The sequence below is a fragment of the Belliella kenyensis genome, assembly GCF_022549675.1.
Classification (GTDB): domain Bacteria; phylum Bacteroidota; class Bacteroidia; order Cytophagales; family Cyclobacteriaceae; genus Belliella; species Belliella kenyensis.
In genome coordinates, this window is record NZ_JAKZGR010000021.1 from 1 (window position 1) to 57671 (window position 57671).

At 37.3% G+C, this 57671-nt stretch carries 42 protein-coding genes and 1 tRNA gene (1 of these 43 running past the window's edge); 21 read left to right on the plus strand and 22 right to left on the minus strand.

Features of this window, described 5'->3' with window-relative positions; genetic code table 11:
* Positions 1–1675 precede the first annotated feature (1675 nt).
* From MM214_RS17295 to MM214_RS17305, 3 genes are read right to left on the minus strand one after another with little or no spacing between them, the layout of a single operon-like run.
* The gene (locus tag MM214_RS17295; protein ID WP_241297429.1) at positions 1676–2722 is read right to left on the minus strand and encodes a vWA domain-containing protein; all 1047 of its coding nucleotides are present in this window, start codon (positions 2720–2722) and stop codon (positions 1676–1678) included.
* Positions 2709–3608 carry a hypothetical protein gene (locus MM214_RS17300; protein WP_241297430.1) on the minus strand — a complete coding sequence of 300 codons (900 nt, stop codon included), beginning with the start codon at positions 3606–3608 and terminating at the stop codon, positions 2709–2711. Before MM214_RS17300 ends, MM214_RS17295 begins: the two co-directional genes overlap by 14 nt.
* Positions 3601–4479, minus strand: coding sequence for a DUF58 domain-containing protein (locus tag MM214_RS17305; protein WP_241297431.1), 879 nt, complete (start codon positions 4477–4479; stop codon positions 3601–3603). The genes MM214_RS17300 and MM214_RS17305 overlap by 8 nt, the downstream gene beginning before the upstream one ends.
* A gap of 90 nt (positions 4480–4569) precedes the next feature.
* On the opposite strand from MM214_RS17305, the gene MM214_RS17310 reads away from it, so the two are divergent.
* The gene (locus tag MM214_RS17310; RefSeq protein WP_241297432.1) at positions 4570–4932 is read left to right on the plus strand and encodes a DUF4296 domain-containing protein; all 363 of its coding nucleotides are present in this window, start codon (positions 4570–4572) and stop codon (positions 4930–4932) included.
* The gene (locus MM214_RS17315; RefSeq protein ID WP_241297433.1) at positions 4916–7303 is read left to right on the plus strand and encodes an endonuclease MutS2; all 2388 of its coding nucleotides are present in this window, start codon (positions 4916–4918) and stop codon (positions 7301–7303) included. The genes MM214_RS17310 and MM214_RS17315 overlap by 17 nt, the downstream gene beginning before the upstream one ends.
* Before the next feature lie 77 nt (positions 7304–7380).
* On the opposite strand, the gene MM214_RS17320 is transcribed toward MM214_RS17315, so the two are convergent.
* Genes MM214_RS17320 through MM214_RS17345 form a run of 6 tightly spaced genes read right to left on the minus strand, consistent with a single transcriptional unit; the run spans position 7381 to position 13055 of the window.
* Positions 7381–7887 (minus strand): hypothetical protein, encoded by a 507-nt coding sequence (locus tag MM214_RS17320; protein WP_241297434.1) that lies wholly within the window; start codon positions 7885–7887, stop codon positions 7381–7383.
* Positions 7888–7944: 57 nt separating this feature from the next.
* Complete coding sequence (locus MM214_RS17325; RefSeq protein ID WP_241297435.1) at positions 7945–8571, minus strand: ABC transporter ATP-binding protein; 627 nt, start codon at positions 8569–8571, stop codon at positions 7945–7947.
* Between the two features lies 1 nt (position 8572).
* The gene (gene lpxA / locus MM214_RS17330) at positions 8573–9352 is read right to left on the minus strand and encodes an acyl-ACP--UDP-N-acetylglucosamine O-acyltransferase (protein WP_241297436.1); all 780 of its coding nucleotides are present in this window, start codon (positions 9350–9352) and stop codon (positions 8573–8575) included.
* The gene (locus tag MM214_RS17335; protein WP_241297437.1) at positions 9349–10743 is read right to left on the minus strand and encodes a bifunctional UDP-3-O-[3-hydroxymyristoyl] N-acetylglucosamine deacetylase/3-hydroxyacyl-ACP dehydratase; all 1395 of its coding nucleotides are present in this window, start codon (positions 10741–10743) and stop codon (positions 9349–9351) included. Before MM214_RS17335 ends, lpxA begins: the two co-directional genes overlap by 4 nt.
* Before the next feature lie 35 nt (positions 10744–10778).
* Positions 10779–11801 carry a UDP-3-O-(3-hydroxymyristoyl)glucosamine N-acyltransferase gene (gene lpxD / locus MM214_RS17340; RefSeq protein ID WP_241297438.1) on the minus strand — a complete coding sequence of 341 codons (1023 nt, stop codon included), beginning with the start codon at positions 11799–11801 and terminating at the stop codon, positions 10779–10781.
* 15 nt (positions 11802–11816) lie between these two features.
* Complete coding sequence (locus MM214_RS17345; RefSeq protein WP_241297439.1) at positions 11817–13055, minus strand: HD domain-containing protein; 1239 nt, start codon at positions 13053–13055, stop codon at positions 11817–11819.
* Between the two features lie 51 nt (positions 13056–13106).
* Here MM214_RS17345 and porX point away from each other — a divergent pair, with 51 nt between their 5' ends.
* From porX to MM214_RS17360, 3 genes are read left to right on the plus strand one after another with little or no spacing between them, the layout of a single operon-like run.
* Positions 13107–14666 carry a T9SS response regulator signal transducer PorX gene (porX, locus tag MM214_RS17350; RefSeq protein WP_241297440.1) on the plus strand — a complete coding sequence of 520 codons (1560 nt, stop codon included), beginning with the start codon at positions 13107–13109 and terminating at the stop codon, positions 14664–14666.
* Between the two features lie 4 nt (positions 14667–14670).
* Positions 14671–15114 (plus strand): tRNA (adenosine(37)-N6)-threonylcarbamoyltransferase complex ATPase subunit type 1 TsaE, encoded by a 444-nt coding sequence (gene tsaE, locus MM214_RS17355; RefSeq protein WP_241297441.1) that lies wholly within the window; start codon positions 14671–14673, stop codon positions 15112–15114.
* Positions 15107–16309 carry an alanine dehydrogenase gene (locus tag MM214_RS17360; protein ID WP_241297442.1) on the plus strand — a complete coding sequence of 401 codons (1203 nt, stop codon included), beginning with the start codon at positions 15107–15109 and terminating at the stop codon, positions 16307–16309. Before tsaE ends, MM214_RS17360 begins: the two co-directional genes overlap by 8 nt.
* Here the strand turns inward: MM214_RS17360 and MM214_RS17365 are convergent.
* Positions 16306–16779: a response regulator gene (locus MM214_RS17365; protein ID WP_241297443.1), complete on the minus strand. Its 474-nt coding sequence runs from the start codon at positions 16777–16779 to the stop codon at positions 16306–16308. The two genes, MM214_RS17360 and MM214_RS17365, sit on opposite strands and share 4 nt — an antisense overlap.
* Positions 16780–16999: 220 nt before the next feature.
* On the opposite strand from MM214_RS17365, the gene MM214_RS17370 reads away from it, so the two are divergent.
* From MM214_RS17370 to MM214_RS17395, 6 genes are all read left to right on the plus strand, one after another.
* A complete protein-coding gene (locus MM214_RS17370) occupies positions 17000–18103 on the plus strand; it encodes a ThiF family adenylyltransferase (RefSeq protein WP_241297444.1) in 1104 nt (367 codons plus the stop codon).
* The gene (locus MM214_RS17375; protein ID WP_241297445.1) at positions 18093–18788 is read left to right on the plus strand and encodes a hypothetical protein; all 696 of its coding nucleotides are present in this window, start codon (positions 18093–18095) and stop codon (positions 18786–18788) included. The genes MM214_RS17370 and MM214_RS17375 overlap by 11 nt, the downstream gene beginning before the upstream one ends.
* Complete coding sequence (locus tag MM214_RS17380; protein ID WP_241297446.1) at positions 18785–20917, plus strand: 7TM diverse intracellular signaling domain-containing protein; 2133 nt, start codon at positions 18785–18787, stop codon at positions 20915–20917. The genes MM214_RS17375 and MM214_RS17380 overlap by 4 nt, the downstream gene beginning before the upstream one ends.
* Positions 20910–22001 carry a hybrid sensor histidine kinase/response regulator gene (locus MM214_RS17385; RefSeq protein ID WP_241297447.1) on the plus strand — a complete coding sequence of 364 codons (1092 nt, stop codon included), beginning with the start codon at positions 20910–20912 and terminating at the stop codon, positions 21999–22001. Before MM214_RS17380 ends, MM214_RS17385 begins: the two co-directional genes overlap by 8 nt.
* 164 nt (positions 22002–22165) lie before the next feature.
* Positions 22166–22705 carry an inorganic diphosphatase gene (locus tag MM214_RS17390; RefSeq protein ID WP_241297448.1) on the plus strand — a complete coding sequence of 180 codons (540 nt, stop codon included), beginning with the start codon at positions 22166–22168 and terminating at the stop codon, positions 22703–22705.
* 45 nt (positions 22706–22750) lie between these two features.
* A complete protein-coding gene (locus MM214_RS17395) occupies positions 22751–23791 on the plus strand; it encodes an outer membrane beta-barrel protein (protein ID WP_241297449.1) in 1041 nt (346 codons plus the stop codon).
* Here MM214_RS17395 and MM214_RS17400 read toward each other — a convergent pair.
* Positions 23781–24230, minus strand: coding sequence for a hypothetical protein (locus MM214_RS17400; RefSeq protein WP_241297450.1), 450 nt, complete (start codon positions 24228–24230; stop codon positions 23781–23783). The genes MM214_RS17395 and MM214_RS17400 overlap by 11 nt on opposite strands.
* Positions 24227–24823: an acyl carrier protein phosphodiesterase gene (locus tag MM214_RS17405; RefSeq protein ID WP_241297473.1), complete on the minus strand. Its 597-nt coding sequence runs from the start codon at positions 24821–24823 to the stop codon at positions 24227–24229. Before MM214_RS17405 ends, MM214_RS17400 begins: the two co-directional genes overlap by 4 nt.
* Positions 24824–24899: 76 nt before the next feature.
* Between MM214_RS17405 and MM214_RS17410 the strand changes: the two genes are divergently transcribed.
* Positions 24900–26831, plus strand: a complete 1932-nt coding sequence (locus MM214_RS17410) for an AAA domain-containing protein (protein ID WP_241297451.1) — start codon at positions 24900–24902, stop codon at positions 26829–26831.
* On the opposite strand, the gene MM214_RS17415 is transcribed toward MM214_RS17410, so the two are convergent.
* Positions 26828–27355: a DUF4924 family protein gene (locus MM214_RS17415; protein ID WP_241297452.1), complete on the minus strand. Its 528-nt coding sequence runs from the start codon at positions 27353–27355 to the stop codon at positions 26828–26830. The genes MM214_RS17410 and MM214_RS17415 overlap by 4 nt on opposite strands.
* A 200-nt stretch (positions 27356–27555) precedes the next feature.
* On the opposite strand from MM214_RS17415, the gene lepA reads away from it, so the two are divergent.
* The 3 genes from lepA to MM214_RS17430 all read left to right on the plus strand — a co-directional run bounded on the left by lepA (position 27556) and on the right by MM214_RS17430 (position 30679).
* On the plus strand, positions 27556–29343 hold the full coding sequence (gene lepA, locus MM214_RS17420; protein ID WP_290294048.1) for a translation elongation factor 4: 1788 nt from the start codon (positions 27556–27558) through the stop codon (positions 29341–29343).
* Between the two features lie 270 nt (positions 29344–29613).
* Complete coding sequence (locus MM214_RS17425) at positions 29614–30498, plus strand: bifunctional 5,10-methylenetetrahydrofolate dehydrogenase/5,10-methenyltetrahydrofolate cyclohydrolase (RefSeq protein ID WP_241297454.1); 885 nt, start codon at positions 29614–29616, stop codon at positions 30496–30498.
* A gap of 98 nt (positions 30499–30596) precedes the next feature.
* Positions 30597–30679: transfer RNA gene (locus MM214_RS17430), tRNA-Leu, on the plus strand.
* Positions 30680–30873: 194 nt separating this feature from the next.
* Here MM214_RS17430 and MM214_RS17435 read toward each other — a convergent pair.
* The 4 genes from MM214_RS17435 to MM214_RS17450 form a co-directional block, all read right to left on the minus strand.
* Entirely contained in the window at positions 30874–31470 is a 597-nt protein-coding gene (locus tag MM214_RS17435; protein ID WP_241297455.1) for a ribonuclease HII, read from the minus strand.
* Positions 31445–34117 (minus strand): MGH1-like glycoside hydrolase domain-containing protein, encoded by a 2673-nt coding sequence (locus MM214_RS17440; RefSeq protein ID WP_241297456.1) that lies wholly within the window; start codon positions 34115–34117, stop codon positions 31445–31447. Before MM214_RS17440 ends, MM214_RS17435 begins: the two co-directional genes overlap by 26 nt.
* 366 nt (positions 34118–34483) lie before the next feature.
* Positions 34484–35581, minus strand: coding sequence for a glycosyltransferase family protein (locus tag MM214_RS17445; RefSeq protein ID WP_241297457.1), 1098 nt, complete (start codon positions 35579–35581; stop codon positions 34484–34486).
* A 3-nt stretch (positions 35582–35584) separates the two neighbouring features.
* Positions 35585–36448, minus strand: a complete 864-nt coding sequence (locus tag MM214_RS17450) for a UDP-2,3-diacylglucosamine diphosphatase (protein WP_241297458.1) — start codon at positions 36446–36448, stop codon at positions 35585–35587.
* 210 nt (positions 36449–36658) lie between these two features.
* On the opposite strand from MM214_RS17450, the gene MM214_RS17455 reads away from it, so the two are divergent.
* Positions 36659–37123 (plus strand): hypothetical protein, encoded by a 465-nt coding sequence (locus tag MM214_RS17455; RefSeq protein WP_241297459.1) that lies wholly within the window; start codon positions 36659–36661, stop codon positions 37121–37123.
* Here MM214_RS17455 and MM214_RS17460 read toward each other — a convergent pair whose 3' ends face one another.
* A complete protein-coding gene (locus tag MM214_RS17460; protein ID WP_241297460.1) occupies positions 37124–38467 on the minus strand; it encodes a sensor histidine kinase in 1344 nt (447 codons plus the stop codon).
* Entirely contained in the window at positions 38457–39839 is a 1383-nt protein-coding gene (locus tag MM214_RS17465) for a sigma-54-dependent transcriptional regulator (RefSeq protein WP_241297461.1), read from the minus strand. The genes MM214_RS17460 and MM214_RS17465 overlap by 11 nt, the downstream gene beginning before the upstream one ends.
* A gap of 219 nt (positions 39840–40058) precedes the next feature.
* Here MM214_RS17465 and MM214_RS17470 point away from each other — a divergent pair, with 219 nt between their 5' ends.
* On the plus strand, positions 40059–40487 hold the full coding sequence (locus tag MM214_RS17470) for an FKBP-type peptidyl-prolyl cis-trans isomerase (protein WP_241297462.1): 429 nt from the start codon (positions 40059–40061) through the stop codon (positions 40485–40487).
* A 121-nt stretch (positions 40488–40608) separates the two neighbouring features.
* On the opposite strand, the gene MM214_RS17475 is transcribed toward MM214_RS17470, so the two are convergent.
* The 3 genes from MM214_RS17475 to MM214_RS17485 all read right to left on the minus strand — a co-directional run bounded on the left by MM214_RS17475 (position 40609) and on the right by MM214_RS17485 (position 42723).
* Complete coding sequence (locus MM214_RS17475) at positions 40609–40998, minus strand: hypothetical protein (protein WP_241297463.1); 390 nt, start codon at positions 40996–40998, stop codon at positions 40609–40611.
* 148 nt (positions 40999–41146) lie between these two features.
* Positions 41147–41965: a hypothetical protein gene (locus MM214_RS17480; protein WP_241297464.1), complete on the minus strand. Its 819-nt coding sequence runs from the start codon at positions 41963–41965 to the stop codon at positions 41147–41149.
* Positions 41962–42723, minus strand: coding sequence for a UDP-2,3-diacylglucosamine diphosphatase (locus tag MM214_RS17485; RefSeq protein ID WP_241297465.1), 762 nt, complete (start codon positions 42721–42723; stop codon positions 41962–41964). The genes MM214_RS17480 and MM214_RS17485 overlap by 4 nt, the downstream gene beginning before the upstream one ends.
* A gap of 1309 nt (positions 42724–44032) precedes the next feature.
* On the opposite strand from MM214_RS17485, the gene MM214_RS17490 reads away from it, so the two are divergent.
* The 4 genes from MM214_RS17490 to MM214_RS17505 form a co-directional block, all read left to right on the plus strand.
* The gene (locus tag MM214_RS17490) at positions 44033–50581 is read left to right on the plus strand and encodes a polyketide synthase (RefSeq protein WP_241297466.1); all 6549 of its coding nucleotides are present in this window, start codon (positions 44033–44035) and stop codon (positions 50579–50581) included.
* Positions 50582–50688: 107 nt separating this feature from the next.
* Positions 50689–55884 (plus strand): non-ribosomal peptide synthetase, encoded by a 5196-nt coding sequence (locus MM214_RS17495; RefSeq protein ID WP_241297467.1) that lies wholly within the window; start codon positions 50689–50691, stop codon positions 55882–55884.
* A gap of 25 nt (positions 55885–55909) precedes the next feature.
* A complete protein-coding gene (locus MM214_RS17500; RefSeq protein ID WP_241297468.1) occupies positions 55910–56695 on the plus strand; it encodes a 4'-phosphopantetheinyl transferase family protein in 786 nt (261 codons plus the stop codon).
* Positions 56696–57111: 416 nt separating this feature from the next.
* Positions 57112–57671: the 5' portion of a mannose-1-phosphate guanylyltransferase gene (locus MM214_RS17505; protein ID WP_241297469.1), read on the plus strand. 436 nt of this gene lie beyond the right edge of the window; 560 of the gene's 996 nt are visible here — the first part of the coding sequence; the start codon lies at positions 57112–57114; the stop codon falls past the right edge of the window.

Below are 57671 nucleotides of genomic sequence, written 5' to 3' on the forward strand. Positions count from 1 at the left end.
TTTATGGGGAACAAGCGGGAGATTAGTGATGAGAAGCGAGGGACGAGAAGCGAGAAGCAGAAGAGATGAGTGTATTAAGTACAATGTACAAAGTACCAAATATGTATAATCTACGATCTCTCGTAGAAACAAGAAACAAGAGACAAGAAACAAGATAGGGGGTAGTGTTTTGGGAGGGTTGTTTTAATTGTATAGGGCTCAGAGAGGTATTTGCAAAGGATGAAATTTAGTGTTAAGGATGGAATTAAGAAGTATGCATGAAGTTAGGGTGAGTAATGAAGTTATTGCGATAAACTAGCTACTTCACAGAAAGAAACTCTTTGCGGCTCTGCGTGCCAAATTTTAACTAGGAAGGGCTCAGAGAGGTATTTGCAAAGGATGAAATTTAATGTTAAGGATGGAATTAAGAAGTATGCATGAAGTTAGGGTGAGTAATGAATTTAGTGTTATAAACTCGCTACTTCACATGAAAGAACCTCATTGCGGCTCTGCGTGCCGAATTTTAACTAGGAAGGGCTCAGAGAGGTATTTGCAAAGGATGAAATTTAGTGTTAAGGATGGAATTAAGAAGTATGCATGAAGTTAAGGTGAGTAATGAAGTTACTGCGATAAACTAGCTACTTCACATGAAAGAATCTCCTTGCGGCTCTGCGTGCTAAATTTTAACTAGGAAGGGCTCAGAGAGGTATTTGCAAAGGATGAAATTTGGTGTTAAGGTTGGGATTTAGAAGTATGGATGAAGTTAGGGTGAGTAATGAAGTTACTGCGATAAACTAGCTACTTCACATGAAAGAAACTCTTTGCGGCTCTGCGTGCTAAATTTTAACTAGGAAGGGCTCAGAGATGTATTTGCATAGGATTAATTTTAGTGTTAAGGATGGAATTTAGAAGTATGGATGAAGTTAGGGTGAGTAATGAAGTTATTGCGATAAACTAGCTACTTCACATGAAAGAACCTCCATGCGGCTCTGCGTGCTAAATTTTAACTAGGAAGGGCTCAGAGATGTATTTGCATAGGTTTAATTTTAGTGTTAAGCATGGGATTTAGAAGTATGGATGAAGTTAGGGTGAGTAATGAAGTTACTGCGATAAACTAGCTACTTCACATGAAAGAACCTCCTTGCGGCTCTGCGTGCTAAATTTTAACTAGGAAGGGCTCAGAGATGTATTTGCATAGGTTTAATTTTAGTGTTAAGCATGGGATTTAGAAGTATGGATGAAGTTAGGGTGAGTGATGAAGTTACTGCGATAAACTAGCTACTTCACATGAAAGAACCTCCTTGCGGCTCTGCGTGCTAAATTTTAACTAGGAAGGGCTCAGAGAGGTATTTGCAAAGGATGAAATTTAGTGTTAAGGATGGAATTTAGAAGTATGGATGAAGTTAGGGTGAGTAATGAAGTTACTGCGATAAACTAGCTACTTCACATGAAAGAACCTCCTTGCGGCTCTGCGTGCTAAATTTTAACTAGGAAGGGCTCAGAGAGGTATTTGCAAAGGATGAAATTTGGTGTTAAGGATGGAATTAAGAAGTATGCATGAAGTTAGGGTGAGTAATGAAGTTACTGCGATAAACAAGCTACTTCACATGAAAGAACCTCATTGCGGCTCTGCGTGCCGAATTTAAACAGTACATGGGTTAGAGTTTACAGAATTTACAATATTATCTTTGTACTTCTAATCCAATAGGAAATTATTAAAGAATGTACTTTTGAAACCTAGCCATAATAGAAGGAATAAAATACCCCAAAATAAATATACCCTGTAGTAATCGTTCGTTTCTTTGTAGCGTGATTCTATGATTTCTGCTTTTTCTAAGGTGTCGATTTCATCAAATATCCTTTCAAGTGCATCATCATCAGATGCGCGGTAAAATTTCCCGCCCCCTATTTTTGCTATTTCTCTCAATGTAGTTTCATCTAAATAACTTTCTATCATTTGAGGTCTACCAAAGAAGTCTACTCCATAAGGCACCATACCATCTTTTCCTACCGCGATAGAATATATTTTTATATCAAAAGCAGCTGCTAATTCAGCTGCAAAGATAGGGTCTACATTTCCTGCATTATTTTCACCATCGGATAATAGAATCATCACCTTAGATTTTGACTCAGCTTCGCGCATTCGATTTGTCCCTGCTGCTAAAGCACTACCTATAGCTGTGCCTTTTGCATCCATCATATTAAAGGAGATATCTTTGATAAGGTCTGTGAGAAGTGCATAATCTGTGGTCAATGGTGCTAGCGAATATGCTTCTCCCGAAAAAATAACCATTCCTATTCTGTCTCCAAATCTTCCATTAATGAATTCTATGGCAGTTTCTTTTGCAGCTTCTAGTCTATTTGGTTTGAAATCTTGAAGATCCATGGATTCTGAAATATCCATTACCATCATGATATCTATACCTTCGGTATATTGTTCTACTCTTTCGTTGGATTTTTGGGGGCGTGCTATAGCTACTACAATCATCCATGTCGCAAGTATAAAAAAGCATGTTGGAACTAAGCGCAAATACGTCCAAGGATTATTTTGAGACACTGTACCAGGCAGTGATAACTCTAATACAGGGTTTTTAAGGATTTTTATAAACTTCCTTAAAAGCATCAATACGGGAATGATCCATAACAAATGGAGAGCCCATAAGTTTTCCCATTCCAAATTTTGTAATGTGTCTGGTAAGAACCAATTTATAGAAAAAAAATCAATAAAATTATTTGCGCTCATCTTTTAGGATAATTTTTTGTTGGTACGTGTCAGCACATATTTCTTTTAGGTTGTGTACAGCTTGGCTGACATCTATAGATTGTTTTCCTGCATAGATGATCATTTCAATCTCTCGGAAATCTTTGATTATTTCTTTATTATCAAGGAAATGTGCGATCTCTACAGTAGTCCACTCTCTAAATGGTTTGTCATTGAGGTGCTCCATGTATGTTTTCCAAAGTCCCAATAGTTCGTCAGCCGAATTCATGTTTGGGTTTGAAACAAACCTTGCTTCTGCATTTTTCCACTTTTTGATAAATCTATGATATTTTCTTTTTTCTCTATAGTTTTTAAATGCTTTAGAGATGGATTTTCCGAAGATTACCAGAATTATAGTAGAGATTACTATTAATGAAACAATGACAGCTAGGAATAATGGGAAATTAAAGGTTTTAGGGATCTCTTGATATATATTATTGTCTTTGAAAGCGAGTTGATCAGGAAGAGGGTTGATTGTCAGAATCAATGCCAAAGATGATTCGTCTGATTGGTAGCTGGCACTATCGTATTTCATGATGTCAAAGACAGGTAAAGATAAAGTAGAGGTAGGGTCTAAAGAAAAATTTGACACATAATACACTGCACTATCGATGGTATAGTCACCTCTTGTTTGACTCATGAAGGTTTGTTTTTCTAATAAAACAAAGGGACTGTAATCATATAATGAATCAGGAAAGATAATGTTCATCCCCTTACTGTATTTAGCTTTCAAAACGTAAGGAACTCTTTCTCCGATTTTAGCAGAGTCTTTCATAAAGTATCCTTGCACATCTATGTCTTGAGCTTGGCTCAGCGTACAGATGGTCTGCAAGCCTAAGAATATTATGAATAAGCGTAATTTATCCACGTTTCATGGTTTTATTTCGTGACTTAAATAATTCTATAAGAGGCATGACTATATCTGCACTTGTGTCAACTTCCAAATAATTTATTTGGTTCTTTTTACAAATAGTCTTCAGGTGATCTCTTTCAGAAGTAAATGTATCGGTAATTTTCTTAGAAAACTTCCCGAATGCAGTATTTACCCACGTAGTACGACCTTCTTCTTTATCATAAATAGGTATGATACCCAAGGAAGGTAAAAGTGATTCCCTAGGATCGGTAAGTTGTATGGCTACTAGGTCGTGCTTTTCTGCTAATGCTTTGAATGGCCGTTCATAGCCCTCATCTATGAAATCTGAAATTACGATGATGATGCTTCTTTTTTTGATCAAATTCAAAGCAAATGTAAACATTTCGTTCAAGTTGGTTTTAAGAGATTTATTTTGATGATTGAAAATCCCTTGAATGATTTTTACCCCTTGCTTTGGGCCTTTTCCTGGCAAAATGATGTTTTCTTTTTGATCGGAGTAGGAAATTAGACCAGCTTGGCTTCCTTCAAAGATTGCTGCTAGTGTGAGCACTCCAGCGATTTCTTTTCCTTTATCAATTTTTTTCTTTCCTGTGGCTCCAATATCCTGAGATCCACTTATGTCTAACAAGAAATATATACTCTGATCTTTATCTTCTTTGAAAGTTTTGACAAAAGTCCCATGTCCTTTAGCAGAAACTTTCCATTCTATAGTTCTCACATCATCTCCATACTGATAAGGTCTTAAGTCATCAAATTCCAAGCCTGCTCCTTTGAAAATAGACTGGTAATCTCCTTGCAAGTGGTTGTTGGCCACTTTGCGTATCATGATTTCATACCTACGGAGTTTTTTCAATAATTGATTCATGTGTCTTGTTTTCGGATGACTAATTTAAGGTAGTCTTTTGATAAATAAAATTTATCTGCAGTTCTCTATTTATTCTATTAATTTTGAAACGTGAAAAGACTCAATTTACTTATACTATTTGCTATTTTAATATTGTCATGCTCAAGGGATTCCAAACCACAAGGGATTCTGGATGAGTCAAAGATGATAGCAATCTTGATAGATATTCATCTATCAGAGGGATATGTGAGCACACTTCCCATCAATTACGATTCTTCGAGAACTTTATACCCCATGTTTGAGTATGATGTTTTTGTAAAACATAAAGTAGTCGACTCAGTTTTTCATAGAAGCTTAGAATATTACATTTCAAAACCAAAGTTAATCGATAAGATCTATGAAAGCATCATAGATTCTTTGAATGTGATTGAGAAGGAAGGATTAATAAAACAAACTGATGAATTACCCAATTAATTTAGAGGAAAAAATCAATTTTGATAAGATCAGAGAACTGATCAAAGCAGAGTGTAGTAGCTCGTTGGGAACAGATTTTGTTCAGAAGATGGCTTTTTCTAAGGATTTTTCCTTGATTTCGCGTCTACTAGATCAGACAGAGGAGTTTAGACAAATTATTATTTCAGGAGAGCCATTTCCTTCTTCAAATTTCACCAACATTCATCCTTTCCTTGATAAAGCTAAAATAGAGGGTGCATTTCTTTATGAAGATGAATTTCATGAAGTTAAACTATCACTCATAACCTTGTCAGGTTGTGTATCTTTTTTCAAAAAGTATGGTGAAGAATATCCTCAATTGACACAACTATTAGGTTTGGTTCAGATAGAGGATCACCTTCTGAAAGCCATAGAAAGGGTAATCGATGAAAAGGGAAAACTAAGAAACAATGCCTCCAAAGACTTGTCTTTGATCAGGTCTCAAATCCTTTATGAAGAAAATAGGTTAAGAAAAGTTCTTGATAGCATATTTAGAGATGCTAGGTCAAAGGGATTGACACCTGATGATGCTTCTATCACTATCAGAGGTGGTAGAATGGTCATACCTGTATTGGCTGAGAATAAGAGAAAAATCAAAGGTTTTATTCATGATGAGTCGGCGACTGGACAAACTGTATACCTAGAACCTGCTGAAGTATTAGATATCAATAATGAGCTCCAAGACCTTGCTTATATGGAGCGTCGAGAAATTCAGAGAATCCTAACTCAGCTTACGGATAATCTGAGGCAATACATTCCTGAGTTAAGGAAAGCATATCAATTTTTGGGTTTGATAGATTTCATACGGGCAAAGGCTAAATTTGCTTTGAAAACTGATGCTCAAAGGCCAATATTAGAAAAAAGCAAAGTTCTTGAGTGGTATAACGCCAAGCATCCATTGTTACAGTTTGCATTGGCACAGCAAGGTAAGCAAGTAGTGCCTCTCAATGTACTGCTAGATCACAATCGTCGGCTTCTGATTATCTCTGGACCAAATGCAGGAGGAAAATCAGTAACTTTAAAAACTGTCGCAATGCTTCAGTATATGCTCCAATGTGGATTGTTGATTCCATTGGATGCTCATTCAAAATGTACCGTATTTGATAATTTCTTTATTGATATTGGTGATGAGCAGAATATAGAGAATGATTTGAGTACTTATAGTTCTCACTTGATGAGTATGAAGTATTTTACTCAATTTGCGAATAAAAAAACAATTCTATTTATAGATGAATTTGGTACGGGGACAGAGCCTCAGTTTGGTGCAGCTATAGCGGAAGGAATACTTTTGGCATTGAATAAGACTGGTGCTTATGGTGTGATCACAACACATTATGGAAACTTGAAAGAAATCGCCACAAAGAATCAAGGATTGGTCAATGGTGCTATGCGCTATGATGTAGAGATGCTTGAGCCACTTTATCAATTAGAGATCGGGAAACCTGGGAGTTCATTTGCGTTAGAAATAGCCTCCAAGATTGGGATCTCAAAAGAGATCATAGAATATGCGAAGGAAAATATAGGTGAAGAGAGGGTTCGATATGATCGTATGTTGACAAAAATTGAGAATGAAAAAGTCAAATATGAGCAGCTTGTAAATGAATATGCAAGAAAAGAAAGATTGCTTTCTCAACAGCTGAAGACTTACAATGATCTCAAAGAAAACCTCGAAAATAATAGGAAACAATATATTCAAGAGGCAAAATCCGAAGCAAAGACATTGCTCGATGAGGTCAATAAAAAGATCGAAGAGACGATCAAGTCCATCAAGGAGCAGAAAGCAGATAAAGAAGCCACCAAGAAGCTAAGGGCTGATTTAGAGACATTCAAAGTGAAAGTAAAGCCCGAAAAGGTCTTGCCAAAGACTCCTGAGATAAAAGTATTAGGTGGTGAGATTGCTGTGGGTGATTTTGTGAGATTGAAAGACAATGGGGCAGTGGCAGAGGTGCTGGCGATCAAGAATAAGGATATAGAGATCAGTATTGGAGATCTAAAGTCTAATGTGAAACTGAAACGCTTGGAGAAGATTTCAACTTCTGAAATGAAGAAAGAAAAGAAATCAATGGCAAAGCGCTCAGGTTTTGATGCTAATGCAAAAATGCTAGACTATTCTCCAAACCTGGATATTCGAGGCAAGAGAGGTGAAGAGATTTTACCGCTAGTTCAGAACTTCGTGGATGACGGACATATGTTAGGTATGAAAGATTTGAGGATCGTGCATGGTAAGGGAGATGGGATTCTGAAAGATATCACGCGAAACATTTTAAGACAAATGACACAAGTGAAAAAAGTTTCGGACGAGCATGCAGATAGAGGGGGAGCAGGTGTGACTTTAGTAGAGTTAAAAGCTTAATAATTCCATTGTAAAATTTGAAGAAAAGCCCTCAAAATAGTCAGACTTTTTGAGGGCTTTTCTATTTGTAAAACTGCTTAAGGTTTTCTTTTCAATGTGAATCTATAACTTCCTGCAATGGCTGCACTAGGAATGGGGATTTTTTCACCTGAACCAGAAGCAGGTGGTTCTATGCTAAAGTTTAAGATCAAATCATTACCAGTTCTCGTAAAAGAAATCTCTGGTCCAGATGCAGGTTTTGTACCTGCTAATGTGATCTTATTTAGGTCATTTGCAACAAAGTTCCAATTTCCTGAATTATCAAATAGATCTCCTCCGCTGGTTGTATTATAAGTCCTACTACTTTGATTTGCAGAAAAACTAATTTCAAAATTCTGAAAAGTATTGGTCACTGAGAGATTGTTTCTAGTCACTTGACCACCTCCAGCTATTACCCAAGTGGTAGAGGATGTCCCAGCAATCGCTTCGGTAGCAAGTTGCTCTGGAGTTTTTTGAGGTACTGGCTCTTCACCTTTTTTACAGCCAAAGAAAGTGATGGTGACTAATGATAAAAATAATGAGTAATACCTGTATCTATTTTTCATAAGTTGAATTGGGTTTCAGTCTTGTAAATTTAGCAATATGATCTAAAAATCAAAGCTTTACTTTTTCTTATAATCTTCAATATTAATCTGCTGCGCACAGAACTCATATTCATCTGGGTCATTTGAACATACAAGGATTGTTCTATTTGTGCCAAATAGATTAATCATTTCATTGTACCAATCGATACCTTTTTTATCTAAGTTTGAAGTGGGTTCATCCAATATTAGTATAGATACATCAGAAAAGAAACATAGCCCTAGCTTGAGTCTTTGTTTCATTCCAGAAGAAAACTGATTGATAGGTTTGGATATATGTTCTTTGAGGTACATTTTTTCTAGCATTGTAGAAATATCAATATCACGCAGTGGGTTTTTGAATTTGAAATGAAAGTTTAGTAGTTCTAAGAGGGTGAACTCTTCAGGAAGTTCTAGATAGGGTGCTGAAATTGTCAGATGATTAAAAATTTGATCGGAGTGAATTTCTTCTGATGTTGTAAAATATCTGATTTTGCCTTCTGAAAGTGGGTTGATGCCTGCTATTGCTTTTACCAAAGTGGACTTTCCAGAGCCATTACTCCCTGTGATTGCCCACTTTGATCCTGCTGGAATAGTAAGTTGGATGTTTTTGAATATCCACTCATATTGAAACCTTTTGGAGGCACTTTCCAGCTCAATTCTTATCATATTATTGGATATAACCTTTCATTACACCGCGTTCTGATGATCTTATAAAGTTCACGATTTCATCCCTTTCCTTAGTTGCAGGAAGATTTACTTCGATTTCTTCCAGAGCTCTACTATTATTTAAGCTATTCAAAAATAAGAATCTGTACACGTCTTGAATATGGCTGATAGTCTCACTGGAGAATCCTCTTCTTCGCAATCCTAAGCTATTGACACCTGCATAGCTTAAAGGTTCTCTTGCGGCTTTGGTGTAGGGAGGCACATCTTTTCTTACAAGCGAACCTCCTGAGATCATAGAGTGTGTGCCTACTTTGACAAATTGATGTATAGCACTGCTACCTCCGACGATAGCCCAATCATCGATAATCACATGGCCTGCTACTTGTACGGAATTGGCAATGATTACATTGCTTCCTACAATACAGTCATGCGCTATGTGTACGTAGGCCATTAGTAAGCAATTGCTTCCCACTTTGGTAGTAAGCTTGTCTAAAGTGCCCCTACTTATAGTGACACATTCTCTGATGGTGGTGTTGTCACCAATCTCTACTAGAGTTCTCTCTCCCTGAAACTTTAGATCTTGTGGTATTCCTGCTATTACAGCTCCTGGAAATATTTTGCAATTTTTCCCTATTCTTGCGCCTGGATATATAGTGACATTTGACCCGATCCACGTGCCTTCACCGATGATTACATCATCATGTATCATCGTGAATGGATCTACATGCACATTTGATCCTAAAATTGCGTTTTCGTGTATATGAGAAAGTTTATTGATCATGATTCTTTTCTAACAATACTTGCAGTCATAACGGCCTCACATACTAATGTGTTGCCCACATATGCTTCACCTTTCATTTTAGCTATACCTCTTCTGATTGGTGCGAGAAGTTCACATTTGAAGATTAGGGTATCTCCAGGCATGACCATTTTCCTGAATTTGCAATTTTCTATTCCTAAAAAATATGTCCAATAATTCTCAGGATCCTCTACTGTACTCAAAACCAAGATACCGCCAGTCTGCGCCATCGCCTCAACTTGAAGTACTCCTGGCATCACTGGGTTTCCTGGGAAATGCCCCATGAAAAATGGCTCATTCATTGTTACATTTTTCACTCCTGCCACGACAGTTTCGTCTAGATAGATTACTTTGTCAAGTAGCTGAAATGGATACCTGTGGGGTAAGATATTGCTGATTTGAGCGATGTCCATCACGGGAGGAAGCTTTGGGTCATAATGAGGGATATGACTTGGGCCAGCTTTTTCCATGGCTCTTTTTATTTTCTTTGCAAAAGCTACGTTGGCAGCATGACCAGGTCTAGCTGCTAGGATTTGACCTTTGATAGGGCGGCCTACCAAAGCAAGATCTCCAACTACATCGAGCAGCTTGTGTCTGGCTGGTTCGTTCTTGTACCTTAGATCTACATTGTTTAGAATTCCTTCTTTTCTAACCTCTACCTTTTCTTTGTTGAACATTTTTGCCAAATGGGCTAATTCTTTTTCTTCAACGACACGGTCCACCACAACGATCGCATTGTTCAAGTCACCGCCTTTGATCAGATTTTGGTTATAAAGCATCTCTAACTCATGTAGAAAGCAAAAGGTCCTGCATGAAGCTATTTCGGATTTGAATTGGCTGATGTCAGTGATAGAAGCATGCTGCGAGCCCAAAACTGGAGAATTGTAATCCACCATTACAGTGACCCTGTAATCGTCCAATGGCAAAGCTGCCATTTCTACTTCTCTGGATGCATCCCTGTAGCTGATACTTTCTGGGATTTCAAAAAATCTTCGTAACGCGTTCTGTTCTTCTATTCCTGCATTTTCGAGTGCATCGATAAATTGAATGGAGGACCCATCCAAAATCGGTGGCTCTGGCCCATCTAATTGAATCAAGACATTGTCGATTTCTAAACCTACCAAAGCGGCCAATACGTGCTCCACAGTAAATACTCTTGCACCACCTTGTTCTAAAGTAGTACCACGAGATACATCTACTACATTGTCTACATCTGCGTCAATGATGGGCATCCCTTCGATATCAACTCTCTGGAATTTGTATCCATGATTTGGTGGTGCAGGCAAAAAAGTCATGTTTGAAATCACTCCTGTGTGAAGTCCCACGCCAGAGACAGTGACTTGTTTTTTTATAGTATGTTGTTTTACCCTCATAGGTATAGAATCCTGTATTTAAATTTTGCGTAAATTTATTGTTTTTTTTCCAGTTCTCTCAATCGATCTTGAAGTAAGGGCAGATTCTTGAAAATTGCATAAGCTTTTAGGAAGCCTTTTAAATCCATTCCCATGTATCCAAATAGTGTCTGATTTGATTTTTCAACTGATTTTGAAATGCCAGTATTTGCACCAATTGTGGTGAAATCAGCAATTTTTAAATGCCCTACTATACCAGCTTTTCCAGCGATCACGCAATTTTTTCCAATCTCGGTTGAGCCTGATACTCCTGCTTGGGAGGCTATGACTGTATTTTCTCCGATGATTACATTGTGTGCAATCTGCACTAGGTTATCGATTTTAGCACCTTTTTTTATCAAAGTAGATCCCATCGTAGCACAATCTATCGTGGTGTTTGATCCTATACTCACGAAATCTTCAATAATCACATTCCCGACCTGCGGGATAGCTTTGTAAGTGCCGTCAGCTTGAGGGGCAAATCCAAATCCATCTGACCCTACTACTGCATTTGGGTGGATTTCACAAAATGAGCCAATGATAGAATCAGACATTATTTTCACGCCTGGGTGTATGATACAGTTGTCGCCTATCCTGACATTATCCCCTATATACACATTTGGGAATATTTTACAATGATTTCCAATGACACAATTTTTGCCCACATAAGAAAAAGCTCCAAGATAATGTCCTTCGCCTATGCTACTGGATTGGTCAAAGAAGGATGGCGCTTCTACACCTGATTTATTGCTTTTTGTGAATTGTACATACGCCTCTAGAATCTGCGTGAATCCAGTATATGCATCTTTTACTCTGATTAGGGTAGTGTTAATGGATTTTTTAGGTTGAAAATTTTCAGATACTATGACAGCTGAAGCTTGGGTAGAGTAAATGAAGTTTTCATATTTTTCATTTGAAAGAAAACTGATACCACCTGGCATTCCTTCTTGAATTTTATCTAATCTATTTACAATAGCTGATCCATCTCCTTCAACTTTCCCGTTGAGAAGAGCAGCCACCTGTTCTACAGTAAATTCCATTTTCTGATTATTTGGCTACAAAGTTAAATTTTTAGCACGACAAGCATAGTGTTTTTTAACGATTTTACTCATTGCCTTTATATTTGGCAAGTCAGCAGCTTGTGCCACATCAATTATTTCTCCTTTTTTGGTAAGGATATGAATACGCTCTTTTGCCACATAAGCATTGTTGCTGATAGCGCCATAAGAAAAGAAATACTTCATATCTTCATCAGGAACACCTAGTCTGCTTTGGGTTTTACTCCAAAGCTCTTGGAGCTCTTCCTTGGAAAACTCTTCGCTGTTCAGATTGATTTTGTATAAGTTCCTCTTTAAAAACATGCTTGAGATGTTCCTTAGTACATAATCTGTGTCTTTTTTCCAGAGCTTGATTCCTCCCCAGATATCATAATCGTCAAGCTCAAGAAAAACTTGTATAAGGTCTTTCGAATTTTTGAAATCCTCAAGTGTGAAATCATTTCCTAAAAAGTGCATAAACTCATCAGTACCTTTTATGTAATGACCACTTTGCACGAGGTCTTTAGCTCTGCCGATGAGATTGATTAGCATCTTTTCTGCTGAGACCGTTGTCTTATGAAGATAAACTTGCCAATACATCAATCTTCGGGCACTTAGAAAATTTTCTATGCTATAAAGACCTTTTTCTTCTACTACTAGTTGGTCATTTTTGATAGCCATCATTTTGATGATCCTATCAGCACCAATCGTACCCTCTGATACACCTGTAAAAAAACAATCTCGCTGCAAATAGTCTAGTCTATCTATGTCTAGTTGACTTGAAACCAGCTGATGAAAGAATTTTCTCTCATATTGATTCTTAAAAATTCTTAAAGCAAGGTCCAATTGGCCATGTAATTGCTGATTGAGTTCATCAATCACCAGAAGCGAAAGAGATTCATGATGAATGCTTTTCAGCAGAGAAAACTCTAAAGCATGAGAAAAAGGTCCATGACCGATATCGTGAAGTAAAATGGCAATCAAAGCAGCTTCATACTCTTCATCACTTATTTCATTACCTTTATTTCTGAGATTGTCCAAAGTGATGCTCATCAAGTGCATAGCACCTATTGCATGATGGAATCTGGTATGTAAAGCGCCAGGATATACAAAGTCAGTCAAACCCAATTGTTTGATTCGACGTAACCTTTGGAAGTATGGGTGATCAATGATGGTAAAAATCAATTCACTTGGTATGGTGATAAAACCATACACTGGGTCATTCAATATTTTGCGGCTTTTCAATGTCTCGGACATTTGATTTGTTTCAAAAGTAAATATAATTTTAAACGATATAAACGAAATCCTATGCAAAAATACAAAATCCTTTGGGCAGATGATGAAATAGACCTTCTCAAACCACATATATTATTTCTTCAGCAGAAAAACTACGATATCAGTACAGTCAATAGTGGACTTGATGCCATAGAGCTAGTTGAACAAAATAATTATGATGTAATTTTTCTTGATGAAATGATGCCTGGGATGACAGGATTGGAGACGCTGCAGCAGATCAAGTTGATCAAGCCTCAGATACCAGTAGTCATGATCACCAAAAGTGAAGAAGAGCATATCATGGATGATGCAATAGGAGGGAAAATTGCGGATTATTTGATCAAACCTATAAACCCAAATCAAATATTGCTATCTGTCAAAAAAATCCTACAGAACAAGCAATTGATATCAGAGAAAACAAATCTTTCATACAGACAGGATTTCATGAATATCAGCATGGCGTGCAGTGATGCTTCTACGCATCAAGAATGGACTGATATTTACAAAAAACTCACCTATTGGGAATTGGAGATAGATAAGACTGAAAATAAGAGCATGCAAGAAGTGCTAGAAACTCAAAAAGTGGAGGCAAATGCAGCCTTTGCGAAGTTCATCAAAAACAATTATATAGATTGGCTCAATGACTCAAAGGCAGATCGCCCAGTCTTATCTCACCATTTGATGAAAGAGAAAGTTTTTCCACATCTTAAAGAAGGTAAGCCTCTATTTTTTGTTGTAATTGATAATCTTAGGTTAGATCAGTGGGAGGATTTAGAGCCACTTGTACATGAGTATTTCAATGCTAAAGAAGATGATACCTATTATAGTATATTGCCAACCACTACAGCTTTTGCAAGAAATGCCTTGTTTAGCGGCATGATGCCAGCTGATATGGCTAGATTTCACCCTGACTTGTGGGAAGGAGAAGATACAGATGAAGGGAAAAATAACAAAGAGGAGGAATTTCTCGCTGAAAATCTTCACAAGAACAGATTGAATATCAGATTCAGCTATAACAAGGTGATTCAAGCCTACCAAGGAAGAAACCTTGTGGATCAATTTCACTCACTTTTGAACAATGATCTGAATGTGGTAGTCTTCAATTTTGTTGACATGATGTCACATGCCCGTACGGATATGAAAATGATTCGAGAATTAGCACCTGACGAATCTGCTTATCGCTCTTTGACCAAGAGTTGGTTTGAGCATTCGAGCCTTTATGAATTGTTTAAAAAAATCAGTGCAGCTGGTGCTGAACTCATCGTGACCACCGATCATGGTACAAAAAGAGTAAATAAGCCTTACAAAATTATTGGTGACAAAAATGTAACCACAAACTTGAGATATAAGCAAGGCAAGAATCTGAATTTTGAGAGTGGGAAAGTTTTTGAGATCAATAAGCCTGAAGATGCTAAGTTACCGAGATTTAATGTGTCAACAAGTTATGTTTTTGCGGTAGAAGATTATTTCTTTGCATATCCAAACAATTACAATTATTATGTAAATTTCTACAAGGATACTTTCCAACATGGGGGTGTGTCATTGGAGGAAATAATAATTCCAGTAGTCCATTTAATACCAAAGAATAATTGATAAATTGAGAAAAATCTATTGTGAGCATATTGAGCAAATTGACACTGTAGCCAAAGAACTCATAGAAATGTGTAAAGATGAGCTTATCTGGGTGTTCAAAGGTCAGATGGGTGCAGGTAAAACTACCCTTATCAAGTCAATTGCAAATCAATTTGGAATAAGGGAGCTAGTAGCAAGTCCTACTTTCTCCATTGTTAATGAGTATGTAAATGAAAGCAAGGAGATATTTTTCCATTTTGATTTCTATAGGATAGATGATCAAGAGGAAGCATTGGAAATAGGAGTGGAAGAATATTTCTATAGTGGAAAGAGATGCTGGATAGAGTGGGCAGAAAGAATTCCTGATTATATCCCAGAATCTTTCATGCTTATCAATATTGAAATTGATAGACGAGGAGGAAGGGAAATTTATATTTCAAAAATAATTAACGGAGTGCAGTATGGTTGATGTCACTGAGACTGTTGAGATTCTTCCAAAGGAAGCTTCTGCAAAGATGAAACCTAAAAAAGGGGAACTTTTGATAGGAGTACCAAAAGAAATGGATGCCCAAGAAAAGCGAGTACTTCTAACGCCAGAAGCGGTTAGATTATTGGTTTCCAACGGGGTCAATGTAGTGGTAGAGCAAGGAGCTGGAGATAACTCAAAGTTTTCTGATAAAGATTATTCAGATGCTGGAGCCAAAGTAGTCTTGACGGCCAAGGAAGCACTAGAAGTCGATGTAGTACTAAAGATCGAACCACCTACTATAGAAGAAATAGGGCACATGCAGGCTGGTGGTTGCTTAATCTCAGCGCTACAGATTGGAAGACAGAGTGCAGAATACCTACACGCGCTCAATGCAAAAAAAATTACAGCAGTCTCTTTTGAACATTTAGAAGACAAAGTAGGTGGTATGCCCGTAGTCAGAGCTATGAGTGAAATAGCTGGCTCTACAGTAATGCTAATAGCTTCGGAATACCTTTCAAGTGTGAATGATGGAAAAGGGCTGATTCTAGGTGGAGTGACAGGAGTGCCTCCTACACAGGTAGTTATTATTGGAGCAGGAACAGTGGCTGAATATGCAGCGAGAACGGCTCTAGGTCTTGGTGCGAATATAAAAGTTTTCGATAATCAGATTTATAAACTAAGAAGGATAAAACAACTTCTTGGTCAACAAGTGTATACCTCTACCATTGATAATGTAACTTTGGCACAAGCACTAAAAGAGGCCGATGTGGTGATAGGAGCTCTGAGAGCAGAAAAGGGACGAAACAAAATAGTGGTAACAGAAGAAATGGTGGCGGGTATGATGCCTGGAAGTATCATCATAGATGTGAGTATAGATCAAGGAGGATGTATAGAGACAGCGGAGATGACATCGCATGATCAGCCTATTTATAAAAAGCATGATGTCATACATTACTGCGTGCCAAACATTGCCTCTAGGGTGTCGAGAACTGCTTCAGTTGCATTAAGTAATATTTTCACACCCATCATTTTGCAAATGTCTGATTTGAAAGGTGCTGAAGAAATGATTTTTAATTACAAGTGGTTTATGAAGGGCGTGTATACCTACCGGGGTAGTCTCACGAATGCACATCTGGGCAGAAGGTTTGCCATGAACCATAAGGAACTACAATTATTGTTGGCAGCTAGATATTAGGACAATAAGTTTTGTCTCAAGAGAAATTCCAGTTGATCATTAGCTTTGATAAGGTCTTCTGTTAATTTCTTGTTTTCCCTTCTCAATGATAGAACCTCAAAGGCATTGTTGATGACCGTTCTGAGGTAATCCTCTTCCCATGGTTTGGTCAGGTAATGATATACTTGGCCCTTGTTTATAGCATCTATGACAGCCTGAATGTCCGTGTATCCTGTCAATAATATTCTTATTGGGTCTGGATACAATGGAATGATTGAAGCTAGAAAGTCTACTCCAGTCTCATCAGGCATTCTTTGATCTGTGATGATGATGTCTACCTCTTGAGTTTTTAGCAGATCTCTTGCCTCCGATGCTGAAATGGCAATCGATACTTTAAAATCTCGCCTGAAAGTTGCCTTGAATGCTTGAAGGTTATTTTCTTCATCATCTACATATAAAATCCGTATTTTATCATCTCTGCGATCAGACATTTATTTGTAACTTATGGGTGTATTTTCGTTTTTTATACCAAGTAAAATTAATTTTATTAATTGAATCTTTCTCAAATCAAATAAATTATTTATTTTTCAGGGCAGTTTTCACCAAATATCTAAATAAATTTCATTTGAATTAACATTTTTCAGGTTTTTAATATGAAAGTAAATACAAAAATATAACTTTACCAGTATCAATCACCCTTGATATATTTCAATGTTCACCCACAAAGAATTAGATTTAGATCGTCTTGAAGACGTTTTGATATTAGCATGTAATAAAAATGAAGATCTATCCATCGCAGATGAATTAATAAAGAAAGATTTCATAGAAATCATAGATGAGTTAGATAACCAAGTACGTGAGCTAATCAAGTTGCAGAATCCCACCAAGAAATTTTCAAAAGAAGAATTGAAGATTGCGGTGGAAGAATTTTTTGAAAAAATAGAACGAGCGACTTATGGTGTATGGGCTTTTTATCCCTGGAAGCAAACTATGGTCAGATTGCTTCCTGAGGAAGATTTCATAGCTGTACGAACTGTAAGAAATAAATATAAAATCACTAAAGAAGAGCAAGATAGGCTTTCTACAAAAAAAATAGGAATTATTGGGTTATCTGTAGGGCAAAGTGTAGCTATAAGTCTTGCGATGGAGCGATTGTTTGGTGAGTTGAGGATTGCAGACTTTGATACTTTGGAGTTAGGGAATATGAATAGGTTAAGGACCAGTGTTTTGAATCTAGGCTTACCCAAAGTCACATTGGTAAAAAGAGAGATAGCAGAGATTGATCCATTTATGAAAGTTACGGTGTTTTCAGAAGGTATAACAGAAGAAAATATGGGAAGCTTTTTTTCAGATGGAGGAAAGCTAGATTTGCTAATTGAAGAATGTGATAATTTGTCGATCAAAATAGAATCAAGGCGCTTAGCAAAGTCTTTGGAAGTACCTGTCATCATGGATACAAGTGATAGAGGCATGGTGGATATAGAAAGATTTGACATCGAGCCGAGTAGGCCTATTTTTCATGGAATGTTAACTGGTTTTGGAAGGGAGATAGATCTTGTAGACAAGGCCAAAGAATCATATTTAGACATGCTCATGACTATTTTGGATTTTCCGAAAATATCAAAAAGAGGTAAGGAAAGTCTTTCTGAAATAGGTAAAACAATCTCTAATTGGCCACAATTAGGGACATCTGTGATTATGGGCGGTGCTATGTGTGCCCATTATGCAAGGAAGATACTTTTAGGCGAGACAGTGGTGTCTGGACGAAATTATATTGATTTGGATCATTTCTTCACATCGAGTAATGAAAGTTAAGATTAGGGTAGTAAGAGCTGTTTCGGCTCCAGAAGATACTGAAAGATATATCGCAGGTCATTTTAAAGTATTGGAATCCTATGGGGTGACTAAAGTAACTTCAGCGGATAGGTCCTGGGTAAAAAACCCTAATGTATACCTTCTATTAGTTGAGTCAGAAGATGGGGAGCGGATTCTTGGAGGAGGTAGAGTACAATTGCGAAGTGAGGGCTTCCCTTTGCCTCTAGAGGGAGCTATTCTAGAGAAGGATGAAAGAATAGTATCTTACATGAGCAGATTTGAAGATCTCAAAGTTGCTGAATATTGTGGGCTTTGGAATTCCAAAGAAGTGTCTGGATATGGCATTGGAAGTATTTACTTGATTAGAATAGGAGTGGCGCTGACTTCATTCTTGAATTTAAAATGTTTGATGGCATTTTGCTCACCATTCACAGTAGCAAATTCTCAAGCCGTGGGATTAAGAATTATTGAAGAACTAGGTGATAAAGGGACATTTCTATACCCGAAAGAAGGTTTGATTGCGACAATCATGGAAGTGGAGGATGTAGATAGCTTAGAAAGGGCATTACCTGACGAAAAATCATTTATCACCGATCTGAGGATCAATCCCAAGCAGACAAAAATTCTTCAAAGTAAAATGGGTGAAATGGAAGTGGAGTTTGACTTGAATTTATCGGCATTATGAAGAGCTTGCCAACTATACGGGAACCTTTGATCATTGGATTAGTGATCACTTTATTTGTTTTCTTGCCTATTTATGGTTTTTTAAACCTTAACGATGATCAATTTGTCTATGAGATTGATGCTTTTGAGATATATGAAAATCCAACTTTTGAAAATGTTATCGATACTGTTTTTACACCTTCGGGTGTTTTGAACCTTGGGAATCAAAGAAAGGTATTTGTAGGTTTTGATATTTCTAGATTTAATTACCTCTCAGAGCATAGTGGGATTACAGTCATAGAAATTAGAAATCCAACTTTTCGTGAGGTAATTACTTATTTTAAAAACGAAAATAAGGAGCTTGAGGAATTAGATCGATCTGGAACAAGTCTTGGAAAAACCAATATGTTTTCCAATCCAAATCCTTTGGTTTTTTTGGAAGAAAATTCTGGCATAGATAGTTTATTTATTTCTATCGAAAGCAATGAACCCATAGTGTTTGAAGTCTCGGTAATTTCTGAAGAAGGTTTTCATTCGATGAATTACAAGAAATCCATGATTGTCAATATTTACATTGGGATCATGTTTGCATTATTTTTATATAATTTCATTCTGTTTTTCCTGATCAAAGACATTACATATTTCTTTTACTCTATTTATATTTTATTTATTGCATTGGCGCAAACTTCCTTGATGGGGTATTCCTATTACTACTTTCTAGGGATGAATGTAAAGCTTTATGAATTGAGTATTATAGGATTCTCAGCTATATCGGGAATGGCGGGGATTTCATTTATGAGGCTGTTTTTGAAGACAAAGGATTATACCCCTGTATTAGATAAGTTTTTAAAATTGAACATTATAGTCTATCTAGCTGCTTTTGTTTTTAGATTATTTGGAAGCCTTTCTTTTAGCTACAAGTTGACCGATGTGTCAGGATTGATGGTGATTGTGCTGTTTGGATTTTCTGCCACTAGGATAGCGCGAAAGGGATATCGTCCAGCTGCCTATTTTATCATAGGTTGGTTGTTTTTCTTTATAGGTTTATTGATTTTCATATTGCAATCCAATGGTATAATCAATGTAACAATGGTGGCCAACTTCCCAATGCTTTTGGGGACTGCCATGGAGGCGATTTTGCTTTCTTTGGCTTTAGCTGATAAGATTAATGTTCTGAAAAAGGAAAAAGAAGATGAGCAAATGGAAAGGCTCAGGATGTTGAAGGAAAATGAAAAGCTGATTTTGGTTCAAAATGAATCATTGGAAGCGAAAGTAAGGGCAAGAACAGAGGAGTTGGAAAACACTTTGGTGAATTTGCAGAATACCCAAACTCAACTTGTAAATCAAGAAAAGATGGCTTCACTTGGGCAGTTGACCGCAGGAATTGCTCACGAGATCAATAACCCGATAAATTTTGTAAGCTCAAATATTTCACCACTCAAGCGAGACATCAAGGACTTATTGGAAGTGGTGCAATGTTATCGTGAGTATGGAGAGGATCAGTTCAGTGATACTACAAAGAAAGAGCTCAAGGAACTAGAGGAAGACATAGAGTTAGACTATGTCTTGCAGGAAATTGATCAGCTACTCCGAGGCATGGAAGATGGAGCAAAAAGGACAGTTGAAATAGTGAAGGGGCTGAGGTTGTTTTCCAGAGTCGATGAGCAGGATGTCAAAAAAGTAGATATTCACGATGGAATCAATAGTACTTTGGTATTGCTGAACAGCTCAATGTCGGGTAAAATTAAGATCGTCAAGGATTATGGAGATATCCCGATGGTAGAATGTCTTGCTGGAAAGATCAATCAGGTGTTTATGAATATCATTACCAATGCTATCCATGCTTTGCAAGATCATATTCAGTCCAATCCAGATCCTGAGATCGTGATTGCGACGAAGAATCATCATGATTATATAAGCATTGAAATTAAAGATAATGGGCCTGGTATGCCTGATTCGGTCAAGCAGCGGATTTTTGAGCCATTTTTTACGACCAAGGCAGTTGGAAAAGGTACTGGTTTAGGCTTGTCGATAGTGTATACGATCATCGAGAATCATGGGGGTACATTAGAAGTATTGACAAAGGAAGGCCAGGGGACAAGCTTCATAATCACATTACCGATTTATCAAAATTCTATACAAAATGAGTGACAAGATTCGAGTACTATATATAGATGATGAGGATAACAACCTCAATTCATTCAAGGCTAGTTTGAGAAAGGATTTTCATATAATCACCGCATTGAATGCAGAAGAAGGACTTGCCATAGCAGAGAGGGAAGAACTTCATGTAGTGATAGCTGATCAAAGGATGCCGGGATTGACAGGAGTGGAATTTTTTGAGCAATTGATGCTGATCAATCCAGATCCTGTTAGGATTTTGCTTACTGGATACTCAGATATTGCCAGTGTAATAGATGCGATAAATAAGGGAGAAGTCTATAGATTCATAGATAAGCCATGGAACATAGAACAGATCAAAAATGCAATAAAAAATGCTTCTGAAATATATTTTACCAAAAAGGAACTAAGAGATAAAAACGAAAGGCTTCACAAGGTGCATTCAGAAATGAATCAGTTTGTTTATAGTTTGTCTCATGAGTTGAGAGGGCCTTTGATGAGTATTTCGGGAGTCTCTAAATTGGCCAAAATGGAATGCAAAGATCCTAGTATTCTCGAGTACTTTGATATGATTGATTCTGCGACTTTGAGGTTGGATGATTTCATTTATAAAATGCTCGATTTTTATAGATCAACAAAAATTGATAATAAAGTAAGCCTGATCAAGTTTGAAGAAATAATAAATCAACAATTGGTAGCCTACAAGGACAAATGGAAGCTTGAAGACGTCAATCTGATAGTGGAAATTCAACAAGAGGAAGATTTCTATTCCGATGATGCAAAAATCCGAGTAATTTTAAACAATCTTTTTAGCAATGCATATAAGTTTCAAAAAGTAGATGCAAAAGATAAGTTTATCAATTTACAAGTGACTGTGAAGGACGGTAGAGCACTCATACGTATTGAAGACAATGGAATAGGGATAGATCAGAAATATCATACAGAGGTATATAATCTTTTCCACAGAGCCACACAAAGAAATGTGGGTTCAGGTCTTGGTCTCTATATGGTGAAAGAATCTGTGATCCAAATGGGTGGTAAAATTGAACTTAATTCTGAACTTGACGAAGGTACTGTGTTTACGATAATGCTTCCATCTCTTACCTTGGAGTAGGCTCCCAAGGAGAATATGTGGAATTCTCAAAAAATCTTTTCTATTCATTATTATAACTTAAAGATTAAAAAAACAGAAAATACCTTTGCATTACTTTGATTAGATGATTAATACGAGGTAAATTGCGCCCCATTAAAAAAAATAAGAAACAAAAGCTTTTAGATATGATCAATCCTTGGCACGATGTGCAAATCGGTAAAGATGCTCCTGAATATGTTATGGGAGTGATAGAAATCCCTAAAGGAAGTAAGGGGAAATACGAACTAGATAAGAAAACAGGTATGCTGTTGTTGGATAGGGTATTGTTTTCTGCGGTTCATTATCCTGCTAATTACGGATTTATTCCTCAGACTTTTTGTGAGGATCATGATCCATTAGATATTCTGATTATTTCTCAAATCGACATACCTTCGATGACTTTGGTCAAAGCTAAGGTAATTGGGGTAATGAGAATGGTAGATGGGGGAGAAGCTGATGATAAAATCATTGCTGTAGCCGCAGATGATCAGTCTGTAAATTATATCGAAGATATCGATGAATTACCTCCACACTTGATGAAGGAAGTTCATAGATTTTTTGAGGATTATAAAAAACTTGAAAATAAGGAAGTAAAAGTGGAGGATTTCCTAGGCAAAGAAGAGGCTTTCAGGATAGTGAGAGAAAGTGTAGATCTTTACGATAAAAATTTCAGAACCAAAAGATAGTTTTAGAACCTGAATTCAATCGGATTCAGGTTTTTTTATTTGAATATGTTCAGAGTTGTATTTATACTTTTGTTTTTCTTTTCGCTGGATTGTAATTCACAGCATGATCAGAAATTGACTTGGTCAGGTTACTTAGAGACTTATTATTCGTATGATTTCAATAAACCAGATGACCACCTTAGGCCCGACTTTTTGTATAACTTCAAAAGGCACAATGAATTTTCTGTCAACTTGGCATTACTAACTGCCTCCTACCAGGATGAATATATTCGTAGCACCGTGGGTTTGATGCTGGGCAACTATGCTCAATATAATCTTGCAAGCGAGCCAGTTTGGGCACAAATGGTCTATGAAGCGTCAGTAGGCTTCAAGCTTATGGATAAGCTATGGCTTGATGTAGGGGTAATGCCTTCAGATATAGGTTTTGAGAGTGCTATTGGAGCTACTTGTTGGCACTTGAGTAGGAGTCTACTTGCCGAGAATTCTCCTTATTTTCTTACTGGAGCAAGATTGAGTTACGAAGCAAGTGATAAATTGGACTTAATGCTTTGGGCGACCAATGGATGGCAAAATATTCAGAGGGAACATAGGGTGCAGGGATTAGGATTAAGTTTTGCGGTGGATTATGCTGTTAATGAAAAGTTGAATTTGCATTATGCTAACTATTTAGGAAATCAAGATGTCAATCCCGGGGGGGAATTCCGCGTTTTTAATAACCTCTTTGGGAAATACAATTTTGGTAGTTGGGGATTTATTCTAGGGGTAGATGCAGGTTGGGAGACCACGGTGTTTTCTCAAGTCAATCAATGGAGGGGAATTACAGCATCCATAAGAAGGGAACTGAATGAAAAATGGTATGTGGCAGGCAGGGCAGAGTATTATAAAGATAGGCAAGCTGTGATTCTTGCAGAGGGGATGAAGCTAAATGGGTTCTCAGCAAACTTGGACTACCACGTAAGTTCCCAAGGTCTTATAAGATTCGAAGTAAGACAGTTTTTTGGTGAAGATGCATATTTTGCGATTCCTGGAGCCAGTTTTAGTAAAGGTAACACAGCTGTGACTACTTCCTTTTCAATTAGCTTTTAACTTTCTTCTTAGGTGATTTTTTAGCAAGATACTTGACAAACTCATCGTAATTGATATGCTCGTGATTACTCATTGTAAATGAAGACTTGTCAATAAAGGCCACGGTGATTTGTCTGAATTCCTTTTTATTCGCTATAATTTTCTCTTCTTCCCATGCTAGAATATCTTCTATATCATATAGATTTGTTTTTCCTCGTAAAGGATATTTTGTGATGATCTTCTCCTTTCCGAATGAAATAAATTTGAATCCAGCCATCATTTTAACCAATAGCATCAGTGTGACTACAGTAATGAGTGGTGCACTGATCAAATAAAACAAGAGGCCGAATGCTCTTGTGTTAGTAAACTCGTTGAGAATATAAATCAGCCCAGCTATTAATATGATCACAACAAGGCTAAGTGCGAAGTAAGTGTTTGTTTTAGGTTTACAGTGTGTCATATTTCTGCTTTAAGAATGCTTAATTTTTGCTTTGAAAATCTAACCAAATCATCAAAGAAGTCGCCAAAATGTTGGCGGAGAATTTCATGATTTTCGTCCAAAAATAAATGCGCATTTTCCATTTTTGAATCAAATCTAGTCCTCTTTGAGATTCCAGTCAATGCCCTCCTTATTCCGTCGATTTCTGAATAGGCATACAGCCAATTGTAGTGCTTCATGTATTGATAAGCTTTCAAGAAGTTGTCTGGTAAGATATCAATATATAAATCAATCACCTTGTAGACATCTTGAGCAAACTCATCAAGTTGCTGTGTATGGTAATTATTCCAATACTTACCTAAGAAATAATCGAAATACATATCAGTGATCACAGAAGAGTATCTTGCAAATTGAGGCTTGAGAAGTGCTTGTGCTTCCTTGACCACTGGATGCGTATCGGTATACCTGTCAATTTCACGGTGAAGGTGTACTCCTATCACAATTTCTTTTTCATAGATTGTTTCGATAGGTCCTCTTACAAAATCTCCAATAAAGTTTCCAATAAGTATCTTTGGTTCACCAAATGATAGGTATGCATGAGCGAGAAAATTCACAAATTGCTGAGCTTTGGGTTCGTAAAAGAACCAAATATGATTCAATTTAGTTTATGGGTTTAAATTTAATTGATTGATGGTTAATATTCAGGAGGAATTAAGCTTTTCATTAAAACTTTTGAAAGAAGAGTGGAAAGAAGACTTGCAACAGTATCGTGCCAAATTTGCCTATACATCTATATCGGATCGTAAAGAACAAGGAGTATGTTGGTATCCTGTCATAGTCAAGAAATCTAAGATCGGAATGGGGGATAGAGTTATACTGGAGCTTGACCGAACAGATTCCAATCAAGCCCATGTCTTTCAGTCAGGTAAATCTGTTTCGATTTTTTCAAACCAACCTCATCGTCAATCACAGGAATACGCTGCTCATGCTGTTGTTAATTTTGTAAAGAAAGATACCATGGTAGTTACTTTGCAGGGTGATTATCTTCCAGACTGGATTGAGGAGGGACGACTGGGGGTAGATCTTCTCTTCGATGAAGCTAGTTATAGAGAAATGGAATTTGCTCTCAAAGCAGTGCAAAAGGCAGAAAAGGGCAGGCTTGGTGAGCTAAAACAAGTGCTGCTGGGTGCCCAATTAGCGAGATTTCAAAAAGGGAAATTTCACAAGCTAAGCTACCTAAATCAAACCCAGAATGAAGCCTTGGAGCTGGTGAATAATGCTCAGGATGTAGCCATCATACATGGCCCTCCAGGTACTGGGAAGACGACCACACTTGTCGCTGCGATAGAGGATACACTACACTATGAAAAGCAAGTGATGGTCAACGCTCCAAGTAATGCTGCGGTGGATCTCTTGGTAGAGAAGTTGTGTGAGTTGAATGTCAATGTGCTGAGGATAGGACATCCTGCTCGTGTAGAAGAGAGGATTTTGGCTCAAACCTTGGATTCAAAAATTTCCCAGCATCCAAGCTATAAGGATCTTAAAAAGCTTAGGAAATCAGCTGAATCTTATAGGAGTTTGGGGCAGAAATATAAGAGAAACTTTGGCCATGAGGAGCGCATGCAGAGAAAAAGACTCTTGGAAGAAGCTAAGCGTACCAAGGAAGATGCAGAACATTTGGAGAATTATATTGTCTATGATATTTTTCAAGCGACTCAAGTGGTAGCCTGCACGATGGTAGGGGCTTCAAATCATGCGTTGAAAGGGATGAATTTCCCAGTGGTATTTATCGATGAGGCTGCTCAAGGATTGGAAGCTGCCACTTGGATTCCTATCATGAAAGCAAATAAAGTCGTGATGGCGGGAGATCACTGTCAGCTTCCTCCTACGATTAAGTCCATAGCGGCAGCAAAGGCAGGGTTAAGCGAGACATTGTTTGAGAAAGCGATCAAAAGACAGCCAGACTCCTCCAAGATGCTGACTACTCAATACAGAATGCCAAGTGCAATAATGGGTTTTTCTAGTTCATATTTTTATCATGGAAAGCTAGAAGCTGCTGACAACACGATAAGCCATCATTTTGGAGAAGATGAGCCTGTTTTGGAATTTGTAGATACTGCGGGAAGCGGCTATTTGGAGCAGCAAGAACGTAATACCATGAGTACACTCAATGCAGATGAGGCAAAATTTGCATTGGATTATCTTGAAATGATATTAAAAAGAATTGGAATAGCTACTTTAAAGCAAGAAAAAAGAAATATTGGATTGATATCCCCTTACAGGGCACAAGTGAGGAAGTTTAAAGAGTTGATTTTTGAAAGTTATGATTATCCTAATTTGAGGGCATTTGAGGATTTACTTACCATAGACTCCATAGATGGATTCCAAGGACAAGAGCGTGATGTCATCATCATCAGCTTGGTAAGGTCCAATACCAAGGGTGAGATCGGATTTCTTGCAGATGTCAGGCGAATGAATGTAGCACTCACGAGGGCAAAAAGAAAACTTGTGATCATTGGGGATAGTGCTACATTAGCTACTCATCCATTTTATGATAATTTACTTAATTACATTCAGGAGAATGGGACTTATCGAAGCATTTACGAGTTTTTGAGCTATTAAGTCAATTTTTCCTTTATCGAAAGATTGAGGTAACTTAATACATCTCCAAATGCCTCTATAGCTTTATCGTAACCCTTAGGTATTTCCCTGCTTCTAAGCTTTGCTAATAGAAATCCATAGACACCATTGATACAGATTTGAATTTCATGGCCAATGTCTTCACCATTGGCATCCATGATCATTTGAATGATGTGAGGCTTTGCATTATGGTAAATTTTGTAATAAGTAGAATCTTCTTTGAGTAGCTTCCAATGTGTCATGGCAAGTTGTTCAACATGCTTTTGGATCATGCGCAAATGACCAGTTATAGTAATGTTTTCGGCTTTCATCATTTCAGAAAGGTGTAAAAACCACTGCTCTGTTGCTGATTTTTCTTCTTCAGTAATTGGATAATGCGCAATTACATATTGCTTAATATCTGCTAAATTGAAGTCATATACCCTAATCAAATCCTCCATCTGATACATATAAATGATATATTCAGGTAAGTTTGTATTTAGTTTTTTTTCAGCAATTGCTTTCATAAAATTGAGCCTTATATTGATTGAGTTAAACAGAATGCAAAAGTAAACAAATTGGGGAGATTGAAGATTATATCAATTAGATATGAGGAATTATGAGAAGAATTTGAATATCAAATGCCAGTTTTTGAAAAACTTGAGGATAGTCACTTGATTTTCTGTTATTCCGCATAAAATTCTCTATTTTTGCGCCTTGAATGAATATGAAAAAGATAAGAAATTTCTGTATCATCGCCCATATCGATCATGGGAAGAGTACACTAGCAGATAGATTGCTACAATTTACCAACACGGTCTCTGATCGTGAGATGCAAAACCAATTGTTGGATAATATGGATTTGGAGCGTGAGAGAGGTATCACGATCAAGTCACATGCTATCCAAATGAAGTATAATTACAAGGGTGAAGAGTATACACTCAATCTGATCGATACCCCAGGTCACGTAGATTTTTCCTATGAGGTGTCTAGATCAATAGCGGCCTGTGAAGGCGCACTGCTAATCGTAGATGCTTCTCAAGGTATTGAGGCTCAGACCATATCTAACTTATACTTGGCAATTGGGCATGATTTGGAAATTATCCCGGTGTTGAATAAAATTGATCTTCCTGGAGCTGACCCTGAGGTAGTAGCAGATGAAGTTATTGAGTTGATAGGTTGTGATCGGGAAGATATTATTTTGGCATCAGGCAAAGAAGGGCTAGGAATAGAAGATATTCTCAATGCAGTAGTGGAAAAAATTCCAGCACCAGAAGGAGATCCAGACGAGCCCTTGCAGGCTATGATTTTTGACTCTGTCTACAATCCTTTCCGTGGAGTAGAGGTTATCTTCAGGATCTTTAATGGTACCATCAATAAGGGTGATAAAATCAAATTCGTAAATACTGGCAAGGAATACGATGCAGATGAAATTGGAATTTTAGGGATCAATCAAATACCTCAGCAAACAGTGGCTGCTGGAAACGTTGGGTACCTGATATCAGGTATCAAAGTAGCCAAAGAGGTAAAAGTAGGTGATACGATTACCCACATCAAGCGGCCATGCTCAAAGGCAATCCAAGGATTTGAAAATGTGAAGCCGATGGTATTTGCTGGGATTTATCCAGTAGACACTACAGAATTTGAAGAATTAAGGGCTTCTATGGAGAAACTTCAGCTAAATGACGCCTCGTTGGTATGGGAGCCAGAAACTTCTGCTGCCTTGGGTTTTGGGTTTAGATGTGGTTTTTTGGGAATGCTTCACATGGAAATCATTCAAGAGCGTCTTGAGCGTGAATTTGACATGACGGTGATCACAACAGTACCATCTGTTCAATTTAGAGCCTTGATGAATGATGATAAGTTCAATGTGATCAATGCTCCTTCAGATATGCCAGATCCTAATAAGTTCAAGCATATAGAAGAGCCTTTTGTCAAAGCCACTATCATTACTGCTTCGGATTATGTAGGTTCTGTGATTCAACTTTGCATGGAAAAACGTGGTCAAATCAAAAATCAAGTGTACCTGACTTCCGAGAGGGTAGAGTTGACCTTTGATATGCCATTGGCAGAGATTGTTTTTGACTTTTTTGATAAATTGAAGACCATCTCAAGAGGATATGCTTCTCTGGATTATGAGCTGATAGGTTTCCAACAATCTCATATGGTGAGATTAGATGTAATGCTTAACGGTGAAGTGGTAGATGCTCTGTCTGCGATTGTCCATAGAGACAAAGCTTACGAGTGGGGCAAAAGGCTGTGTGAAAAGCTCAAGGAACTTGTGCCAAGGCAGATGTTTGAGATTGCCATCCAAGCAGCTATAGGTACGAAAATCATTGCTAGAGAAACTGTGAAGGCACTTCGTAAAAACGTATTGGCTAAGTGTTATGGAGGAGATATTTCTCGTAAGCGTAAGCTTCTCGAAAAACAGAAAAAAGGGAAGAAAAGAATGCGCCAAGTAGGTAACGTTGAAGTTCCACAGGAAGCATTTATGGCTGTCTTGAAGTTGGATTAATGTATTACCAAGGCACATGAATCGATGATCAATAGCTGCTATTTCCTTGATAGACTAGTTTGCAATAAAAGTGGTAACAGGTTAATGGTAGTTTATTTGATTAAAAAAAAACATTGGTTTTTGTTCAGCGTTATTTGGAGTGACTAAGAATAGGCTGTTATTTATAAATCAATCAATTTTAAAAGTTTGGGAATTGTCCAAACTTTTACACTTTAAATCCTTCAAACTTTACAATCAATAATCTTTAAATCTTAAATTTAAAACTAAGGCATGCTTCTAATCGACGGGAAAAAGACATCTGAAGATATCAAATCAGAAATAGCAGAACAAGTTGCTAAAATCAAAAACCAAGGTGGGAAAACGCCTCATCTTGCAGCTATTTTGGTGGGAAATGATGGAGCAAGTCAAACTTATGTAAATGCCAAGGTTAAATCATGCGAGCAAGTTGGATTTGAGTCTACTCTTGTCAGGCTAGATGAATCCGTGACTGAAGCGGAACTTCTTCAGGTGGTATCTGATATCAATGAGAATCCTGAAATCGATGGTCTCATTGTTCAGCTACCTTTACCAAAGCATATTTCGGTGGAGAAAATCACCAATAAGATTAAGCCCGAGAAGGATGTAGATGGATTTACACCAGCAAACGTCGGGAGGATGACACTTGGCTGGCCTGCTTATGTAGCCGCTACGCCATATGGCATCGTAGAGCTACTGAAAAGGTACAAAGTAGAAACATCTGGAAAGCACTGTGTAGTGATAGGAAGAAGTCATATCGTCGGCTCTCCGATGAGTATATTGATGGCTAGAAATGAGTACCCGGGCAATTGTACAGTAACCTTAACCCATAGCAGGACGCAAAATCTTGCAGAAATCACCCGCTCAGCAGATATCTTGATTGTGGCGATAGGCAAGCCAGAATTTGTGACGGCGGAAATGGTTAAAGAAGGAGCTACCGTGATAGATGTAGGTATTCATAGAATTGAAGATGCTACCAGAAAATCGGGCTTTAGATTGATTGGCGATGTGAAGTTTGACGAGGTGTCAGAAAAAGTAGCAGCCATCACGCCTGTACCTGGAGGAGTAGGGCCTATGACCATTGCATCATTGTTATACAATACCCTTTTATCAGCTGAAGGTAAGGTTTACGCAAAATAATGACTTGATTATGAGGATTCAGCTTTTTTAGAGTTGAAAAATCTGATCTATGATTTGCAGGGTAGTGCAAACCTTTATATTTTTGCTCTCCCTTTACTGCGCACGTGGTGAAATTGGTAGACACGCCATCTTGAGGGGGTGGTGCCCTACGGGTGTGGAAGTTCGAATCTTCTCGTGCGCACAAAAAAAGCTCTTGACGTCATGTTAAGAGCTTTTTTGATTTATCAATGTATTTTTATTTCTTGCTTGTTTCATGTTTTACTTTTTTCCAGTCCATTTTCATACCTAATAGTGCAATGATTCCCCATGCACCGTTGATAAACACATTTGGAAAGGGAGTATCGTAAAAGTTATATGTTTCCTGAAAAGGAAGACTCAAAACAAACTTAATTGATCGGGGAGATGCTTAAATGTCTTTCTGTGAATAGGTGTCAAGCCAAGTTCTCGGATGCCTTCTCGGTGAACTTTGGTAGGGTAGCCTGCATTTTTTTCCCAGCCATATCCAGGATATTGAAGCGCATATTTTTCCATCAGTGTATCTCTGTAGACTTTGGCTAAGATAGATGCAGCTGCTATGCTCGCATACTTGCCATCTCCCTTCACAATACAGCTGTACGGGATATCCAATTCAGTTTTGAACCTATTCCCATCTATCAGAAGATGTTCTGGAGTATGGCGGAGTGTGTTAATGGCTCGGTTCATGGCCAAGAATGAAGCGTTGAGGATATTGATTTCATCAATTTCCTCAACGCTAGCTTCTGCTACTGCCCATGCAATAGCGTTCGTTTTGATCTCATCTACTAGTGATGCACGGCTTGATTTTTTGAGTTTTTTGGAGTCATTGATCAGCTCGTCAGCATAATCTTCTGGAAGTATTACCGCAGCAGCCACTACTGGCCCACATAGACAGCCCCTGCCAACCTCATCACACCCTGCTTCAAGTCTATTAGATTCTAAATAGGGGAGAAGCATTGTATGCTATGGGTTTTTCGTCTTTGGAATATTTGTAGATCATCTCAGCGACTAGTCCAGTCCATCCAGTCTGATGGGACGCACCTAATCCCCTGCCATTGTCACCATGAAAATACTCATAGAATAGGATGTAATCTTTGAAATGAGGATCCTCTTGCATTTTTCTATTATCTCCATTGAATGGCCTATTTCCATTTTCATCTCTCATGAATATTTTCATCAGACGGTAAGACAGTTCTTTGGCTATCAAGTCCATGGTCAAATAATTACCAGAACCAGTAGGATACTCTATGCTAAACTCACCCCCATAATAAAAGTCGTACCTTTTTAATGCTTCAATGATCAAGTGGTTTATAGGAAACCATATTGGTCCTCTCCAATTGGAATTTCCTCCAAACATCAAGGTGTCTGATTCACCTGGGACATAAGAAATAGTGGATATGTCTCCATTGATTTTCATCGAGTAGGGATGTTTTTGATGGAATTTGGAAAGTGATCTTATGCCATATTCGCTCAAGAATTCGTCGCTGTCGAGCATTTTTTGTAGTATGCTCTTCATACGATGTCCTCTAAGTAATGCAAAAAGCCTTCGCTTATCATGACCAGGTTGTTCCCAGCTAGTGACCAAAGAAGCAAGCTTTGGTTTTTCACGCATGAAAAATTCCATCCTCTTTTTGAACTCAGGTAAATTCTCAAACATCTCTTCGCGTATGGGTTCTACTGCAAAGAAAGGAATGATACCCACTATCGATCTTACTTTCATTACCTTAGGGTCTTGACCTTGGATATGAAAGATATCGTAAAAGAAATTGTCTTCATCATCCCAGAGGCTTATGTTTTCTCCTGAGATGTTGTTCATGGCTCCTGCGATATAAAGAAAATGTTCAAGGAACTTTGTGGCGGTATGTTGATATACTTTATTGAATTCGCATAAGTCTAAAGAGATTCTTAGTAAATTCAAAGAGAACATGGCCATCCACGAAGTAGCATCCGCTTGCTCAAGTTTCCCTTTATACAATGCTGCATGGCTTCTATCGATCAAGGAAATGTTGTCTAAGCCAAGGAATCCTCCTTCGAAGAGATTTTTTCCATCATTATCTTTTCTATTGACCCACCAAGTGAAATTCAGCATCAATTTATGCAATGCCCTTTCTAGAAATTCATAATCCCCTTTCCCTCCATTCATCTTTTTGTCAATCTGATAGACTCGTTCTACGGCATAAGCATGCACTGGAGGATTCACATCTGAAAAGTTCCATTCATAAGCTGGAATCTGACCATTAGGATGCATATACCACTCATTAAGCAAAAGGATGAGTTGGTCTTTGGCAAAGTCTGGATCTATCCGTGCTATGGGAATACAATGAAATGCTAGGTCCCAAGCTGCATACCATGGATATTCCCATTTATCTGGCATGGATATGATGTCGTAATTTTGAAGATGACGCCAATGATGATTTCTTCCAGTCTTTCTCTCTACAGGGGGGATGTACCTACCTTTGTCACCATCCAGCCAGCGCTCTACATTGTAGTAATAGAATTGCTTGCTCCACATCATTCCTGCAAATGCCTGACGTTGAATGTTTCGCAGGTCTTCATCTTGGACGTTGTGCTGAATATCATTGTAGAATTCATCAGCGTCAGCTTTTCTTGCTTTTAATATTTCCTCACAATCTACAACAGCATTATCCAATTGCTGGTGTGTCATTCTTAGTTTTACAGACATCTCACCATGGGCGGGGATTGTCAACTTATAGATGGCAGCAGCTTTGGTACCAAAATTCTCTGGGTTCAAATGCTTATCATCTCCATGAATGACGTAATCATTGATGGCATCCTTCAAGAAGCGCTTATCATTTGGGATATTGTATAGCTTTTCCCTATTGGTCTCATTATCACAGAATTTTATTTCTGGATTTCCATCAAAATTGAAAAAATAATTCCCGCTTTTAGGTGTAAAGGCCTTTATTTGAGAGGGGTTTTTTAGAGAAAACTTTGGCTTGAATGGTTCATCTCCTGTAAACCAAGTCTTTCTAAACCAGATAGTTGGCATTACCCAAATTTCAGCATCTTGATCTGATCTATTGTGAATCGTTGCTTTGGCTACTATATCCTCAGCATCGTGTTTTGCATACTCGATAAAAATGTCAAAATATTCATCATTGTCAAATATACCAGTGTCTATTAATTCAAACTCACGATCTTTTTTGTTTCTTCTTCTATTTTCGATCAGCAATCTTTCATAGGGAAATGCCTGTTGAGGATACTTATAAAGCATCTTCATGTAGCTGTGGGTAGGTGTGCTGTCCAGATAATAATATATTTCTTTTACATCTTCACCATGGTTTCCTTGATTGCCTGTAAGTCCAAAAAGTCGCTCTTTGATTTGATAATCTTTTCCGTTCCAAAACGCCCAACTTATACAGAGTTTCTGCTTATGATCGCATATACCTGCGATTCCTTCTTCTCCCCATCTATAAGCTTTGCTCTTGGCATCGTCGTGTGATACATTGTCCCATGCGGATCCATCTCTGCTATAATCTTCCCTTACAGTTCCCCACTGTCTTTCAGTTAAGTAAGGTCCCCATTTTTTCCAATGCTTTTCTTTATTCTTATCCGCCGTAAGTCTTTGTTTTTCTGTATTCATCTGTTTTTAATCCGTACTCTCAACTGGAAATTTACAATAATTTGTCCAAGTCTCCAGTATATTAAAAAATAGAATCAAAAATTCTCTATAGTTTTTTTTCGAAATCGTTTGAAAATGCCATTTTTCATTAATTCGATTTCTGATTATACGCTTTTTTGCCAGTAACTTCAATTCATTGGCTCAACAGGTTGTTAATGGTCAATATCCATAAGTATCCAATATCAATTTATATCGGAAGTTAGATAAATCGGAATTTTGTAATGATATTGGCAAAGTTCCGTATATCCATAATTCGATTTCGTGATTTCCAGCTTATAATATGTAGTGCTTAGATTTTGCAGGTTTTCAGCCAAGATTTGTTTTGATTCAGTTTTGATCTTTCATGTATGTCATGAAAGCCTCAGTGATATGGTCTTTGATACTATTTGCCCAAGGTTTCATGGGTGTGGCTGAATGCATGTGATTTACGAGAAATTTGTCGAATTTTTCAAAGTCAAATTCATGATGACTGAATCCAGCTCCGGCAGAAGTTGCGTCAAGAGCATTGCATGCTTGCTCATATTGGCCTGCCACGGGTACCATCATTACAGGCTTTGTTAAGTACATTGCTTCACAAATAGATTCAAATCCAGCTGTACTAATCAAACCTTTACACTCAGCCATTCTATTTAAAAAGAGGCGATCATCTATTTGATGAAATGTTAGATTTGGCAGTGGTTTTTCTAATTTTTCGGCCTTAGCATTATCCCAAAATGCCTCAATCCTGATTTCAGGGTTATTGCTTGCAAATCTGTACACTTCCTCACCATACCCCGCATTCACCATGTAGGTAAGTATGAAATCTCCCTTGGTTGGTTTCAGTTTGAAAAGTTCGGGTCTTAACAGTGGGGGAATGATAATTGTTTTTTTCGATTTTAAATCCGCCTTGTCGTCTACAAATGATAAGGCCAAATGTAAGTCGGCAGAAAGTGCGGTCAACTTGGTGTTAAGTATAAAAAGTATCTTTTCAAGATTTTTTGAAGGAGCAAATTGAAAGTTTGGATGGTAGATCATGTACTGATGACCAATAGCCCAAAACTTACAATTTGGTTTGAACACCAGATTAAAGATACCTGCCAGTAAGTCATAAAAGTTGATGATAAGGTCAGGACTATAGTCTTTGACGATTCGATTTAGTTTCTTTAGAGACTTATAATATGTTTTGGACTGAAATATGTTTTGGCTGATTGTTTTACCAATCAATATTTTCTTGTGGTTTTTATCAGTTACGAAATTTGGGCTTTCAAATGTATGAATAGGGCATTCTATTTTTCTTGCAAAAAAATCTGGAATTTTTCTTCGGCTACTTTTACCTATACACACTGCAACTACTTCATGATTCAGCTCATGAAGAATAGAATTCAAAGCGATGGCTTGAGTCATATGACCTCTTCCTTCACCTTGGATAATGAAAATCACTTTCATGAATTATAAAAAATGCGGTGGGTTATGATCATCTGGCAATTTATTGAAAGCGACTGTTTTGAACTCAGTATAGTCAAGTTCAGTTTTTATTTCATCTATCACTTCTTTGGATTCTTTTTGCTGACGGAAGTCGATTTCATTGTAGTATATCAATTGCCAGTTGCCTTCGAAATCCTCCGCTAATGCAGACATGGTCTCTACCCAATCTCCAGAATTGAGATATTCTATACCTTCGATCTCTCTATTTTCTGCTTTGTGAATATGTCCGCAGATGATACCATCACAACCCTTTGATTTGGCCATTTTGGCTAGTTCTTCTTCATATTGATCTATATATGATACAGCAGATTTGACTTTTCCTTTGACATATTGACTCAAAGAAAAATAAGGAAGTCCTCTTTTTCTTCTGTGATAATTCACAAGTCTATTGAGCCAAAGTAGAAAAGTATATCCCATATCACCAAGGTATGCTATCCATCGGAGATTAGTAGTAATGCTATCAAAAATATCTCCATGTGTAATGAAGTATTTTTTACCATTGGATTCATAAATCATGTCCGCAAGGATAGATAGATTTCCGATTTCTAAAGGTAAGATTTGATCTAAAAAATCATCATGATTACCTCGAAGATAATATACTTTGGTATTATCTTGCTCTATCATTTTGAGCATTCTATTGAAGAATCTCGTGTGTTTTCTTTTCCAAGAACCAGACTTTTTTAATTGCCAACCATCGATGATATCACCATTCATGATCAGGTTATCACAACTGTACTGCTTTAGAAATCTTGCTACTTCTTTAGCTTTGGATCCTTTGGTGCCGAGGTGGACATCTGAGATCACGATGGTTTTGAAGTGTGTTTTCAAGGTGTATTAGTTTTGATTGCAATATATAGCTTGTACATCAATACAAAATGATCTGAGTATTATCAAAATGAGATGTTTAGCTTGTTGAAAACCTATTGTGTGAATTTTAAGTTAAGACCTCTGTAGGTCTGAAGATATTCTTAGATTTTTGAGAGGATTCTTTGAATTAACTTTGCCAGTGATTAGTTTGATGACTTAATTTAGGGAGGAATGAAAAGGATGATTTTAGCTGTATTGGTGGCCGTCATATTTTCCTGCAATCAGGAAGACAGGGAGCCTCAATATAATATTTTGGGGTATTGGGATGTCGTAATCTTAAAATCAACCCTAGACGGACAAGTAACTGCTGGTTCAGGAACAGCCTTTACTGAAAGGTATATCTTCAATGATGATGGTACATTTATAAAATTCACCACAAGAAACAGCAAGACTGCAAATGTTTTGCCAGAACCCTTGCAAGCTTTGGGCCATTATAAGTTAGAAAAGTCAATGCAGGATGAGTATGTGTTCGAATTGGAACTTACTTTTCAGACCAATCTCATATTGTCTAATGCATGTTCTGATGTAGGGAAGGAGTTTATGAGGCTTACCAAAGATAACTTCCTTGTGCATGATCTTGATAATTCATGCGGTAACATAGTGCTTTTTTATACTAAGCAAACAAGCAAGTTTTGATCAGGCATTGAAGATCAATTTGAAAGTAGTACCTCTTCCAATTTCCGATTTGACTTGAATGTTTCCTTTATGTCTTCTCATGATTTGTTTGGAAAGACTTAGCCCGATACCTGATCCTTTCTTTTTGGTAGTAAAGAATGGTATAAAAATTTTAGAAAGGGCTTCTTCTTCAATCCCTTTTCCAGAATCTGTTACTTCTATGATGATTTTTCCCGATTCGTCTATATAAGCTCTCAATGTCAAGACTTTAATTACACTATCTTCCATTGCATGAATCCCATTGTGAATCAGGTTGATCAATACTTGTTCGATCAAATTTTGGTCCCCAAAAAGGATCAAATTTTCTGGCTCCACGCTACAATTGACCATGATTTGTTCATTCTCAAACTGATGCTGCATCAAAGTTTTGAGTTGAAGTAATAGTGGTTTTATAGGAATTGTGCTGAATTTGGGATTGGGAACGTGAGCTAGACTTCTGAAATCAGAGACAAAATTAATTAATCCTTCGCTTCGTCTTTCTATAGTTTTGATTCCCATTTGGTAATCTTCCAGGTCTTGATTGGAAGTCTTTTGATTGTGCTCTAGTTTATGTTCTATTTCAGAGTTGATGGTTGATGCTAGAGAAGATATCGGGGCTATAGAATTCATGATTTCATGTGTCAGCACCTTTACCAGATTTTGCCAAGCTTCCATTTCTTTTTCCTCCAGTTCACTTTGGATGTTTTGGAGGGACACAAGTTTGATTTTCACATCTCGCATTATCAGTTCTATTACATATACTGAGAGTTGCATGATGCCGTCAGGATGAGCGATTTTGATCAATTCGCTACCACCAGTCCTTAGGCCATGAATGGCATGATGTAGTTCTTTGTTTACACGCTCGATTTCGGAGATATATTGGATCTGCTGTATGTTCAGCATCCGTTTGGCTGCGGTGTTGAGTAGTTGGATTTTTCCATCTTCTTCAAAAGTGATTAGTCCAATGCTAAGGTGCTGAAATAAGGATCTAAAATATTGAAAATTAGCTTCTTTTTCAGCTTGATCTTCTTTTAATTTGGCTAAAATGGCATTGAATTCAATATGTAAATCATCAATTTCTGTACCATCAAATTTTACAGGGAATAAAGTGCTGTAATTATCCTGCTTGATATTATCCAAAAAGAGCCTCACTTTTTTGAATGATTTCTCGGCATAGCTGATTAGAAATATGGTTTGGGCCAAGATTATAATGATAAATAAGGAAGTGGCAAACACGCCAGATCCACTGATGATGAAGTAAGCTAAAACGAAAATGGAAATTGCCAAAAGGATAATCCTACCAGCCAACCCAACTTTATAATCCATATTTTTCCAATCTTCTGTATAGGGATGCTCTAGTCAGTCCTAATTCCTTCGCTGCTTTTGAAATATTTCCTCCGTTTTTATCAATAGCCTTTTGGATGACATTTTTTTCTACCTCGTCAAGATTGTAAGAAGCAGGACTTGATACCTTCTCATTTACTGGCTTGGAAGATAAGAAAAAGAAATCCCTGCTATCTAGTTCTTCTCCTTCTGCCATGATGATTGCTCTTTCGATGGCATGCTGAAGTTCTCGAATATTTCCTGGCCATTGATATTGCTGCAACAATTGCATTCCGGCAGGTTTGAATCCTTTGAATTCTTTTCTGTATTTCTGCCCATAGATTTTCAAGAAATGATTGGCAAGCAAAGGAATATCATCTTGCCTTTCTCTGAGCGGAGGTAGGAATATCTCTACAGTATTGATTCTATAAAGTAAGTCTTGGCGGAAAGTGTTGTCCATGACCATGTCATGCACGTGCATGTTAGTGGCACAGATCAATCTTATGTCTACCGGAATTGCTTTGTTGGTTCCTATTCTCGTTACTTCTCTCTTTTGTAATACAGTGAGTAGCTTGGACTGTAGTGGCATACTAAGGTTTCCAATTTCGTCCAAGAATAGTGTTCCATTATCTGCAATTTCAAACCTTCCTGCACGATCCTCTTTTGCATCTGTATATGCGCCTTTTTTATGGCCAAATAGCTCTGACTCAAAGAGTGATTCTGTGATTGCACCCATATCCACACCTACGAAGATATCGTCTTTCCTAAGTGACCTGTCATGTATAGCCCTTGCAATAAGTTCTTTTCCTGTTCCATTTTCGCCTAATATCAAGATATTTGCATCCGTCTGAGCTACCTTGTCGATGATGGAAAATATGTTTTTCATCGAAGCACTGGTACCAATGATGTCCGCATAAGGCTTTTTGAGATCTGACTGGAGCTGTTTTTGTTTTTTGGATAACTTGTCTACTTGGTCATAACTTTCTTTCAGCCGAGTAGCAGCTGTCAGGGTTGCAAGGAGTTTTTCATTTTGCCAAGGCTTCAAGATGAAGTCTGATGCTCCTTCTTTAAGTGCCTTTACAGCCATTTCTACATCTCCAAAGGCTGTGATGAGAATGACCACTGCTTTAGAATCAATTTCTTTGATTTGCTTCAACCAATGAAATCCCTCTTTTCCTGAAGTGGTGTCATCGGTAAAGTTCATGTCTAGAAGAATAACATCGTAGCTATTGTTGTTGACAAGGAAAGGAATTCTTCTTGGATCCTTTTCAATAGTAACTTCTTTGGCATATTTTTTAAGATGCATCTTTGCTGCAAAAAGTAAGTCTTCGTTGTCGTCTATGATAAGAATTTTTCCAAGCTGAGGAGTTTCCATATTTGAAAGTTTTTGATTTTGCATTATAACTATTCAAAATGATGCCATTAGGGAAATGATCGCTTTTAGCAGGTTAAGAAGCAATATTAATAAAATTTATGTTCAAAAACGAACGAAATATGATCGATTGTGAACGCTTTGGTAAAGGGGTGAGTCTAGAGTTTTTATCCCTGTTAAAATTGCCTACCTTTGTTTTTTATAATCAACAATAAATATACTATGTCTTTAGCAAACAAAGGAAATTCAGTAAAAGTACATTATACAGGGAAATTGAAAAGTGGAGTAGTTTTCGATTCTTCCGAAAATAGAGAACCTCTTGAATTTGTACTTGGAGATGGAAATATGATCAAAGGTTTTGATGCTGCTGTGCATGGGATGCAAGTAGGAGAGGCTAAATCTGTAACCATACCTTCTGAGGAAGCTTACGGTGGGAAGCGTGATGATATGATGGTTGATATCCCAAGAGCGGAAGTTCCAGCTGACATCAAGCCAGAAGTAGGAATGGATCTTACCCTTCAAGGACCGCAAGGTCAACCAATGCCTGTCAAAGTGGTATTCGTAGATGAGGAGAAAATCACCTTGGATGCAAATCATCCATTGGCTGGCGAAGACTTGATTTTTGACATTACGCTAGTAGAAATTGCTTAAGGATCGATCTTCTTAAATGTAAATTCATAAAAAAAGCCATTAGTAATCTAATGGTTTTTTCATGTCTTGTATGTTTCAAATCACTGAACTCTTTTTGCGGTCAAATGAAGTACCAATTGAACTAGTTGATTTCTTGAATTGAGTTACTACTTCTTTTTCCTGGAGGGATAGCATAGATACTTTTTGTGATATTGTATTTTGCATTGCCCACTTCTACTACGAAAAGTTGACTTTGAACATTGCTGAAGTCAAAAGTTTTTTTGTTTCCATCTTCTGGAAGAATTCTATCTTCGTGAATTAAATTACCCAAAGTATCAAATACCTTTATTTTCGTAACTACCAAGGGTCTTTTTTCTAATACTATTGTGAATTTTTTGATGCCTTCTGGTTTAAGCTCGAAAGGTACCATTTCTCTGTTGAGAGCGGAAGGAAAGGAGATCTCTGATTCAACTTTTGTCCTTTTCTTGAAAATTTGTCCCAAAGCATCCATAGAAGAAAGTGACAACGTCATCAATAAGACTATTGTCAAATAGTGGAATTTAGGCTTCAGGTTTAGAGGTTTGATCATGGGATTGCAAAAATGCAAAAATCAAACCATTTTGTTGCACATTATCATTGGAATTTAACAATTTTTTATAAAAATAATCGTTTTTGACTTTTTAGAAGTTTTTAGGCTTTTTGTAGATTAAAATTTCTTCAGAATTGTAGAAAATCACATTTTTTTTGCTAGTTACGACTTTGTGATTTGTAACTTCAACAGGTAGTGTATAATGTGCTTTAGTATCACTGATGAAATTATGTAAAACTAATTGATTACTTTGGTTGTATATCAGATTTTCTTTATCAAAAGAGATTCCTGTGATCTTGATATTGATTGTTTTTATCAAATTCGCTTGATTATCCAATATACTTATTCCTTCATTTTTTATATTGACAAACACCATGTTTTGATATTCTTTGACCTCTAGAACATTCAAGTCGGAATTATTTAAAATCAGATTTAATGGTTGTTGCTGTGTGATTTGGTTTCGGCGATGGTCAAATTGTTTCAAACAAAAGTCCGATTCATCATAGACCCAAATGATGTTATTGTTGCCAATTGTGGCTGCTTTCGCGAGATTTACTCCCTTGGTTTGGATGGCAATTTCACTCAGTGGGTTTAAAAATCTGTCGAAAAGCCTGTATTCTTGTAAGTCTACAGAAAAAGTGAATACATTGACAGTCCATGCCGCCTCTATGAAATCTACTCTACTTTGACGACTGGGTGAGAAATTATTTACATACACACCATCTTCATCAAACTGATATAGGTCCCCCTCCGATGTACCTATAAATATACTTTCCTGATTGTCTATGGATAAGCCAGTTATCCTTTCAAGTTTTATTGCTTTCGGCTGTCCCCAAGCTACATCTTGTGCATTTGATATTTGATGTATGCAGCTGAGAAGGAATATAAAAGTCAACAAGCGTCTAATCATCCTTCGAATTTTTTTAAGTGAAGCCCTTCTTTGTCTAGCACTGCATAAGTGAACTGAGAAACCCATTCGCCTAAGTTAATGTATCGAGAATTTTTTCCCACTGGAAGGTCAAGAGGCAAATGCCTGTGACCAAAGATGTAATAGTCAAAATCTCTACTTTTATCTATTTGCTTACAATAGGCCCATAGCCATTCTTCCTCTCCTTTAAATAGGTCCTCTTGCTTTTCCATATTGGATAAGCGGCTCTTTCCAGACCAAGCTTGTGCGATCCTAATACCTATATCAGGATGAAGCCATTTAAAAATCCATTGAAAAAAGCGGTTTGTAAATATACTTTTAAGGAATTTGTAAAACTCATCTCCAGGTCCAAGACCATCTCCATGACCTATTAGGAGTTTTTTCCCCTCCACCGTTATTTCCAAAGGGTTATGATTGATAGGAATGCTCAATTCTTGCGTGAAATAATCTTTGAACCAAAGGTCATGGTTTCCTGTAAAAAAAATTATAGGAATTCCGCTGTCTCGAAGAGAAGAGATTTTAGATATGAATTTTATAAATCCTTTAGGAATTACTTTGTCATATTCAAACCAAAAATCAAATATATCACCTACCAAAAATATCGCAGCTGCATCTTTTGAAACCTCATCAAGCCAATTTATGATTTTTTCCTCTCTTTGACGACTTTGCTCCCAATTTGGAGCGCCCAAGTGAAAATCAGATGCAAAATAGACTTTTTTGTGACCTAGCTTAATGTTCATGCCTTTTTTCTAAACATCCCAAAGATATAAAAAAGCTAATAGATATCTTTTGTGAACTTAACTCAATTCTTGTAATAGCGCAGTGTTTGTTAAAACTCGGAGAATAATTGGCTGATGACTTTTTTTTAGAAAATAGCGATGCAATAGATTTTGAAGGAAAAACAAAATATTTATATCTATAAAAAAGTTGTTCTCTAAAGCACTAGTAATCAACGTGCCCAGAGTGATTGCGTGATTAGGAGGTTGTTAGATGCGTCTATTGCTGAATTTAACACATTAACGGGTTAAGGGTTGGTTTTAAACCTGAAGACACGTTTTTTGTTTGAGGTGTTCTTCCCCTAGTTCAAGTGGATAATCATAGTTTACAATAATTTGAGTACAGTCTGAACCGGCTGATATTAAGAAGATTATATCAATTGCAAATGACAAAAAAGTATTTGTTGAAAATTTTAACAGAATAACTTTTTTATGAAATACAAATTAATGTATATTTACAACATAAAAATGCATCCAAATAATTCCTATTGAAAAAATATTGGGTCTTTAAAGTGATTTAGATTCAAATAGGCAAGCTTATTTGTTGATCGATATCTTAGCTAAACATTGGTAGTAGTTTTATTGATGTAATCTTCATTTGCCCCAGCAGTGGAAAGAGCTGAAATTGATTTGTCTTAATATTTCTAACGACAATAGAGGGCTTGCTCGCATATGACGAAGTATGAATAGATAATAAACTTGGATCATGTATATGTCCGTTTATTTCATTAAATTTAATAAACACTTGATTTGTATTTGGTTACAAGTTTTAGGTGGTCACTTAGGGAGGAGGGTTCTTGGATACATTCTTAAAATGAAAGCAAGTTTCTGTCAGCAAAGGAATAAAACGTAATTGTGAATTGTAATAATTAGCGAACTGAGTCAAGCTCGGAAAACAAGTCGTGGTTCTTAGGGAAGTTCCACATTAAAAATACCCTAACCTGTAGATTTGTTAAAGGACCATCTGTATCAGATGGTCTTTTTTTCTGTATTTTGATTTGATTAATTGAAATCGTTTATGGTGATTTTTTAGCTACTTGGGTTAAATGATTTTTCTGTATTTTCAATTTTATGTCTAAACTATTTTTTTAAACTAGTATAAGTTTCTGTAAATCAATTGAATGAATTTATTTTATCTGGTTAATTATGCTTGTAACATGTATTTTGAAATTAAATAAATGAATTTTAAATACAGAAATTTGTATATTAAATTACTTTTTATAACTTTGTTTCAAGTTAAACCAACTCTGGATTTTTGAAAATAAGAGGTGATATGAGACATAATTACAGTAGAATACAATCATTTTTTGAAGATCAGGTAGTAGCAATGCCTGATAGGATTGCCGTTATTTATAAAGAGAATTCTCTCACTTATCAGCAATTGGACAATGCTTCTGAAAAGCTTAAAAATTATTTACTTGTTCATCATGCTGAGGAGGATGTAATTGGTGTAAGTGCATTAAAACATTTACATACTATAACTTCAATTCTAGCTATTCTAAAGGCAGGAAAGACTTATGTCGTAATAGATACGCTTCATCCACTAGAAAGACTGGCCTCTGTTATTGAGATTGCAGGCGTTCATGCATGCATAGCAAGTGATGTTGAAAAGTCTCAAATGGAGGCATTAGGACTTCACTTTATCCATTTTAGTGCTCAAGATTCAGACAATCAATGTTTATCTAAAGTTTTTGAGAATGAAATTTTGGCAATTTTATTTACATCTGGATCTACAGGAGTGCCTAAAGGGGTCAGGCTAAAGCATAAGGGGCTAATCGAAATGGTAAAGTTTCGACAAACTCAAATTGGAGAAAATCGCCAAGATAATGTTTTACAATTTTGTTATCTAGGGTTTGATGGTGCTATCAAAGAGATATTTGTAGCGATTTCCTCTGGCAATACATTGCATCTGATCGATGAAGTAGATAGACTGGATTCGAAGTTTTTGTTGAATTATGTTTTGAAGCATGAAATAAACAGACTTTTCTTACCATTTGTCAGCTTACAGTACTTTGTCGATGAAATTCTTCAGTCTGAAGATTTGCCCTATTCACTTACAGAGATCACTACTGGAGGGGAGTTATTGAAGATCACTCCACAGATCAGGTCCTGTTTTGTCAAATTGCCAAACACGAAGCTTAGAAATCTTTATGGACCTACAGAAGCAAGTGTTTTTGTGACAGCTCATACTTTGGAAGGTGATGCGAATAAATGGGATGAAATCCCGCATATTGGCTATTCTGTGGCAGATTGTAGGCTCTATGTGCTAAATGAGCAGCTTCATCAGTGTGCTAATGGAGAAAGCGGAGAGCTTTATATCATGGGCAATTGCTTAGCTGAAGGCTATCAGAAAAGAGATGATTTGACAGCTGAGTTTTTTGTTTCAGTACCCAATCTTGATCCGGATTTTCAGATTGCGTATAAGTCAGGTGACATTGTAAGTAGGAATGCTGATGGATCTTTTGTGTTCAAAGGAAGGGTAGATGACCAAGTAAAGATACGTGGCAATAGGGTTGAATTGGGTGAAGTTGAGGTGAACATCAATAAATACCCTTCAGTAAAACAGGCAGTGGTCAAATTAGACATCGATTCGACGAATCAGAAGATGATTGTAGGATATGTTCAATTTGAACAAAAAGTGCAGGATCAAATTTCCAAACTTAGGACATTTTTGGAGGAAAATTTGCCAAGCTATATGATTCCTGACTTTTTTATTGAAATGGATGATTTTCCTAAAACTGCTTCTGGTAAGGTCGATAAAAAGGCTTTACCTAAGCCACTGAAAATTAGGAAAAATTTCCACTTCCCATACCTGAAGCCAAAGAGTGAAATAGAGGAAAGACTATGCCAAATATTTTCGGACATACTTCAGTTTGATGTTGTTGGTGTCCAAGATAATTTCTTTGAATTTGGGGGAAATTCATTGAAAGCACAGAAGCTTGTCGCTACGATAAGGGTTGAATTGAATTTAGAAATCCCAATAGTCAAACTATATCAATATCCTACTGTAGTAGAAATAGTTAGAAATTTTATCAGTAATAAATCAAACGAAGCGACTAAGACATTAAGCTTTAATCAAAAAAACAAGAAATCTGAAAGCCATGAGGTGGCGGTGATAGGAGTAGCAGGAAGATTTCCGAATACAGATAATGTCAAAGCCTTATGGGATTTGTTGATTAACGATAGAGAGGCGATTCAATTTTTTGAAAATTATGAGTTAGATTCTTCTCTAGATCCTGAAATTATTAAGCAGCCAAATTATGTAAAAGCTAGAGGGCTAATCAAAGAGGCAGATGAATTTGATGCTCGATTTTTTGGTTTGAATAAGATGCTTGCAGAGGCAATGGATCCTCAGCAGCGGGTTTTTCTGGAAGTTGCTTATGAGGCTTTGGAAAGTGCTGGATACAGAAGTAAGGACGCAAACTCCCAAATCGGAGTATTTGCAGGTGTAAGTTCCAATACTTACTTTCTCAATAACCTCATGCATTACCCTGAAAAGATTCAGGCTTTGGGAGATTTTCAGGTAAGCTCGCTCAACGAAAAAGATTTTGTAGCTAGTAGAGCCGCATATCATCTGAACCTTACAGGTCCAGCAGTTAGTGTCTATTCAGCTTGTTCATCTTCTTTATTGGCTATTGTGCAAGCCACTGAAAGCATTAGGTCAGGGAATTGTGAAGTAGCACTTGCAGGCGGATCGAGTGTCAAAAGTCCTATGAAAAGTGGGCACTTGTATGAAGAAGGTGCGGCCTACAGCAAAGATGGCCATTGTAAATCTTTTGATCATAATGCTCAAGGAACAGTTTTTAGTGATGGAGTTGGTGTGGTTTTGCTAAAGGATTTGAAAGCGGCAGAGCGAGATGGTGATCAAATCCTAGCAGTAATCAAGGGCGTAGGTGTAAACAATGATGGCGGAGGAAAAGGAAGCTTCAGTGCACCAAGTGTAGAAGGTCAAGCTTCCGCTATCAGAATGGCTATGAATGATGCCAATATCAGTCCAGAGCATGTGAAATTTGTAGAAGCCCATGGAACTGGAACACCTCTAGGCGATCCCATAGAAATAGAAGGTTTGAAAATTGCTTTTGGAGATACAAAGCAAAAAAATTATTGTGCCATAGGTACTATCAAGAGCAATATAGGTCATTTGAATGCAGCATCAGGTGTGTCAGGTTTCATCAAAGCTGTGCTTTCAATACAGCATAGAAAGATGGTGCCTGTTCATGGTTTTGAAAAATTAAATACCAACATTGATTTAGAAAACTCGCCATTTTTCATCAATGATAGATTGACTGCCTATGCTGAGGATGAGGTCTTGATTGCTGGAGTCAGCTCTTTTGGGGTGGGTGGTACCAATGTTCATGTAATATTATCTCAACATGAGCAAATAGAAGCATCCGATGAAGAGGAGAGTAAGAATGCGGTCTCAATGCCCTTACATATCATCAACTGGTCTGCCAAAAGCGAAAAGTCTTTAATGTCCTATGCCGCAAGACTAGCAACATATGTCTCAGATCAAGAAGATGAGGATATTGAAGGTATTGCCTCTACTTTGCAGCTTTACAGGCCTGATTATCCACTACGTAAGTTTGTTCTTGCCAAGGATAAAGTAGATTTACTAGATAAATTGCAATATTTGATTAGTGATTTCAATGTCCATAAAGAAGCCTCAAGGGAAAAAGATTTTGCATTTTTATTTACAGGACAAGGGGCTCAATACGTGGGAATGGGGTACGAATTGTATCAGTATTTTGATGCCTATCGTGAGACGATGGATCAAGGTAGAGCCTATATTGAAAGGTTTTATGGGTACGATATTTTAGAAATTATTTTCTCAGCATCACAATCTGCCGAAGCATCCCAAAGATTGAGACAAACTCAATATACTCAACCTGCCATTTTTCTTACGGAATTTGCACTAGGTAATCTCTGGATTTCTTTAGGAGTAGAGCCGCTGATTCTCTGCGGTCACAGTATTGGGGAGTATTGTGCAGCGGTGTTTGCAGGAGTAATGACATTCGAAGAAGCCTTAGGTATAGTATGTAAGAGGGGACAGTTGATAAGCCAATTGCCACAAGGTTCTATGCTTGCAGTAAGGGCTTCTGCTGCTCAAGTGAGTTCATATCTTAATTCTCATGTTTCTCTTGCAGCAGTGAATACGCCTCATGCCTGTGTACTGTCTGGAGATCAGACGGTAATCAAAGACCTGTCTTTGACATTGCAAGCGGCTGGTTTTCAGTCTAGACTTCTCCAGACTAGTCATGCTTTTCATTCATATATGATGGAGCCAGTTCTAGGGGAGTTTGAGAATGAAATATCAAAAATTACACTTAGAAGACCAAAGCTTCCAATAGTATCCAGTGTGACGGGAAGTCTTCTAAAAGACAGTGAAGCGATGAGTGCCAACTACTGGGCAAGGCAGATTGTCAATCCAGTATTGTTCTCCGATGCCCTGGTGACCATTGACCAGCAAGGCTCTTTCAACTTTCTAGAGGTGGGACCAGGCAATGTTTTAAGCAGTCTGGTTAGACAGAATCCATTATCACAAAGAGGGGAAGTGTATCATAGTATTGCTCACAACCCAAATAGTGAAATAGAACTCCAAACTTTCCTGAACACCCTAGGGAGAATTTGGGAATCGGGAAATTCCGTGAATTTCAAGCCTGTAAACAAAGTAGATAAGCTTATAAAGGATCTTCCAACCTATGCATTTGACAAACAACGCTATTGGTTAGACCCTCCTCAAAAACAACAAACTGAGCAATTATTTGCCAAAAACGAAAATTTAAATAAAGTAGAAAATTTAATTACAGCTAGGGAAATGAATACTACAAAGATTTTTTCTAAAAAAATTCAAGAAATTATACTTGATGCTACAGGTGTACAAATGCCAGACGAGAATATAACTTTCTCTGAAATGGGTCTTGATTCACTTGTTTTGACACAGCTTGGTTCGAAATTTAGAAATGAATTTGGTGTCCAGTTAAGCTTTAGACAATTAAATGAAGAGCTTCAATCAGTAGGTCAAATCTCAACATATATTGACCAAAATATATCTAATGAAAAGAAGGAGATATATTTGCCTACCTCCGGTCCTGCAGCGCATTCACCTACTTTGGATATTCCCCAGCAAGAACCGACCTCTTCCAATTTCAGTTTGCCAAATCAGGCATTTACTCCGCAACAAACATATGTAAGTAACGGTGTTCAAAATGCCATGATCAATATGATCGCCCAGCAAATGGAGTTGCTGTCTCGGCAATTGAATAGTATACAGCAGCACAATTTGAATACGACTCCTCCAGCAAATCCAAATCAGCCTGTAGTTCCTGTACCAACTAGCCAAGAGGTTCAACCAAAAGTCAATGAGACGACTGGATTCAAGCTGTCTGAAGCAGAGTCAGTGGAACTTAAGAAGCCATTTGGAGCGATTGCTAGGATTCAGAAGAAAGATGTGGAATTAAGTATGGAGCAGAAAATGTTCATTAATGCGCACGTGGAGCGATTGGTGGCGATGACAAAATCTTCAAAAGCTTATACCCAAAACCATAGGTCACATATGTCTGATCCTAGGGTGGTTACTGGATTCAAACCCGCTATCAAAGAGATGGTTTATTCTTTGGTGGTCAATCGATCACTTGGGAGCAGAATTTGGGATATCGATGGCAATGTGTATTTAGATGTTTTGAATGGATTTGGATCTATTATTTTTGGACATAGACCTGAGTTCATCAATGAAAGATTGAGGGAACAACTAGATAAAGGTTATGAGATTGGCCCACAGCATCCACTTTCTGGAGAGGTCTGTCAATTGCTCTGTGAGATGACAGGACACGACAGAGCTGCCTTGTGCAATACCGGCTCAGAAGCAGTGATGGGAGCTATGAGAATTGCCAGAACTGTTACAGATAGAAGTTTAATAGTATCTTTCAATGGTTCATATCATGGGATTTTTGATGAAGCTATCGTTAGAGGAATTCAAAACAAAAAGGTATTCCCAGCAGCGAGTGGTATTATGGAGAACTCCGTTCAGAATATGCTGGTACTTGATTATGGAACAGAGGAGTCGCTTCAGATCATTAGAGAAAGGAAAGATGAAATTGCAGCAGTTCTGGTAGAGCCTGTTCAAAGCCGTCGACCTGAGTTCAGACCTGTAGAATTCCTTCAAAAGGTAAGAGAAATAACCTCCTCATGTGGTGCTGCATTGATTTTTGATGAAGTTATCACTGGTTTTAGAATGCATTTGAAAGGTGCTCAAGGTGTATTCAAAATCAAAGCAGATATATGTACCTATGGAAAAGTAATAGGTGGAGGTCTATCTATTGGCGCAATTGCAGGTGATAAACGATTCATGGATGCCATTGATGGAGGCTTTTGGCAATATGGAGATGACTCTGTCCCTGAAGTAGGTGTAACTTATTTTGCAGGTACATTCGTCAGGCACCCTTTATCACTCGTAGCTGCCAAAGCAGCATTGGAATTTTTACAAAAAGATGGAGGCAAACTCCAGCACGTATTGACACAAAAAACCTCAGAACTTGCGGAAAGATTGAACCAATATTTGTCAAGTAAAAGCCTTCCATTTGACATTGTTCATTTTGGTTCTTTATGGAAATTCAAGCCAAGATTTGATGTCAATTATACAGAGTTAATATTCTCCTTGATGAGAGAAAAGGGTATACAGATTTATGATGGATTCCCTTGTTTCATGACTACAGCACACACGGATGAGGATATTGACTTTATAGCAAATACTTTCATAAATGCTGTAGAGGAACTATTGGCTGTGGGGTTTTTCAAAGAAAGTCTAATCATGCAAAATGCTTAACTGAAATTGTAAGGTGCTGATTTATAGTATAAAATCAGTATGAGTTCAGTTGCATCTTCAAAATCTACAAAGGGTTATAGGGTAGTAATTTTTATAGTACATTAAATATGGATACGATTAAGGAATTAACAACAAACAATAAGGTTTGCCTCACAAGTGAATCTCAGCAAGAAATTTGGCTTAGCTGTGTGATAGGTGGTGAGGATGCAAACAGAGCTTTTAATGAATCTCTTACATTAGAATTGAGAGGTTTCTTAGATTTATTGTCATTGAAAAAGTCAATTTCTGATACCATTCAGAGGCATGAGATTTTGAGAGCAGTATTTTCTGATGATGGGCATACTTATGAAATCAAAAACCATATTGAACCATTTGAGTATTTAGATTTACAGGCTTTCGAAGAATTGAAGCGTGACAAAATTCTCAAAGAACTTATCAATGAAGAGATGATGAGAAATTTTGATTTGGTAAATGGTCCACTATATCAAATCACGCTGATTCAAACTTCGCATGATGAGCTTTATGTTGTATTTACAGCTCATCATATAGTTTGTGATGGTTGGTCCTCTGGCGTTTTTCTGAGAGATGTGTCTAGACTATACAACGCCTACTTTCAAGGTGTTAACTTGCAAATGCCCTCTCCACCGAGCTATAGCATTTACAGTAAAGAAGAATCTGATTACCTTCATTCGGCTGAGTTCGCAAGAAATTTAGATTTTTGGAAAAAGGAGATCGGCTCAGATCCAATTAGTTTGAGTCTGCCTACAGATTTTGAGAGATCAGAGAATAGGACTTACAATGGGAGAAGAATTGATACTATCATAGAGCCAGTTTTGGCTGCTAAGCTAAAAGTATATGCAAAAAGTAAAGGTGTTAGCTTTTTTAATCTCATGCTTTCTTGCTTTGAATTGCTCATGGCAAAGGTTTCCAATCAAAGACAATTTTTAATTGGTCTTCCTTCAGCTGGTCAAGTGACCACAGAGCAATATGACTTGATGGGGCATTGTGTGAATCTATTACCACTTCCAGTACAGGTTGATTTGAAACTTTCTTTTGCAGACTATTTGAAAGAGAGAAGAAGAAAATTGAATGAAGCACTAGATTATCAAAGAATCACATTTGGAACTCTTTTGAAGCAAATGAGAATTGCGCGAAAGCCAAATGAAATTCCAGTAGTTCCTATTGTATTTAATGTTGATCTAGGAATGGACGATCAGATTCACTTTTATGGTCTAGACTATTCTATTCGAACCAATCCACGAAATTTTGAGAACTTTGAGCTCTTTTTGAATCTTTTTGAGACAAAAGAAAAACTAGCTCTTGAGTGGTCTTATAATCCAGATTTGTATACCGCAGATACCGTTTTGAATTGGTCTGAAGGACTAATTGGTCTGCTGAATCAAGTGCTTGATATGGATACATGCTCTATTCATCAGCTGATCATGCAAGACAAGGATCGCGTGACACTACCTTCTTCCATGGAAGCTAGTCAAGTGGAGGACTTTGTCCCCGTGGTCCAAATGGTGGAAAATGCTGTAGATAGATTTTCTAGTAAAGTAGCCGTCATATTCAAAGACAAGCCGTTGACTTACTATCAGCTCAACTCCATATCAAACAGACTTGCTCGTCAATTGAAGTCGATAGGTGTCCAAAAAGGCGATAGGATCGGAGTGGTAATGGAACGTTCAGAAAAGATGATCATTGCTATTTTCGCTATTTTAAAAGCAGGAGCAGCATATCTGCCAATTGATACGGATTATCCAATCAGTAGAATTGATTTCACTTTAAATGATGCAGAGGCAAAATTTGCTTTAATTGATAAAAGAAACCAAGAAAAATTCAAAGACCTTACCCAAACCATTATTTATGATGATGCAGCTGCTCAAAGCTTGGGTTTTGGAGATGGTAATGTGGAAGTGGAATTGACTCAAAACGACCCTGCGTACATTATTTACACATCTGGCTCGACGGGAAATCCGAAAGGAGTAATATTAGACCATGGTAATTTACACAGCTTTCTGATGAATGTCAGCGAGACACCAGGGATTGTTAGTGAAGATGTGTTTTTGGCTGTCACGTCCAATTCGTTTGATATTTCCATTTTAGAGCTTTTCTTGCCTTATGTTCATGGTGCTCAGACATTTTTATTAGATAATTATGAGAGAAGGGATCCTGAGGTAATGCTTGATATTATCCATAGGCATCAAATCACCGTAATGTTTGCGACACCATCTCATTGGAAAATGATGTTGGGCAAAGGGTGGGAGAAGAATTTCTCGTCATTAAAAGCAATCAGTGGGGGGGAACCCTTGGAAATTCACGTAGCAGATAGGTTATTGGATAGAGTGGGTTCACTTTGGAATATCTATGGGCCAACTGAAACTACAGTTTTTTCGACCATAAAAAAAATTACCACAAAAGGGGAAGCCATTTCAATTGGGAAACCGATCAAAGGAACCAACATATATATAGTGGACGATTTCGGAAACATCGTTCCAGAAGGTGAAGTCGGTGAGTTGTATATCTCTGGTCAAGGTGTAGGGCAGGGATATATCAACAGGGATGATCTAAACGCCCAAAAATTCAGCTCAGATCCATTTAAACAAAATGCTAATCTACGACTTTTCAAAACTGGAGATCTTGGGAAATATGATGCTTCAGGTGAGCTTTATTGTTTGGGTCGTAAAGATCAGCAAGTAAAGTTCAGAGGATATAGAATCGAGTTGGATGAGATATCCAATAAAATTGTCTCTATCCCAGAAATCAAGGATGCACTAGTCGATATGAAATCTATCGGAGATGAGCAGCACTTGGTTGCTTATGTCATTCCTAAGCAAATCCATAATGAAAGTGAACTAGATTCATGGAAACAAAAATGGGACAGTGTCTATGATGAAGGGCAGAGGAAGATTGATGATCAAGATGGAAAAGTAGGTGATTTGGACTATGTCATAGCACAAGTTTTGGGGAGTGACGTTAATCTGGAGAAAGAGGCCGAGGAATGGAAGCGACAATCTATTCAAAGATTGAGAAGTTTAGGTGCCAAAAAAGTAATAGAGGTCGGTTCTGGTGCGGGTCAGATAGCATTGGAATTAGCTCCTACAGTGGATTCTTATATAGCTACCGATTATGCTGTCACTGCTATAGATAACCTCAAGAAGAAGATTGAGAGTAGAGAAGATTTGAAAGGTAGACTTTATGCAGAAGTTTCTCCAGCCCATAATTTCACTTTTGCATCAGAAGCTTCGGTCGATTTAGTGATCATCCATAGTGTCGCTCAATATTTTCCAAGCTTCACTTACCTTACAGATACTATCAAAAATAGCCTGAAAACCTTGGAAGAGGGTGGCTGCTTATTCATTGGAGACATGCAGAGTGCAAGTACTTTGGAAATGTACCATGCATTTGATCAGTTGAGGAACTCGAAGCCAAGTATGTCTATGGATTCTTTTAAAGAAGTTGTGAGTAGAAGAGTGATGGTAGAAGATGAACTTACAGCTGACCCTTCATTCTTTTATCATTTGAAGGATATCTTTCCTGAGATCTCAGCTGTGGACATACAGCTGAGAGAAGGGACCCTTCTTAACGAGACTACAAAATACCATTATGACATTTGGATCTATAAAGGTGGCGGAAAACAAAATCAGAGCGTAGAGTTGACCTTAGATTGGACAAGCTTTCCTCAAGAGTCTGATACATTGGGTAGATTTTTGAAAGAACGAAAAGGTAAAACCATCTTGGTAAGAAATTTGCCAAATGAAAGAACTTTGCAAGACTTTAACTTCTACAAATTCTTAAAGCAATCTGGAAATAACTCTCTGGTAGGGGATTTTAAAGGCATCACTTTTGAGCCTGTTTCAGAACACCTTACTTTAGAAGGATATTGGTCTGTTGCAAAAGAAAATGGTTTTAGGGCTCATATAAGATTTCAAAACGATGGTACTGACAATCTGCTTGAAATTTGTTTGATCCCTGAATCTTCTACATTTGAAAAGGTATTACCTCCAGTGCCAGCAGCTATATCTTATGGAAACTACTCCGTTAGAGAGCCTTTCAAAAATCAAATGGTGATTGATTTTCAACAAGTCAGGAAGTCATTAGCAGAATCCCTCCCAAGTTTTATGATTCCATCTCATTTTATCCTGATGGATTCATTCCCGCTTTCGCAGAATGGAAAAGTAATCAAGCAAAAGCTACCATTACCCGAGGCTTCATCCTCTGAAGAGACCCTAGTTCATGAGGAAGATATGTCAACACTCGAGCAGGGAATAGCAGACATTTGGAAAGAGGCATTAGCAATTAGCAAGGTTAAGCTAAATGATAACTTCTTTGAACTGGGAGGACACTCTTTGCTAGCAGTGAAAGTAATGTCTAAGATTGATGAAAAATTAGGTGTAAAGATCTCTATATCCACATTATTCCATTACCCTACAATTGCATCATTAGCTTCAAAAATTGCAGAATCTTCTCCTGCCGATGCTTGGTCTTGTATCGTCCCGATCAAGACGACAGGACAAAGAAGACCATTGTATATAGTCCATGGTGCGGGTTTAAATGTCTTATTTTTCTATAATTTGAAAAATTACCTCCACCCTGATCAACCGATCTATGGCATACAAGCCAAAGGGCTAAATGGGACTGACGAACCCCTAGATTCCATTGAATCCATGGCCGATTATTATGTTCAAGAACTTTTGAAATTCCATCCACATGGTGACATCGAAATAGCAGGTTATTCATTTGGAGGTGTTGTGGCATTTGAGATGGCTAGAGTTCTGAAAGATGTTCACGGAATTGATATTCCAAGAGTCATCATGATAGAAGCTTACGCAGATCAATCAAGTGAGTTTCCTAATGCTTTTTCGAAACTTAGAGCAAAAGCAACAATATTTCTCAAAAAGCGGTGTTTCAATTTTAAGCTACTTTTGAAAAATCCAAACTTGTATAAAGAGCACAAGCTTCATTATTATATACTCAATATTGAAAAACTCTATAACTCTTTCATTGACAATAGAGGGGAAAGTGAAATTGATCCCTTGATTATGAGATTCAAGTACATTGAAAAGACTTTGCTTCAAGCATTAAGGAATCACAAAATCACACCAATGGATATAAACGTGACATTATTGAAATCTAAAGATCAATATCATTGGCTTCCGGATTTTGAAACATTTGGTTGGGGGGAATTTGCTTCCCAGGTAAAAGTAGCGATGATTCAAGGTGATCATCAAAAAGTATTTGAATCAGACAATATTGATGTGATGGCTAAATCATTAGAGCTTGCAATCACTGATAAAAGATAATTTACAACATTAATTACAGCGACAAGTGGGAACTTCATTGCAATGCGATTTAATTTTTGATTTTAAAAATGAATTATACGGAGGTGTTGATAGTGAAAAGGTTAGGGTATGGCAAATTCCTGCTTATCCTAATCTTACACATCAAGCTCTAGTAGATCATGCCAAATCTTGGGGTGTCATAGATTTTCTTACTTCTTATGAGCAAGAACTTGTTGGTAGGTATTATTTGGAAGAGGACAGGAATAGGAAATTGATTTCTCAAATAGCCTTGAGAGTTATTTTATCTGAATATTTGATGGTAGATCCAAAGGAGTTGGAGTTTGGGAAAAGTGAGTTTGGTAAACCTTTTATAGACTTGAAAAATCGATTACAATTTAATTTAACGCACTCTTATGATTATATCTATTTGGCTGTAGGAGAATCTATACCATTGGGAATTGATCTAGAGTATGTTTCTCCTACATTTGAATATGAGGAATTGCTTGAGCTGGTTTTTCAACCTGATGAAATTGATCAAATTCAAAATTCAAACAATCCTTTGATGACATTCTTCCAATACTGGACTAGAAAGGAGGCTTTTCTCAAAGCTGTGGGTTATGGTTTTTCTATCCATCCTCAGGCTGTTCCTGTCAATATTGGATTAAACGTTTTCGGCTTAACTAGAGATCTTGGCTTTAAACATTGGAGAAGCAAGACTTTTGAAGTAGTCCCAGATTATATATTAAGTATTGCTTTGGCAAGTGATTCGAGCTTTTCTTTACATTTTGAAGAGTGGGATTTTTTCAAAGAAGTTCCTTTAATCCTAAAATGAATTGCTGACGAAATGTCAATGATCAGTTTTTACAAATGAATGAGAAAAGATTTTTTGTGGACAAATAGATATTCGACTTTTGATACATCTGCTCAAAACTTCAATATGACATCTGTAGTATGATTTTTTGTGAGTAGTTCCAAAAAAAGAGAGGAAGATATCGAAAGGGGAAATCGGAATTGGGTGTGCTGTGAGTTATAGCTAGTTTCCCAATTTCTTCATAAAAAAACTGAGGGATTTTATGTTTATATACAAACTTTTTTGAATTGGTTGATAATACCCTAATTACTATTTTTTGATTAATGAAAATAATAAAATGTATTTTGAATACAAAAATTTGTTTTTTAAAATCATTGTATTAATTTTATGTCGTTGATAAAATAGTTTGTAATCACGATCATTACTATAGCAAATTTATGAAAGTAGTCAATGTAGTTTTGTCAGGAGGAGTTGGTAGTAGGCTATGGCCACTCTCAAGAAAATCCAAACCAAAACAATACCTCCCGCTTTTTGATGGTAGGTCATTGTTTGAATTGTCCATAGAAAGAAACATTACTTACTGCGATGAGATTTGTATTGTGGGAGGGATAGATAACTATCAGTTGTCCAGAGAGATCATGCAGAAAATGAAGGTGAAAAGGTACACTGAATTGGTGGAAGCATGTCCACGAAATACAGCAGCTGCCATTGCCTTTGCAGCTTTTGCTGCAGATCCAGATGATGTGCTTCTGATTACACCTTCTGATCATTTGATCCAAGTAGATGAAGATTACAGAGATGCTGTGCTTCAGGCTATTCAAATGGCTTCTGATGGGCATATTGTGACATTTGGGTTGAAACCCAAGCATGCTGAAACAGGATTTGGATATATAGAACATGATGGTAATGAGGTGATTTCATTTAGAGAAAAACCTTCTGAAGACTTGGCTCAAATCTTTCTAGAATCGGGAAAGTTTCTTTGGAACAGTGGTATGTT

Coding starts and splice junctions, on each gene's coding strand:
- MM214_RS17390 (WP_241297448.1), top strand. CDS start 22,166: ATGATCAATCCTTGGCACGATGTGCAAATCGGTAAAGATGCTCCTGAA.
- lpxD (WP_241297438.1), bottom strand. CDS start 11,801: ATGGAATTTACTGTAGAACAGGTGGCTGCTCTTCTCAACGGGAAAGTT.
- porX (WP_241297440.1), top strand. CDS start 13,107: ATGCAAAAATACAAAATCCTTTGGGCAGATGATGAAATAGACCTTCTC.
- MM214_RS17320 (WP_241297434.1), bottom strand. CDS start 7,887: ATGAAAAATAGATACAGGTATTACTCATTATTTTTATCATTAGTCACC.
- MM214_RS17380 (WP_241297446.1), top strand. CDS start 18,785: ATGAAGAGCTTGCCAACTATACGGGAACCTTTGATCATTGGATTAGTG.
- MM214_RS17305 (WP_241297431.1), bottom strand. CDS start 4,479: ATGAATCAATTATTGAAAAAACTCCGTAGGTATGAAATCATGATACGC.
- MM214_RS17395 (WP_241297449.1), top strand. CDS start 22,751: ATGTTCAGAGTTGTATTTATACTTTTGTTTTTCTTTTCGCTGGATTGT.
- MM214_RS17470 (WP_241297462.1), top strand. CDS start 40,059: ATGTCTTTAGCAAACAAAGGAAATTCAGTAAAAGTACATTATACAGGG.
- MM214_RS17345 (WP_241297439.1), bottom strand. CDS start 13,055: ATGTCCGAGACATTGAAAAGCCGCAAAATATTGAATGACCCAGTGTAT.
- MM214_RS17425 (WP_241297454.1), top strand. CDS start 29,614: ATGCTTCTAATCGACGGGAAAAAGACATCTGAAGATATCAAATCAGAA.
- MM214_RS17410 (WP_241297451.1), top strand. CDS start 24,900: ATGGTTAATATTCAGGAGGAATTAAGCTTTTCATTAAAACTTTTGAAA.
- lepA (WP_290294048.1), top strand. CDS start 27,556: ATGAAAAAGATAAGAAATTTCTGTATCATCGCCCATATCGATCATGGG.
- MM214_RS17365 (WP_241297443.1), bottom strand. CDS start 16,779: ATGTCTGATCGCAGAGATGATAAAATACGGATTTTATATGTAGATGAT.
- MM214_RS17495 (WP_241297467.1), top strand. CDS start 50,689: ATGGATACGATTAAGGAATTAACAACAAACAATAAGGTTTGCCTCACA.
- MM214_RS17315 (WP_241297433.1), top strand. CDS start 4,916: ATGAATTACCCAATTAATTTAGAGGAAAAAATCAATTTTGATAAGATC.
- MM214_RS17370 (WP_241297444.1), top strand. CDS start 17,000: ATGTTCACCCACAAAGAATTAGATTTAGATCGTCTTGAAGACGTTTTG.
- lpxA (WP_241297436.1), bottom strand. CDS start 9,352: ATGATCAATAAACTTTCTCATATACACGAAAACGCAATTTTAGGATCA.
- MM214_RS17400 (WP_241297450.1), bottom strand. CDS start 24,230: ATGACACACTGTAAACCTAAAACAAACACTTACTTCGCACTTAGCCTT.
- MM214_RS17360 (WP_241297442.1), top strand. CDS start 15,107: ATGGTTGATGTCACTGAGACTGTTGAGATTCTTCCAAAGGAAGCTTCT.
- MM214_RS17460 (WP_241297460.1), bottom strand. CDS start 38,467: ATGGATTATAAAGTTGGGTTGGCTGGTAGGATTATCCTTTTGGCAATT.
- MM214_RS17325 (WP_241297435.1), bottom strand. CDS start 8,571: ATGATAAGAATTGAGCTGGAAAGTGCCTCCAAAAGGTTTCAATATGAG.
- MM214_RS17455 (WP_241297459.1), top strand. CDS start 36,659: ATGAAAAGGATGATTTTAGCTGTATTGGTGGCCGTCATATTTTCCTGC.
- MM214_RS17445 (WP_241297457.1), bottom strand. CDS start 35,581: ATGAAAGTGATTTTCATTATCCAAGGTGAAGGAAGAGGTCATATGACT.
- MM214_RS17435 (WP_241297455.1), bottom strand. CDS start 31,470: ATGCTTCTCCCCTATTTAGAATCTAATAGACTTGAAGCAGGGTGTGAT.
- MM214_RS17485 (WP_241297465.1), bottom strand. CDS start 42,723: ATGAACATTAAGCTAGGTCACAAAAAAGTCTATTTTGCATCTGATTTT.
- MM214_RS17475 (WP_241297463.1), bottom strand. CDS start 40,998: ATGACGTTGTCACTTTCTTCTATGGATGCTTTGGGACAAATTTTCAAG.
- MM214_RS17490 (WP_241297466.1), top strand. CDS start 44,033: ATGAGACATAATTACAGTAGAATACAATCATTTTTTGAAGATCAGGTA.
- MM214_RS17295 (WP_241297429.1), bottom strand. CDS start 2,722: ATGAGCGCAAATAATTTTATTGATTTTTTTTCTATAAATTGGTTCTTA.
- MM214_RS17385 (WP_241297447.1), top strand. CDS start 20,910: ATGAGTGACAAGATTCGAGTACTATATATAGATGATGAGGATAACAAC.
- MM214_RS17465 (WP_241297461.1), bottom strand. CDS start 39,839: ATGGAAACTCCTCAGCTTGGAAAAATTCTTATCATAGACGACAACGAA.
- MM214_RS17480 (WP_241297464.1), bottom strand. CDS start 41,965: ATGATTAGACGCTTGTTGACTTTTATATTCCTTCTCAGCTGCATACAT.
- MM214_RS17440 (WP_241297456.1), bottom strand. CDS start 34,117: ATGAATACAGAAAAACAAAGACTTACGGCGGATAAGAATAAAGAAAAG.
- MM214_RS17335 (WP_241297437.1), bottom strand. CDS start 10,743: ATGAGGGTAAAACAACATACTATAAAAAAACAAGTCACTGTCTCTGGC.
- MM214_RS17375 (WP_241297445.1), top strand. CDS start 18,093: ATGAAAGTTAAGATTAGGGTAGTAAGAGCTGTTTCGGCTCCAGAAGAT.
- MM214_RS17415 (WP_241297452.1), bottom strand. CDS start 27,355: ATGAAAGCAATTGCTGAAAAAAAACTAAATACAAACTTACCTGAATAT.